Source organism: Arcobacter sp. L, from assembly GCF_000284235.1.
GTDB lineage: Bacteria > Campylobacterota > Campylobacteria > Campylobacterales > Arcobacteraceae > Aliarcobacter > Aliarcobacter defluvii.
Genome location: NC_017192.1, coordinates 2,306,860 through 2,364,530, shown reverse-complemented (window position 1 = coordinate 2,364,530; position 57,671 = coordinate 2,306,860). Strand labels below are relative to the sequence as shown.

Genomic DNA, 57,671 nt, shown 5'->3' with positions numbered 1-57,671 from the left:
AATTATATGTGTAGCAACATCAGCTTTAAGAGATGCACCAAATTCAAAAGTTTTTATAAATAGAATAAAAAATGATTTAGGCTTAAATATAAAAGTAATTGATGGAGAAAAAGAGGCATATTTTGGTGGAATTGCAACTTCAAATTTATTGCATGATGATACTTTTGTAACTGTGGATATTGGTGGTGGTTCTACAGAGTTTGCTTTTGTAAATGCTGGAAAAATAGAAAAATCTATATCTTTAAATATTGGAACAGTTCGAATAAAAGAACTTTATTTTAATAAAAATAATATTGAAGGTGCGAAAAAATATATATTAGATAATTTAAAAAAGATTTTTGAATTAAATATAGAAATCCCTCAAAAAGTTGTGGGAATTGGTGGGAGTATTAGAGCTTTATCAAAAATAGTAATGGCAAAAAATCAATATCCTTTAGATGTTCTTCATGGATTTACTTATAATGTTGAAAATGAAATAATTTTATTTGACAGAATTTCTAGAGCAAAAGATAATGATGATTTAAAATCTTTTGGAGTAAAAAAAGATAGATTTGATACTATAAAAGAGGGTGCATTTATCTTTAAAACAATTTTAGATGAGCTTAAAATAAAACAAGTTGTAACTTCAGGAGTTGGGGTTCGAGAAGGTGTTTATTTAACTGATTTACTTAGAAATTCAAACCATAAGTTCCCTGAAAATTTTAATGTTAGTGTTAGAAGTTTGCTTGATAGATTTCAAATTGATGAAAAACAAAGTGCATATTTGGGTAATAATGCAAAAAAAATATTTGATATTTTGAAACCTTTACATAATTTAGATAGTAAAAGTAGAAGTTTACTTGTAATTGCATCTAAACTTCATTCTATTGGCTCAACTTTGAATTTTTATAAATCAAATGATAATGCATTTGATTTTATTTTAAATGGTTTAAATTATGATTTTTTACATACATCAAGAATGATTGTAGCTCATACAATAAAATTTTCAAAAAAATCACTTCCAACAAAAAATGATATTTTAGAATATGAAGAACTTTTACCTAGTCTTAGAGTAATGCAATGGATGTCTTTTATGATTTCATTGAATATTGCAGTTAATCAAGATTTTTCTAGACCAAAAGTTGAATATATTTTAAATGAAGATATTTTAGAAATTAATTTACCAAATAAATCATTTTTAATTGAATCAAACATTGATAAATTAGAAACACCGGAAGATTTAAAAATAAAGATTTTATGATGAAAAAAATAGTATATAAAATTTTTTTATTTGTAGTTTTTATTTTAAGAAAATTACCGCAATCAGTAAGAAGATCATTTTTTAGATTTGTAGCATATTGTGGTTATTTATTCGCAAAAAATACAAATAAGATTATAGAAACAAATTTAAATTTTGTTTTTAATAATTCTTTATCTAATGATGAAATAAAAAGTATTCAAAAATATTCATATTTTAATATGGTTTTATGGGTTCAATCTTTAATAGAAAATTTAGATGTGAGTGATGATGAATTAAAAAAAACAGTTAAAATAGAAAATGAAGAGATACTTTTAAATCTAAAAAAAGAGAATAAACCAATTATTTTAATTTCTGCTCATTTTGGGAATATGGAGATGTTAAGTTGTTATATAAATAAATTTGTAATACCTTTACATCAAGTAGCCAGAGAGTCAAATTTTAGTGAAATAGATGAATTTATTGTAAAAGCAAGAGAAGCATCTGGAAGTAAAATAGTTTTTAAAGATGGAGCTTTAAAAAAGCTTGTAAAAGCAATGCTAAAAAAAGAAGCAGTATCTTTAATAATTGATCAAAATATAAATGCAAGAGATGGTGAAGAAGTTGAGTTTTTAGGGAAAAAAGCGTATCAATCATCTTCTAGTGCAAATTTAGCTAGAAAGTTTGATGCGTATATTGTTCCTCTTGCTATTTTTAATCAAGAAAATTATACTTATAAAATTAAAATTTATGAACCAATTATTCCTATAAAAACTGAGAATGAAAAAGAAGACCTAAAAAAAATTTCACAATTAGAAGCTAATGCAATATCTGCTATAATTTATGAAGATAAAAAACAGTGGTTTTGGCCACATAAAAGATTTAAAAGTCATTATAGAGAGATATATGAAAAGAATTCTAATAATAAGTGATGGCAAACCAGGACACTTAAATCAATCAATAGCTTTTTGCAAAATAAAAGATGTAAGTTATGATATTTTAGAAGTAAAATTTAAATCAAAATTTCATAAATTGCTATCTTATCTTTTTGATAAATTTGATTTTTTTACTGATGCTTTATTTGAAGATTATAAAAAATATTATTTTGATTTTTATGACGCAATAATTAGTACAGGTTCAGGAACTTATTATTTTAATAAATTTATTGCTCAAAAGTATAATAAAAAATCAATAGCTTTAATGCTTCCAAAATCATATAAATTCAAAAATTTTTATTATATAATCGCACAAGAGCATGATAATCCAATACGACAAGATAATATTCTAACTCTTCCTTTAAATTTATCATTTCCTAAAGCAAAAGGTTATGTAAAAAAAGTTAAAGATAAAAAATCACTTGCAATTATAATTGGAGGAGATAATGATGTTTTTACAATGGAATATGAATTAATAAAAGATGAATTAGATTTTATTTTTGAGAATTATCCTGAGTATTTAAAATATATAACAACTTCAAGAAGAACTTCAAAAGAAATTGAAAATTTAATAAATAAATATGATTTTGATTATAAACTTATTTATTCAAAAGAACCAAAAATCAATCCTATCGGAGATTTTATAGCTGTTTGTGATGAATTTTTTATTACAACTGATTCAACTTCAATGTTAAGTGAAGTAAGAGCAAACACAGATGCTAAAATTAATATTATAGATTTAGATTCAAAAAAAGAGAATACAAAATTTCATCGTTTAGTAAATATTATTGAAGATATGGATGATGAAAAAGTAAATTTTGTAAAGTTATTGAAAAAAGTAAAGATTTAAAAAAAGGAAAATAAATTGAATAAAAAGATTTGTATAATTGGTCTTGGATATGTTGGATTACCACTAGCTCATGCATTTAGTAAAAAATATAAAGTTGTAGGATTTGATATTAATAAACCTAGAGTTGAAGAGTTAAGTAATGGATATGATAGAACTTTAGAATTAACAAAAGAAGAAGTTCAAGAATCAATTTCAAATGGAATGATATATACAACAAATATAGAAGAGATAGAAGATTGTAATGTGTATATAGTGACTGTTCCAACTCCTATTGATTCATCAAATAGACCTGATTTAACTCCTTTAATTAAATCTTCCCAAACAATTGGAAAAGTTCTTAAAAGAGATGATATTGTAATTTATGAATCTACAGTTTATCCTGGAGTTACAGAAGAAGTTTGTGTTCCACAGTTGGAAAATATTTCAGGATTAAAATTTAATCAAGATTTTTATTGTGGATATAGCCCTGAAAGAATAAATCCAGGTGATAAAGAACATACTGTAACAAAAATACTTAAAATAACTTCTGGTTCAACTCCAAAAATAGCTGATGTTGTAGATGAACTTTATAATTCAATAATAGTTGCAGGAACTCATAAAGCAAGTTCAATAAAAGTGGCAGAAGCTGCAAAAGTAATAGAAAATACGCAAAGAGATGTAAATATCGCACTTATAAATGAATTAGCACTAATTTTTGATACTATGAATATAGATACAAATGATGTTATAGAAGCAGCTGCAACTAAATGGAATTTTATAAAACTTAAACCAGGACTTGTTGGTGGTCACTGTATAGGTGTTGATCCATATTATTTAACTTATAAATCTGAAGAGTTGGGATATAAACCAAATTTGATTTTAGGTGCAAGACAAATAAATAATGCAATGGGAAAATATATTGCAGATAAAACAATTAAATTGATGATAAAATCTGGAAAAATTATAAAAAATTCAAATGTATTAATGATGGGATTAACTTTTAAAGAAAATTGTCCTGATATAAGAAATACAAAAGTAGTAGATATTATTGAAGAGTTGGAAGATTTTGGAGCTATTATAGATGTTTATGAACCTTGGATTGATGAAAAAGATAAAGGTTATTATGATTATAACTTTGTAGAAAATCCTTTTGAAAATGAAAAAAAATATGATGCAATAGTTGTAGCTGTTGGTCATAATCTATTTAAAACAATAACTGAAGAGGAATATAATAATCTAATAAAAGGTGAAAAAATAGTGATTGATGTAAAAGGAATAGTTCCTAATCCTACTTGGAAGTTATAATCTATGAAAATAGTGCAAGTTTTACCTGAATTAAATGAAGGTGGAGTTGAACGAGGTGTTGTTGAACTAAACCGCGAATTTGTTAAAAAAGGAATAGAATCTTTTGTTATTAGTTTGGGTGGAAAACTTGAAAATCAAATAAATCTTGATGGAGGAACTTTTATAAAGTTTGATGTTTGTAGTAAAAATATTTTTACTACAATTTCAAGAATAAATAGTTTAAAAAAAATTTTAAAAGAACTAAAACCTGATATTATTCATGTACGTAGTCGTGTTCCTGCTTGGCTTGTTTATTTTGCAAATAAAAGATTAAATATAAAAGTTGTCAGCACTGTTCATGGTTTTAATAGTGTAGGTTTTTATAGTTCAATTATGCAAAAAGCAGATGCTGTTATATGTGTAAGTAATAGTATAAAAGAGTATATTCAAAAAAATTATCAAACACCACAATATAAAATAACTGTAATTCCAAGAGGGATTGACTTAGAACTTTTTAATCCTTCCAACTTAGATGAAGATTTTATAAATGAATTTAAAGAAAAATATGATTTAAAAGATAAATTTATAATCTCAAGTGTTGGAAGAGTAACTCAATTAAAAGATTATGAAACTTTTATCAAAGCAATAAATTTAGTAAAAAAAGAAATTCCTCAATTAAAAGCTTTGATTGTTGGTGGAACAAGAAGTGATAAAGAAGATTATTTAAACTCTTTGAAAATTTTAATAAAAGAGTTGAATTTGCAAGATAATATCATTTTCACTGGAAGCCAAAGTAAAATAGCAGAAATTTATGCTTTAAGTGATATAGTTGTTAGTTCATCAAAAAAACCTGAAAGTTTTGGACGAGCAGTTGCTGAAGCAATAGCTCTAAATACTCCTGTAGTTGCTACAAATCATGGTGGAGTAAAAGATATAATTATAGATAATGTTAATGGCTTTTTCTTTGAAGTAGGAGATGAAAAAGAGCTAGCTAATAATATTTTAAAATCAAAAAATCTAAAGTTTAATGGATATAATTATATAGCTTCTAATTTTTCTTTGGAAAATATGGTAAAAAATACAATCGAAGTTTATAAAAAGGTGATTTGATTTGATATATTTATTGATTTTTATAGTGATTTTATTTATGTATTACTCTTTTAGATATGCTTGGTGGACGAAAGTAGTAGATTTAAAAAATCCTAGAATTCTAATGTATCATATGGTTAGTTCACATAAAAAAAATGCTAGATTTAATGGTTTAAGAGTCCAACCAGAAGAGTTTGAAAAACAGATAAAATATTTAAAAGATAATGGTTGGACTTTTTTTACTATGTCTGAATTAATAGAAAAAAAAGATGAACTACCTTTTAAATCAATTTCAATTACTTTTGATGATGGTTATGAAGATAACTTTACAAATGCATATCCAATTTTAAAAAAATACGATGCAAAAGCAACTATATATGTAGTTGTTGATAGACATGATAGAGAATGGTCTTCAAAAAGAAAGAAGAAAAATAATGATGGTGAATTAAAATTTGAACCAAAATTAAAAGATGAACAAATAAAAGAGATGATTAATTCAGGATTAATAGAAATCGGCTCTCATACAATGACACATGATAATTTATTGAATTTAACAAAAGAACAAAAGATTAATGAAATTCAAAATTCAAAAATAGAAATTGAAAATAAATTTAATATAACTTGTAAATCTTTTTGTTATCCTTTTGGATTGTATGATGAAAAAGATGTTGAAATTGCAAAAAATAGTGGATATACAAATGCAACAACGACTACAAAAGGGATAGATAGTTTAAATGAAAATAAAAAATTTGAATTAAAAAGAGTTACAATTAGTGGGAAAGATAATTTTTTATCATTTAAAATAAAAATGAAAAGAGGAATGAGAGGGTTGAATAAATGAAAATATGTCAAATTTTAGCTGGAAACGAAGATGGTGGTTTAGAAAAACACACAATTGAATTATCTAAACAGTTGAAAAATAGAGGAATTGACATAACTGTTATTGCTCATGAAGATTTTAGAAATGATTTTCTAGATGTAAATTTTATTCCTTTAGATTTATCAAAAGGCAGAAATAATCTTATAATCCTTTATAAACTATATAAAATTATCAAAAATAATAAATTTGACATTATTCATACTCAAGCAAATAAAGCAACATACATGATTTCAAAATTAAAGAAATTTTATGGTGGTTTTAAACATGTATCAACATTGCATAATTTTAAGAATAATTTAAAATCTTTTGATAAGTCAGATTTTGTAATAAGTGTATCTGATAAAATTGCTTCGAATTTAAAAAATAAAAATCATAAAACAATTTATAATGGAATTTATTTTGATAAAAATGAAGATTTAAGAGTAGATTTATATGAAAAATACAATATTGAAAAAAATAAATTTATTATTTGTAGTGTAGCTAGATTTACAAAAGTCAAAAGATTTGAGTTATTAATAAAAGCAATAAAAGAGTTATTTGATGTTCATCTTATATTAGTTGGAGATGGAAATGAAAGTAGTTTTTTAAAATCATTAGCAAAAGATTTAGCTATAGAAAATAATATCACTTTTACAGGAAGTTTAGAAAATTTTGAAGTAAAAAGAATCATCTTTAATTCTTCGTTATTTGTAATGTGCTCAGATAATGAAGGTTTTCCTTATACTTTTGTTGAAACAATGTTTTGTAATACACCATTTATTTCTACACCTGTTTCAGATTTAGAAAAATTTTTAGGAAAAAAATATATTTTAAAATTTGATGATTATAAAAATATTTCTCAAAAAATAGAATTTGTGAAAGATAACTTTCAAGAAGTAAGAAATGATTTTGAAAAAATATTTAAGTTATGTGAAAATAAACTAACGGTTGAAAATATGGTAGATGAAACTATTGAAGTTTATAAAGAAGTATTAAGATGAAAGTTTTATTTTTAAAAGATGATAAACCAGGTCATTACAATCAAACTGAGGGGTTACTTTTTTATTTAAGAGAAATTTTCCCAAATTTAGAGGTTGAATATATTGAAGTAGAAATAAAATCTAAATTTTCAAGAAAAATATTGAGATTTTTACTCAATAATTTCTCCTCATTTTTTGAAAGAAAATCAAGATTAAAATATTTATCTTTTTTTTATAAAAATTATAAACTACCAAAAAATAATCCAGATTTAATTATTTCAACAGGTGGAAATGTTTCAAATATAAATGCTTGGTTTTCAAAAGCATATAATTGTAAAAATATTTTAAATGGAGCTTTAAGAGGACTAAAAGAAGAACTTTTTACTTATGTAACTACAGTTATTGATTTAGGATACAAAAACCAAATAATTTTAGATGTTGCTCCAAATACAATTACAAAAGAAAAGTTATTAGAAAAATCAATAGAATTTTCCTCTTTACATAATTTGGATATTAACCAAAAGTATTATTCATTGTTAATAGGTGGAGATGGCGCTGGATATAAATATGAAGATAAATTTTATACTGATTTAATTGATTTCGTAGGAAAAATATCAAAAGAAAAAAATATCAGATGGCTTATCACAACATCAAGAAGAACACCATTATCTGTAGAAAATAGATTAGAAATGGAATTAAAAGATTATTGTTCATATTTTGTTTCATATAATAAAAAAGAAGAAAAAGTTTTACTAGCATTTTTAGGCTTGAGTGAAGCTATTTTTGTAACAGAAGAAAGCTCTTCAATGATTAGTGAAGCAATTTCTTCAGCGAAAGATGTTTTTACAATTGGAAATGAATATTCAAATTCGGATGAGAATTATAAAAATATATTAAATAAATTTGAGTTAAATAACTTTATTAAGAAAATTGATATATTTAATTTTACACTAGGTTTAGATTTTATTAAACCAACGAATATTAACTTAAATTTTAAAAACAAAATAAAGGAATTATTTTGAATAATAATGTGGTAATTGTTGGAACAAGTAGTGTTTTTTATCCAGTTATTGATGAATTAAGAAAAGAGGGTAATATTAATCTTATACATTGGTTTTTTAAAAATCCTAGTTTTGAACAAGAAATAGAACTAGCGTTAAAAGATAATTATATTGGTAAAAAAGATGAAATATATTTCAATGTTTTGGATAAATTACCTTCTATATTAAATACATATGTAAGAATGAGAGAAACAAAAGGGAAGTCTTATTATGAATTAGTAAATATGTTTAATATCTTATACGACTATGCATTTTACATGCTTTCTAAAAATGTTGATTATGTAATTTTCACAAATATCCCTCATAATGGGATAGATTTAATTGTTTATTATATCGCAAAAGAATTAAAGCTTAAAACTGTATTATTTTATAATAATCCTTTATTTGCAGATAGATTCTTTTATGTTTATGATATTGAAGATTTTGGGATTTATAATGATATACCTGATTCTTCTGAGGAAATAGAATTTATTAATTTAGAAAAAGTTTTTAAAAAAGATTCTGTAGTAAAAAAAGGTTTAAAGATTGAAAGAAGAAGACAACAGTGTCTGATAGAGTTTTTTAGTAGTATTTTTAAAATGAGCTTTAATAAAAGGGTACACACTTCTTTTAGTTATATAATTGATAGTTATTTTAAATGTAAAGTATTTAAAAAATATTTAAATAGTGCCGTAAAAAGTGTAGATTTTAATAAAAAATTTGTCTATTTTGCATTACACTTACAACCTGAGCTTCATACTTCAACTTTAGGTGGTATGTATAATGATCAAATATTAGCAATTGAAAGATTATCAGAAATTTTGCCAAAAGATTTTTTTATTTATGTAAAAGAACATCCTCAACAACTGTTTTTTCAAAGGGATAAGTATTTCTTTAAAAGACTTGAAAGACTCAAAAATGTTAAATATATATCAAATGATATAAGTACTTATGAATTAATATCAAAATCTCAGTTTGTTTCAACAATCACTGGTACAGTTGCTTGGGAAGCTGTAACAGGAGGAAAAACATCTTTAATATTTGGTAAAGCATGGTTTCGGAATTTACATGGAGTTTTTGAATATAATGAAAATTTAGATATTAATGAAATTATAGATTTTAATATTGATCATAAAATTGTAGAAAAAGAATATAACAAGTTACTCTTAAAATCAAGGTTAGGAACTACTAATGCAGACTATAAATCTTTTGTAAAAAATTTTTCTTTAAATAAAAATACAAAATTATTGAAATCATTTATTATAGACATTATACAATGAAGAAATATCTTATAGGATTAGTAGTTACAAATCTTGCAGGAAGTGGTGCTGAAAAAGTAGTTTTAAATCTTTTTAATATGTTTGAAAAATTTGGACATAGTATATATATCATCCTACTTGAGGATATTATTAGTTACGATTTATCTAATAATGAAAAGTGTAAAATCATTAGTTTGACTACAAATAGAAAATATCATAAATTATTTTCATTTATTGGAGATAAAAGATTACATTATCTTTTAGAAAAGAAGCTATTTTCTATTGAGAAAGAAGAAAATCAAAAATTTGATTTAATTTTATCAAATTTACCTGCATCAGATAGAGTTTTACAATATTCAATTAGAAACAATGTCTATTTTTGTATTCACACTTCTTATTTTCAAGAGATTGAAGAATTTAAATCAAAAGGAGATTATTTTCGTGCTAAGAAAAAATATAAACTATATAAGAAAATATATAAAAATAAAAAATTAATTATTGTTGCAAATAAGATTAAAGAAGATTTAGATGAATTAAATATCCAGTATAAATCTGTTAAATGTATATATAATCCTTTTGATTTTGATGAAATTAGAAAAGAAGCTGATGAAAAAGTTGAAATTATAAAAGAAGATTACATATTAAGTGCATCAGCATTTAGATCAGTTAAAAGACATGATATTCTTTTTGACTCTTATAAAAAATCTGAAGTAAATCTAAAATTAGTTCTACTGTGTAATGAAAATAAAGAATTATTAAAAATGATTAAGGATAGATCTTTAGAAGATAAAGTTGTAATATTAGGATTTAAAAAAAATCCTTATCCTTATATAAAAAATGCAAAATGTTTAGTTTTATCTTCTGAGAGAGAGGGGTTACCTACTATTTTAATAGAATCTTTAATTTTAGGGACACCTGTTGTTTCAACAAACTGTATTTCTGGTCCAAGTGAAATTTTAACAGGAGAATTATCAAAATATTTAGCAAAAGTAAATGATTCAAATGATTTAGCATTAAAAATGAAACAAATTATAAAAAATAATATTATTATAAAAGATGAGTACATTGCAAAATTTAATGAAAAGAATATTATAGAACAATACTTAACTCTTTGTTAATAAATTTTCTTTTTTTGATATTCAATTTTATATTGAGCTAAAATTATTCCAATAACAAATGAAAATAAGAACATAGTATCATTTAAATAAAATAGCATATCTGTTAAGCTACCTAATAAAAAAATACTAAGAGTTGAGATTTTTAATATATAAATAGATTTATCTTTTATTGGTATATTTACAATTAAATAAAATAAATATAGAAAAAATCCTAATCCTATAATACCAAATTGAGTAATTATTTCAAGAAAATTATTATGAAAATGAACTAAATATTTATTATAACTGTATTTTTTTTCTAATTTATTATTTATAATATATTCATTTTTTTTATTTATATTATTTGCAATTCCTACGCCTAATAAGGGATGATCTTTTAATATTTCTTTTGTAATAACCCAAAATCCAATTCTAGCACCTATAGATGTATTATAATTTGAATTGTTAATTACATTTGTAATATCAGATTCTATTGCATTTATTCTAGTTTTAAAATTTGCTGATAAATTGTAACTTAGATATAGTGTCACAAAGATAGTAAATAAAGTAATGATAAGTATTTTTAAATTTGTTTTATAAATAGATAAAATAACTATAATAATTGTAATAAAAAGAGTAAAATAACCAGTTCTTCCTGAGTTTACTAATAAATTTATTGTTACAGTAGTAAAAAATAAAAAATATATGATTTTTCTTTCTTTCTTTTCCTCATGAATAATTTTGAACATTAAAAAAATTGCAGTTATTGATAAAAAGATACTGTAAAGAGTATGTTGCATAAATACAGTAGGGTCATGAGGTTTTCCAAGACCTATTTGCCAGAAGGCAAAATAATTTCCATAAGATAAAATTTCACTTATAAACATACCTATTAAAAAATAAGAGATAGCAAGTTCAAAATATTCTTTTTTTAAATATTTAAAGATAACAAAAATGGGTAGATAGTACCAATATCTTTTTATATATTTTAATGCTTCTTGAAAAGAAACGTCACTCCAAAAATATGATAGTAATGAGTATCCTATAAATATCCAGAAAAATAAAAATAGGTTTGTTTTAGGTAATTCAAAATCATATTTTGTTTTATCAGTTATCCATAAGATAATCATTAAAATTGCAATAACTCTTTTAATTTCACTAGGAAAACTTAAAGTAAATGCATAAAGAAGGATTAAATAATTTATATAGTCAATGCGAGGAGTATTTTTTAATTTTTCTAATAAAGTAGCCAAATTTCTCTTTTCATATTAAATTATAATTTGAAAAAGGATATTATCTTAATAAAAATAAAAAGGCTCTAAAAAATAATTTATGAATAAAACAACAATTTCATACAAATCATCAAATTTATTAATTGAAGAATTAAAAAAGCAAGAAAATATTGAAGTTTTAAAAGAAGGAAATTTTTTAATTTCATTATTCAATAAAAAAAAATATGCAGATGTATATTTTCATTCAGGTAATTTAGATGAAAAATCAATTGAAAATATTAAAAATTCAAAAATTACCATAACAAATTGTTTTGCTTCAATGAATCAAATTATTGCAAAAACAAAAGTTTCTCATGAAAAAATAAAAGTAATTTATCCTTCAATAAATATTGAATATAAAAAGCCAAAAGATGTAAAAGCTAAGATTTGTGAAGAGTTAAAAATAGATGTAAAAACAAAATTGATTTTATTTACTGCAAAAAATTTTAAAACTTCAGGTATAAAGGAGTTTTTGGATATTTGTTCTTCTATAACTTATCCTGATTTTAAGATAATTATTGCAGGTGAGCAAAAGCAAATTAGTGCTTTACAATTTCAGCTTCCAAAATATCAAAACTTACAAGATAAGATTATTTTATTTGAAAATTATTCAAATATTGATGATTTATTTTTAGCTTCAGATATATTTTTATTGCCAACTTATAATAAATCTTTTTCTTCAAATGTAATAAAAGCAATGTTTTGTAAATGTGTAGTTTTTTTAAGTATTGAAAATGATGCAAAAGAAGTTGTAGATGTTTTTGCTTCAATGGATTCACCGACTGATCCAAGTATTGCATTTAAAATTGATGCTGTTTTATTAGATAAAAATGAGTTAAAAAAGATAAAAAAAGAGAATAAAAAATTAGCTTTAGAGTTTGATTTAAAGGAAAATCTAAAAAAAATAAACTATATCTTAGAAAATGTTTAAATTTAACTTAAGAAAATTAAGATACAATACGCCAATATTTTTCACTATGTAAGGAAGACAAATGTCAAGAAAATGTGCAATTTCTGGAAAAGGACCAATGGTTGGTAACAACGTAAGTCATGCAAAAAACAGAACTAGAAGAAGATTTTTACCAAATATTAGAACAGTTAGAGTTACATTAGAAGATGGAACAACAACTAAATTAAAAATTTCTGCAAAAGAGTTAAGAACTCTTAAAAAACACTCATAAGAAGGCGCTAGAAAAGTGCTTTCATGAGCATCTTTACTAAGATAAAGAAGGCTATTGGCTGGGAAATTAGAACAGTCAAACCTCAATACGATTTAAATCCATTAATTTACTCTCAACTAAAACCTTTTAGATTACCTTTAATTCTTATTCAGCTTATTATGATGATAGGAACATTAGGTTATGTATATATTGAAGATTATTCGATTATGCATGCAATTTTTCAATCAGCATATACTTTTACAACTACTGGTTTTGGTGCATTAAATGAAGCAAATTTCAGTAATCAAGGTATTGTTTTTACTGTCACATTGATGATTGCTGGGTTTTTAATTCTTACATTTTCAGTGGGGATTGTAATTGATGTTATAGCAAATGGTTCTTTACTAGAATTATTAAAGGAAAGAAAAATGCTTTATAAAATAGCAAGATTAAGACGTCATTTTGTAATATGTTATCATAATGAATATACCGCACAATTAGCTAGACAATTTAGGGAAAATCATGTGCCCTTCGTTGTTGTTGATCCAAGTGAAGATATTGAGCAAATAGCAAAAGAGAATAACTATCCTTATTTTGTGAAAGAAGAACCTTATAAAGAGATAGCTTTTTTGAAATCACATTTAAGTTCTGCAAAAGGAGCTATTTCCTTATCTAAAAATATTTCAGATAATATTACATTAATTGCTTCTGTTAGACTTTATGAAAAAGAATTAGGAAGAGCTCCTTTTTTAATTATTTCGAATGCAGAAACTCAAAATGAAAAAATAAGGTTAAAAAAACTTGGAGCAGATAAAGTGGTTGCAACGCCATCTTTGATGGCAAAAAGAGTAAGTGCCATGGCTATAAGACCTGATATGGAAAATGTTCTTGATGAGTTTTTATATAAAAAAGATACTCCAATTGATATGGAAGAAGTATTTGTTAGAGAAAATTCTTGGGTAGTAAATAGAGAATTAAAAGATTTACGTTTAAGAGATAGATTAAAAGTTTCAGTAATTGGTATTACAGAAGGAAATGATAAATTTATCCAAATGCCAAAAGGTACAACTTCAATTATTGCAAATTGCAGATTATTGCTTGTTGGTTCTCAAAAAGGTATAGCAAGAGCTAAAAAAATTATAAATTTAACAAAACAACCAGAGGATATATAAAATGTTTACTATTTTACCAATAAAAGGTTATATCGATCAAATTGATGGATTTTATTGTGATGGGATTCATGCAGGTCTTAAACCAAATGGAAACAACGATTTAGGATTTATTTATACAAAAGAAGCTTGTACTGTTGCAGCAATTTTTACAGAAAATAGATTTCAAGCTGCACCTTTAAAACATTTTTTACAATATGGTGAAAATTTTAAAACGAATTTTGTATTAATTAACTCAAAAAATGCAAATGCATTAACTGGAAGAAAAGGTATTGAATCAATTAATACTTTGTTCTCTCAACTTGATTTTGATTTAATTAATCCTGTTATGAGTAGCACAGGTGTTATAGGAAATCCATTGCCAATTGAAAAATTAGTTGAAGGTGCGAAAAAATTTGACTTAATGGCTAAAAATGGTGAAAACCTTTCACGTGCAATTATGACAACAGATGCGTACCCAAAAACTTGTATGTATGAAGTAAAACTAGAAAATGGAACTTCATTTAAAATAGGTGCTGTTGCAAAAGGTGCTGGAATGATAAATCCAAATCTTGCAACTATGCTTTGTTTTATTTGTACAGATGCTGCTGCTCCTTTTGAAGATATAAAAGAGGCATTAATTGTAAATAGTAAAACTACATTTAATGCAATTTCTGTTGATGGTGATACTTCAACTAATGACACAGTAATGGTTTTAGCAAATGGAAAATCAAATGCTTATGATAAAGAAGCATTTAAAGAAGCATTAAGACTTGTAATGCATGATATGGCGATGTTAATGGTAGCTGATGGTGAAGGTGCTAAGAAAGTTGCAGCATTTGAAGTGATCAATGCTGTTTCAAATGAACAAGCCGAAATTGCAGCAAAAGCATTATCTAATTCACTTCTAGTAAAAACTGCACTTTTTGGAGAAGATCCAAATTTTGGAAGAATTGCTTCAACTATTGGAGCATCAAGAATTGATTGTGACGATGAAAAATTAGTAATTTCTTATAATGATGTTGTTGTATTTAATAAAGGTGAAATCTGTTTTGATGCACAAACTGAAGCAAAAGCAGCAGATGTTCTAAAAAAAGATAAATATAAAATAGTTTGTGATATTGGTTTAGGTGATGGTAAGTTTACAGCATATGGTTGTGATTTAGGTTATAAATATGTTGAGATAAATGCAGATTATAGAAGTTAATATTAAATAATTTTACAAAAAATTAAGTACTTTTTTAGTATAATCGGCGAATTCAAATTTAAACACATAGGATATAAGTATGTTTCACGAATACAGAGATGTAATTACAGAGTTAAAACAAAAAGATGCACATTTTAACAAACTTTTTGAAAGACACAATGAGTTAGATGATTTAGTTTCTAAACTTGAAGAGTCTCATGCTGATCAATTTGAAATTGAATCTAAGAAAAAAGAAAAATTAAAATTAAAAGATGAAATTTTTGCAACTATTGTAAAATATAAAGCTGAAAATTAATTTTTAATTTAAAAAATAAAAAGGGGATGAAAGTTTTGACTTTTATCCCCTTTTTTATTTTCTAAAAAATTATTACAAGAAGTACTAAGCGCAATTTAGATAAAATAAATCAATTTTATATTACAAAGGCCTTTTTTTATGGAAAACCTTTTCGAAAATCAAGATATTATAGATGTAAATATTGAGGATTCAGTTAAAGCCTCATATTTAGATTACTCTATGAGTGTTATTATTGGTCGGGCATTGCCAGATGCAAAAGATGGTTTAAAACCTGTTCATAGAAGAATCTTATATGCTATGCATGATTTAAGTATTACTTCAAAATCAGCTTATAAAAAATCAGCAAGAATTGTTGGAGATGTTATTGGTAAATACCATCCACATGGAGATACTTCTGTTTATGATGCCTTAGTTAGAATGGCACAAAATTTCTCAATGAGAGCACCACTTGTTGATGGACAAGGAAACTTCGGTTCAATCGATGGTGATAGTGCAGCAGCAATGAGATATACAGAAGCAAGAATGACAAGAATAGCTGAAGAAGTATTAAGAGATTTAGACAAAGATACTGTAAATTTTGTTCCAAATTATGACGATACAATGAAAGAACCTTCAGTTCTTCCTACTCGTGTCCCTACTTTACTTTTAAATGGTAGTGAAGGAATTGCAGTTGGTATGGCTACAAAAATTCCTCCACATAATATTAATGAATTATTAAATGCTGTTTTATATACAATTGATAATCCAGATGCAACAGCAGATGAATTAATGCAATTTATTCAAGGTCCAGATTTTCCAACTGGTGGAACAATTTTTGGAAGACGTGGAATTATTGATGCATATAACACAGGACGTGGAAGAGTTAGAATTAGAGCTAAACATCACATTGAAACAAGAGGTAAAAAAGAGATTATAGTTCTTGATGAATTACCTTATCAAGTGAATAAAGCAAGACTAATTGAACTTATTGCAAATCTTGCAAAAGATAAACAAATTGAAGGAATTGCGGAAGTTAGAGATGAATCTGATAGAGAAGGTATTAGAGTTGTAATTGAGCTTAAAAAAGATGCAATGAGTGAGATTGTTTTAAACAATTTATATAAATCAACTCCAATGGAAACTACATTTGGAATTATTCTTTTAGCTGTTTACAATAAAGAACCAAAAGTATTTAATTTACCTCAATTATTAAATATTTTCTTATCACATAGAAAAACTGTAATTATTAGAAGAACAATATTTGATTTAGAAAAAGCAAAAGCTAGAGCACATATTTTAGAAGGTTTAAAAATTGCTGTTGATAACATCGATGAAGTTGTAAGAATTATTAGAGCAAGTTCAAATGATGCAGAAGCAAAAGCTAGCTTGGAGACAAGATTTGGATTAAGCCCAATTCAATCTCAAGCTATTTTAGATATGAGACTTGGAAGATTAACAGGTCTTCAAAGAGATAAATTAGAAGCTGAATATGCTGAACTTATGATATTAATTGCAGAATTAGAATCAATTTTAAAATCTGAAGAAAAATTAAATCAAATTATCAAAGAAGAATTAACAGAAATTCAAGAAAAATTTGCAAATGATAGAAGAACTGAAATTGAAGATTCTTATGATGAAATTGATATAGAAGATTTAATTCCAAATGAACCTATGGTTGTAACAATTACACATAATGGATATGTAAAAAGAGTTCCAATTAAATCTTATGAAAAACAAAAAAGAGGTGGTAAAGGTAAAGTTGCAGTTACTACACACGATGATGATTTTATTGAAAAATTCTTTGTAAGTAATACTCATGATACTTTAATGTTTGTTACAAATATGGGACAATTATATTGGTTAAAAGTTTATAAAATTCCTGAAGGAAGTAGAACTGCAAAAGGTAAAGCAGTCGTTAACTTAATCAATTTAAGACCTGATGAAAAAATTATGGAAATTATTCCAACACCTGATTTTGATGAATCTAAATCTCTAGTATTCTTCACAAGAAATGGGATTATTAAAAGAACTTCTTTAAGTGAATTCTCAAATATCAGAAGTAATGGTGTAAGAGCAATTGTTCTTGATGATGCAGATGAAATAGTAACTGCTAAAATTGCTGATGTTGATACGCAATTTTTAATGATTTTTACAAGTATGGGACAATGTATTAGATTTGAAATTGAAAAAACGAGAGATCAAGGAAGAAGTACAAGAGGGGTTAGAGGTATTAAGTTTAAACATGATGTAGATTTTGTAGTTGATGCTGATGTTGTAAGTAATGAAGAACAAGAGTTACTAACTGTTTCAGAAAAAGGTATAGGAAAAAGAACAACAGTAAGTGAATATAGACTTACAAATAGAGCGGGTTCTGGAGTTATATCTATGAAATTATCACCAAAGACTGGAAATGTTATTGGAGAAGTTTTAGTTGATGATTCACAAGATTTAATGTTATTAACTTCAATTGGAAAAATGATTAGAGTTGATATGCAATCAATTAGAAAAGCAGGTAGAAATACAGCTGGAGTAATTATTGTAAATGTAGATAAAAATGATAAAGTTGTGTCTATTGCTAAATGTCCAAAAGAGGATGAAGAGATAGAACTTGATGAAAATGGAAATGTTATTAGATATAACGAAGATGGAGAAATTTTAGAAACGAATATTGAAATTTCTACAAATGCAAAAAATCAAACTTTATTAGATGTTTTAGATTTAGAAAAAAATGATGATAATTTAGAAAAAGATGAGGAAGAATAAGAAATGAGAAAGTTTAATGTTGCAGTTGTTGGAGCAACTGGTGCAGTTGGTGAAGAGTTATTTAGAGTTTTAGAAGAAAATAATTTCCCAATAAATAAATTAATACCATTGGCAAGTGCAAGAAGTGCTGGTTCAAAAATTGAATATATGAATAAAGAAGTTACAGTTTTAGAATTAACTGAAACTGTATTTGAAGAAAATAATGTTGAAATTGCTTTTTTTAGTGCAGGTGGTTCAGTTTCTGAAAAATTCGCTAAATATGCAGTTGAAGCAGGTGCCGTTGTAATTGATAATACAAGTCATTTTAGAATGGATCCAAAAGTTCCATTAGTAGTTCCAGAAGTTAATCCAGAAGATATTAAATTATGGAAAGAAACGGGAATAATTGCAAATCCAAATTGTTCAACTATTCAAATGGTTCAAAGTTTAAAACCACTAGATGATTTATATGGTATTAAAAGAGTTGATGTTTCAACATATCAAGCTGTTTCAGGTGCTGGAAAAACTGGTATGGAAGAACTTGTAAAACAAATGCAAGACTTTTTTGCATTTAGATTAGATGAAACAGAGATAAAAGCTTTCCCTTATCAAATAGCTTTAAATGTAATTCCTCAAATTGATGTTGCAAAAGAAAATGGATTTACAAAAGAAGAAATGAAAATGGTAAATGAAACTCAAAAAATTATGCATAAAGAGATTCAAGTTGCTGCAACTTGTGTAAGAGTTCCTGTTTTAAGATCTCATAGTGAATCAATTACAGTTACATTTGATGAAAATATTGAAGTTGATTTAGAAAAAGTTAGAGAAGTATTTGATAATTTTGAGAATTTAAAAGTAATAGATGATTTACCAAATAAAAAATATCCAATGCCAATTATTTCAACAGATACAGATTTAACTTATGTTGGAAGAATTAGAAAAGATGTATATGCTTCAAATATTGTTCATTATTTTAACGTAGCTGACCAAGTAAGAGTAGGGGCTGCAACGAATGCAGTTAGAATCGCTCTTAAATGGATTGATATGGAAAATGACATTTAATATGTTAGAAAAAATTTTTGAAACTACAATGTGGCAAGCAAGACTTTTTGTTTTGCTTGCAGTAATATTTGGATTATTAGGTTCAATAATACTTTTTGTTGTTGCTTCAATGGATATTTATGAAGTTATTAAATATGCACTAGATGTTTATTTAAATGGTTTGCATCCAGAAAATTTTCATGAAGAAATAGTAAGTAAGATTATAGGTGCAGTTGATTTATACTTAATTGCTGTAGTTATGTTAATTTTTGCATTTGGTATTTACGAACTATTTATTTCAAAAATTGATGCTGCTGAAGCAAGTGGTAGTAATATTCTAGCAATTCATTCATTAGACCAATTAAAAGATAAAATTGCAAAAGTAATTGTTATGGTATTAATTGTAAGCTTTTTTCAAAAAGTTTTACATACAAAATATGATGGTGCATTAGAGATGCTTTATTTTGCTGTTTCAATTGCACTATTATCATTAGGACTTTATTTTTTAAATAAAGTTGGAAAATATTAAAAGGTTAAAAATGTCAAAAATTTTTGTAGATGCATGTTTTAGAAAAGAGACTCCTTATACTCCTGTTTGGATGATGAGACAAGCTGGACGATATTTACCTGAATATATGGAAGTTAGAGCAAAAGCTGGAAACTTTTTAAATTTATGTCACAATCCAGAATTCGCAGCTGAAGTTACAATCCAACCTTTAGATATAGTTGGTGTTGATGCAGCTATTTTATTTAGTGATATTTTAGTTGTTCCAAATGAAATGGGAATGAAATTAGACTTTTTAAAAGGTGAAGGTCCAGTATTTGATAAACCAATTAAAACTGAAGAAGATTTAGATGCTTTAATTGGTGGTGAAGAAGCTGCAAATAAATTAACTTATGTTTATGAAACTATTAAGATTTTAAAACAAAGATTACCCCAAGATAAAGCTTTAATTGGATTTACGGGTGCTCCTTGGACACTTGCTACTTATATGATTGAAGGTCAAGGAACAAAAACATACAATCTTTGTAAAAAAATGATGTATTCAAATCCTGAATTTTTACATAAAATCCTTAGACGTGTAACAGATGTAGTTAAGTTTTATATGGAAAAACAAATTGAAGCAGGAGTTGATGTAGTTCAAATCTTTGATTCATGGGCAGCTGCAATTGAACCTTCAAAATATGATGAATTTTCATGGAAATATATGGTGGAGATTGCTGAATATTTAAAAGAAAAATATCCTCATATTCCTATTATCATGTTCCCAAAAGGAATAGCTTCATTTATTGAAAGAGGTTTAGTTTATGGTAACTTCGATGTATTTGGAGTAGACTGGGGAACACCAATGGCTCTTGCAAAGGAAAAATTAGGTGAAAAATATGTTTTACAAGGAAATATGGAACCTTGTAGATTATATTCAAAAGAAGCAACAACTATGTGTGTTGAAGCAATTCAAAATATTATGGGTGGAAGTGGACACATCTTTAATTTAGGTCATGGAATTTTACCTGATGTTCCAGTTGAAAATGCAATTCACTTTGTAAAAGAGTGTCAAAGAGTTTCAAAAAAAGCATAAAACAAATTTGTTTTAGAAAATTATTATAAAAGAGAAGCTATTTAGCTTCTCTTTTTTTATTTAAAAGGATTTTTATTTTGTCTTATTCAAATTCAATTATTTTTGGACCAATACCTTCACGAAGATTTGGAATATCATTAGGTATTGATTTATCGCCATCAAAAAAACAGTGTAATTTCGATTGTTTATATTGTGAATTAGAACCAGCTAAAACTATTGAAAAAATGGATACATTTCCAAGTGTTGAAGAAATTACCAGTGCAATAAAAGAGAGTTTTAAAAATCATCCAAAAATAGATGTAATAACTATAACATGTAATGGTGAACCAACTTTATATCCCAGATTAGATGATTTAATTGATGAGATTAATAAAATAAAAGGTGAAACAAAAACTTTGATTTTATCAAATGGAAGTACGATTTATAAAAAAGAGATTTTTAATGCTTTATTAAAAATTGATATCGTTAAATTATCTTTAGATTGTGTAAGTAAAAAATGTTTTAAAAAACTTGATAGACAAAACAAAAGTGTAGAAATTGAAAAAATTGTTCCTTCTATGATTGAATTCTCACAAAAAACAACGAATGATTTTGTTTTAGAAATTTTATTTGTTAAAGATGTAAATGATAAAGATGAAGAAATAGAGTTATTGTTTAATGCCGTAAAACAAATCAATCCTAAAAGAGTTGATATTGGAACTATTGATAGACCACCAGCATATAAAGTAAATCCAGTAAGTTATGAATTTTTAGAAAAAGTTGCAAATAGATTTGAAAATATAAATGTAAATATCGTTTTTAAAAATAGACCAAAATTGATTCAAACTTATAGTGAAGATGAAATACTTTTTATGTTAAAAAGAAGACCACTTACAAAAGAAGATATAGAAAATATGTTTGATGATAAATCAAAAGATATTTTACTAAAACTTTTAGAAGAAAAGAAAATATATATTGTAAATAGTAGTGGAGTCGATTTTTACAAAAATGTATGAAAAAGTCTTGACAATAAAAACTTTTTTTACTATAATTCCACCCCATTAAAGTTAAAGTCATAAATTCCGGCATAGCTCAGCGGTAGAGTAGATGACTGTTAATCATTTGGTCCCTGGTTCGAATCCAGGTGCCGGAGCCATTACTTTGACTTTGATACTTATAATTTATAGATTCCGGCATAGCTCAGCGGTAGAGTAGATGACTGTTAATCATTTGGTCCCTGGTTCGAATCCAGGTGCCGGAGCCATTTATAAATTCAAAACTTACAATAAAATAAAAATCAAATTCCGGCATAGCTCAGCGGTAGAGTAGATGACTGTTAATCATTTGGTCCCTGGTTCGAATCCAGGTGCCGGAGCCATTTTATTTAATTAAATTTTTTTTTAATAGATTTAAGAATTACATTTTCAAATATTTTTTGCTATAGAGTTAATACAGTTTTGTAAAGCTTTCAAAATATCTTTATTTATATTTAGATAGTTTCAACATAAAATTTATAAAGGGCATTTTTTATTAAAATTTCATTTCTACATTTATAATTGTAATAACTAAATCTTTTTTAGAATTAAATTGATAAATAAAATATTTGAATAAGTATTTCCTAATTATTCATCTAGAAAAATTAAATCCTCTTGATTTATTTCAATAAATACTTAAAATTTGTCTTTTATTGGAATATTAAAACATTCTATCAAACTATTATGAATTACATTTGATATCTCTTTTTTAATTTTTTTAGATCTAATAAATGGCATAAAAACTTATAACGGACTAAATAGTTTGTATGATATAACATCTATTTTGATTTGTGTAGAGTGAAAAATCCAAGAAAAAGCGATAAAAAGATAGTAAAAAGAAGTAAAAGTGATAAAAAGAGGATAAATTTAAAAATTTAAGCTACATTTCAGCGTTAAGGTATTGACAAGCTAATAAAAATCTATTATAATTCCCGTCCAATTTGACTGGAACGCTTCAAACGAAAAGTGAGAAGAGAGACGCTTCAATCGAGAGGGAATGATCTTTAAAAATAATTATAAACGTTTGTAAAGTAATCTTTATAAACCGAATATGAGACTCTTATAAAAATCTATGTTTGTTTAGATTAAAAATAAGAATAAATGTTAAATAAAAATATAAAAACAAGAGAATTTGGTAAAACAAATACTTGTCTATAAAATTTGAGTGATAATTTTGTAATTGAAGAGTTATAAAATTTGTCAGTTTCAAAAGCTCTATAATTTATGGAGAGTTTGATCCTGGCTCAGAGTGAACGCTGGCGGCGTGCTTAACACATGCAAGTCGAACGAGAACGGATTATAGCTTGCTATAATTGTCAGCTAAGTGGCGCACGGGTGAGTAATGTATAGATAACCTGCCCTCTAGAAAGGAATAACAGATGGAAACGTCTGCTAATGCCCTATATGCCTTTAATACATAAGTATGCAAGGGAAACGCTTTAGTGCTAGAGGATGGGTCTGTATGGTATCAGCTTGTTGGTGAGGTAATGGCTCACCAAGGCAATGACGCCTAACTGGTTTGAGAGGATGATCAGTCACACTGGAACTGAGACACGGTCCAGACTCCTACGGGAGGCAGCAGTGGGGAATATTGCACAATGGACGAAAGTCTGATGCAGCAACGCCGCGTGGAGGATGACACATTTCGGTGCGTAAACTCCTTTTATATAGGAAGATAATGACGGTACTATATGAATAAGCACCGGCTAACTCCGTGCCAGCAGCCGCGGTAATACGGAGGGTGCAAGCGTTACTCGGAATCACTGGGCGTAAAGAGCGTGTAGGCGGGTATATAAGTCAGAAGTGAAATCCAATAGCTTAACTATTGAACTGCTTTTGAAACTGTATACCTAGAATGTGGGAGAGGTAGATGGAATTTCTGGTGTAGGGGTAAAATCCGTAGAGATCAGAAGGAATACCGATTGCGAAGGCGATCTACTGGAACATTATTGACGCTGAGACGCGAAAGCGTGGGGAGCAAACAGGATTAGATACCCTGGTAGTCCACGCCCTAAACGATGTACACTAGTTGTTGTGAGGCTCGACCTTGCAGTAATGCAGTTAACACATTAAGTGTACCGCCTGGGGAGTACGGTCGCAAGATTAAAACTCAAAGGAATAGACGGGGACCCGCACAAGCGGTGGAGCATGTGGTTTAATTCGACGATACACGAAGAACCTTACCTGGACTTGACATAGTAAGAACTTTCTAGAGATAGATTGGTGTCTGCTTGCAGAAACTTATATACAGGTGCTGCACGGCTGTCGTCAGCTCGTGTCGTGAGATGTTGGGTTAAGTCCCGCAACGAGCGCAACCCTCGTCATTAGTTGCTAACAGTTCGGCTGAGAACTCTAATGAGACTGCCTACGCAAGTAGGAGGAAGGTGAGGACGACGTCAAGTCATCATGGCCCTTACGTCCAGGGCTACACACGTGCTACAATGGGGTATACAAAGAGCAGCAATACAGTGATGTGGAGCAAATCTCAAAAATATCTCCCAGTTCGGATTGTAGTCTGCAACTCGACTACATGAAGTTGGAATCGCTAGTAATCGTAGATCAGCTATGCTACGGTGAATACGTTCCCGGGTCTTGTACTCACCGCCCGTCACACCATGGGAGTTGAACTCATTCGAAGCGGGGATGCTAAAGTAGCTACCTTCCACAGTGGATTCAGCGACTGGGGTGAAGTCGTAACAAGGTAACCGTAGGAGAACCTGCGGTTGGATCACCTCCTTTCAGAGAATTAAGTTAAGATTCGATTCTTAACTTAAAACTAAAAAGAAAGAGTTTTTATATTCGGTTTATAAAGATTATTTAAATAGGTAGTAAAAGGGGCCTATAGCTCAGCTGGCTAGAGCGCTCGACTGATAATCGTGAGGTCTCAGGTTCAAGTCCTGATAGGCCCACCATTAAATAATCTAGAAAGATTAATTTAGGTTGGGGAATTAGCTCAGCTGGGAGAGCGCCTGCTTTGCACGCAGGAGGTCAGCGGTTCGATCCCGCTATTCTCCACCACCTATTAAGAGTAAATGCGTAATAATTAATTTATAGAGTGATAAAGAAGTTAAATATAAGTTCAAAGGATATTGAATTTATATTTGATTTTCGAATCAAAATGATATTTAAAAATATAATGTTAAAGTCTTTAATTTTTTCGTAAGAATTAGATAACAGAAATGTTAAATAATTTAAAACAAAAAAAATTTCATATCTAAGAAATTAGATAGAACACAACATTATTTTATTGGATATATTTTAAATAATATGTTTAATAAGATAGTAGCCAAAGAATATTATCAAAAAGCGATAGAGTTTAACTCTATTTATTAATAAGCTATTAAGGGCTAATGGTGGATGCCTAGACTGTAAGAGGCGATGAAAGACGTATTAGGCTGCGATAAGCCTCGGGGAGCTGCCAAAGAGCTTTGATCCGGGGATTTCTGAATGGGGCAACCCAGTATATAGAGATATATATTACCCTACGGGGAGCTAACCTGGTGAAGTGAAACATCTCAGTAGCCAGAGGAAGAGAAATCAAACGAGATTCCGTCAGTAGCGGCGAGCGAAAGCGGATTAGGACAAACCCAATGCTTGCATTGGGGGTTGTAGGACCATAATGTGAGACTAAAGAGGATAGATGAAATACTTGGAAAAGTGTAGCATAGAAGGTGAAACTCCTGTAATTTAAATTCTCAATAGCTCTAATGGTATCCTGAGTAGGTCGGAACACGTGATATTTTGACTGAAACTGGGGGGACCACCCTCCAATCCTAAATACTACTTACAGATCGATAGTGAACAAGTACCGTGAGGGAAAGGTGAAAAGTACTCCAGCGAGGAGAGTGAAATAGAACCTGAAACCATTAGCTTACAATCATTCAGAGCCCTATGATTTATCAGGGTGATGGACTGCCTTTTGCATAATGAGCCTGCGAGTTGTGGTATCTGGCAAGGTTAAGTCAAGTACGAAGCCGTAGCGAAAGCGAGTCTTAATAGGGCGAATTAGTCAGATGCTGCAGACCCGAAACGAAGTGATCTATCCATGAGCAGGTTGAAGCTGGTGTAAGAGCCAGTGGAGGACCGAACCGATAGGCGTTGAAAAGTCTCCGGATGACTTGTGGATAGGGGTGAAAGGCCAATCAAACTTCGTGATAGCTGGTTCTCTCCGAAATATATTTAGGTATAGCCTTGTGTTGTAGCATATGGGGGTAGAGCACTGAATGGGCTAGGGCTGCTTACCGCGGTACCAAACCCTATCAAACTATGAATACCATATGTGGAATCACAGGAGTCAGGCGGTGGGTGATAAAATCAATCGTCGAGAGGGGAACAACCCAGACTAACAGCTAAGGTCCCTAAGTTACATCTAAGTGGAAAACGATGTGGAGTTACTGTGACAACCAGGAGGTTGGCTTAGAAGCAGCCATCCTTTAAAGAAAGCGTAACAGCTCACTGGTCTAGTGATTCTGCGCGGAAAATATAACGGGGCTAAGATGTACACCGAAGCTTTAGATTCAATTTTAATTGAGTGGTAGGAGAGCGTTCTATTCAGCGTAGAAGATGTACCGGTAAGGAGCGTTGGAGCGGATAGAAGTGAGCATGCAGGCATGAGTAGCGATAATTGAGGTGAGAATCCTCAACGCCGAAAACCCAAGGTTTCCTACGCGATGCTCGTCATCGTAGGGTTAGTCGGGACCTAAGTCGAGTCCGAAAGGGGTAGACGATGGCAAATTGATTAATATTTCAATACCAACATATAAGCGCGATGTGGGGACGCATAGAGTTAATCGAGGTCACTGATGGAATAGTGGCTCGAAGGACGTAGGCTGTTACTTAGGCAAATCCGGGTAACGTTAGGCCGAGATCTTACAGGCTCTTGACACTCTTCGGAGGAGATGGAGAATCGATGATACTGTCGTGCCAAGAAAAGCCACTAAGTATATTATATGTTGCCCGTACCGTAAACCGACACAGGTGGGTGGGATGAGTATTCTAAGGCGCGTGGAAGAACCCTGGTTAAGGAACTCTGCAAACTAGCACCGTATCTTCGGTATAAGGTGTGCCTACTATTGTATATGGACTTGCTCCAAAAAGCGATAGAGGTTGCAACAAAGAGTCCCTCCCGACTGTTTACCAAAAACACAGCACTTTGCTAACACGTAAGTGGATGTATAAGGTGTGACGCCTGCCCGGTGCTCGAAGGTTAACTGATGATGTCAGCGCAAGCGAAGCATTTGATTGAAGCCCGAGTAAACGGCGGCCGTAACTATAACGGTCCTAAGGTAGCGAAATTCCTTGTCGGTTAAATACCGACCTGCATGAATGGCGTAACGAGATGGGAGCTGTCTCAACCAGGGATCCAGTGAAATTGTAGTGGAGGTGAAAATTCCTCCTACCCGCGGAAAGACGGAAAGACCCCGTGCACCTTTACTACAGCTTGACACTGTAGCTTGGATATTCATGTGCAGGATAGGTGGGAGGCTATGATATATGGACGCAAGTACATATGGAGCCATCCTTGAGATACCACCCTTGAATATTTGAGTTACTAACTGCGTACAATTATCTTGTATCAGGACAATGTCTGGTGGGTAGTTTGACTGGGGCGGTCGCCTCCTAAAAAGTAACGGAGGCTTACAAAGGTTAGTTCATGGCGGATGGAAATCGCCAGTTGAGTATAATGGCATAAACTAGCTTGACTGTGAGACATACAAGTCGAACAGAGACGAAAGTCGGTCATAGTGATCCGGTGGTTCTGTGTGGAAGGGCCATCGCTCAAAGGATAAAAGGTACGCCGGGGATAACAGGCTGATCTCCCCCAAGAGCTCACATCGACGGGGAGGTTTGGCACCTCGATGTCGGCTCATCGCATCCTGGGGCTGAAGTAGGTCCCAAGGGTATGGCTGTTCGCCATTTAAAGCGGTACGCGAGCTGGGTTCAGAACGTCGTGAGACAGTTCGGTCCCTATCTTCCGTGGGCGTAGGAAAGTTGAAGAGATTTGTCCCTAGTACGAGAGGACCGGGATGAACGTACCACTGGTGTACCAATTGTTCTGCCAAGAGCATCGTTGGGTAGCTACGTACGGATGTGATAAGAGCTGAAAGCATCTAAGCTCGAAGCCAACTCTAAGATTAACTTTCCCTGAAGTTCCCAGCAAGACTAGCTGGTTGATAGGCTGGATGTGTAAGCGTTGTAAGGCGTTTAGCTGACCAGTACTAATAGAACGTTTGGCTTATTTTAAACAATTCTTTGGTTTACTATCTTATTAAATATATTTCTTATATTTAATATATATTGTGAAAAGACTTTAACATTATTTTTCTTAACTCCTAAACGAGTTGAGTGTAAAGAGTATTTACATATTGAATCTTTCTTTATGTTTCTTCTTACTTTTTTCACTCAACTTTGCTGGTGGCTATAGAGAAGTGGAAATACCCAGTCCCATTCCGAACCTGGAAGTCAAGCACTTCATCGCCGATAATACTGCCGGGTCCCCTGGTGGAAACGTAGGCCGCTGCCAGCTCTTGAGTTTTTTATTTACCAAGCTTTTACTAATTTGAACTTCTTTACAGTTCCTCTTAGCAAAAGCTTTTTTTTTACCCCTCTATCCTCTCATCCTTTCTTGGTTTTTCCCCTTTATCCTTTTATTTGGTTTGTTTATTTCCTCTTGTTTATTCACTTATGTTATAATAAATAAAAACTAGGAATAAAATTGAATAATAATCAAAATAATCCATTACATGGAATTAAATTAGAAATGATAATAAATTCTTTGGTTGATAACTATGGCTGGGATGAATTAGGTAAAAAGATTAATATTAATTGTTTCAATTATGAACCAAGTGTTAAATCTTCTTTAAAATTTCTTAGAAAAACTCCATGGGCGAGAGAAAAAGTTGAAAAGCTTTATTTATCAATGATAAATAAATGAATTTATTATATAAATTCTTTAATTTCACTCTAAAGAGAAATATTAATATAAATTATATTACTATTACAAACTTTAAAATATTAGGATAATTTATGATTAGAAAAATAGATATAAATAGTGAAGAATTTCAAATTGAATTAGAATTAACAAAACAATTTACAGATAAGGTTTTAGAAGAGCATAATCTTGTGTATAATCCAGATGATGAAGTTAATGAATCTATACAAATGGGATTAACAAGAAATAAATTAATTTATGGAAAAAGATTTTGTCCTTGTTTTATGGTTATTGGAGAAACATTAGAAGAACAAGAAAAAAGTGAAAATAGACTTTGTCCATGTACTCCAGCATTAACTAAAGAAATACCACTTAAAGGTTCATGTCACTGTGGAATTTATTGTACAAAAGAAAAAGCAGAAGAAACAAAAAATGAACTTAGTATGCACGATGCAATTGCAACACATTCAAGAGGATTAACAAAAGATGAGTGCGAAAAATTATTGCTTAAAGAAGAAATTAATTCTCAAGAGTTAGAATCATTACTTGAAGCAAGAGAATTAGGTTTCGTAAAATTTAATTTAGTTGATACAAGAGAATGGATGGAATGGGTTGGAACAAGAATAAAAGGAACAGATTATTTAATACCTACAACGTCATTTTATCATGCACTTGAAAGAATTAATAACCAAAAAGATATTCCTGTTATTGTTTATTGTCATAGTGGAAGTAGAAGTGCATATTGTCAAAGAATAATGCTTGATTTGGGATTTAAATCAGTTGCAAATTTAGACTATGGAATTTCTTCTTATGGTGGAGAAAGAGAGAGTGGAGATAATTAACATTTAAAGAAATGTATCTTAGTCATAAGATACATTTTCTTTAAAATCATCAGAATACTTTTTTAATAAGTGCATAATTGAGATAAAAAAGGTCACCATTGCAGGACCAATAATCATTCCCCAAAAACCAAATGTTGAAAGACCAGCAACTATTGCAAAGAAAATCAATAATTCATTTACGCTAGTAGGTGTTTTTACTACTTTTTTATTTATATATTTTATTATCATTGGTTTTACAAATGTATCTGCAAATATTGAGATTACAACTATAGAATAAATCGCAATAATAAAAGCATTTGTTATTGAATTTGTTGTTGCTTCATAGATTACAATTGGAAGCCACATTATTACTCCACCAATGACTGGAATTAAAGATGCAAATCCATATAAAACTCCAAATAGTAATCCATCATAATTAAAAAAAGTTAAGAAAAAACCAAATAAAAAACCTTCAAATATTGCAGTAACTAAAATTGAGTATAAAACAACTGTCATTACATTTGATGATTCACTAAATAAAATTACTGAATCTTCTTTTTTAATTGGTAATAGTTCTTTTATGAAAGTTAAAAGAGGGGTAGAATAAAGGGTAAAGAAGAAGAAAAATATTAAAATCATTACCATATCAATCATAAATTTAGCAGAATTCTTTCCTAAATAAGCACTAATAGCAAATATGTCTTGTACAGTTTTTCCTACATCAATTTTTGAACTAAGATTATCTAAAAAATTATTCATAAAGGCTAGATTTACAGATTTCTCTTGTATAAAAGTTTTTATATCATCCAAATTTCTTACTAATAGTTCTTGATCAACTTGATTGAAAAAATTAATAAATGAAAAAATACAATATAAAATAGGAATAAAAAATAGTGCAGCAAGTGCAATTGTAATAAATGATGTAGCAGCAATTCTACTTCTTGATTTTTTTTCTAAAAAAAGTGTTAAAGAACTAGTTGCAACAGTTAATAATATTGATACAAGAATAGCTTTTAAAAATGGATTGAATAACTCAACCATAAAAAATATCATTACAATTGCAATTGCAACTATAAAATAGACAGCTTTCAAAATAGCTTTCCTTGAGTTAAATCATCATCTAATTTTTGATTTCCTGGATATGAAAGTCTAAACATTTCATATGTTTTTATACTTGCTACTCTTCCTCTGGCCGTTCTTTCTATATATCCATTTGCAAGTAAATAAGGCTCAATTGCATCTTCAATTGTACCTTCGTCTTCACTAAGTGCTGCTGCAATTGTAGAAAGTCCCATAGGTTTTCCTCTATTTGAAATTAGAAGTTCTAGTAAATTTATATCCATTTCATCAAATCCACTTTCATTTACCCCTAATTCATCTAAAGCATATTTACATCTTTCTATATGAACTAATTTTTCATTTTCTACTTCAGAAAAATCTCTTACTCGTCTTAACAGCCTCAATGCAACTCTGGGTGTACCTCTACTTCTTTTTGATATTTCTAATGATGCATCATCTTCGCAAAATTTCCCTAGCTTAATTGAAGCTTTTTGAATGATTTTTGCTAACTCTTCGTGCGTATAAAATTGCATTCTAAAATGCATACCAAATCTTTCTCTTAGAGGATTTGAAAGCATTCCTGCACGTGTAGTTGCTCCAATTAGAGTAAATCTTGGTAAATCTATTTTTACAGTTTGAGCAGCTGGTCCTGAACCAATTATTATATCTAATCTATAATCTTCCATAGCTGGATAAAGGATTTCTTCTACAGCAGGACTAAGTCTATGAATCTCATCAATAAATAAAATATCACCTTCTTCAAGATTAGTTAAAATTGCAGCTAAATCTCCACTTTTTTCTATCATAGGTCCAGCTGTGATTTTTATATTAGTATTCATTTCATTTGATATTAAATATGATAAAGTTGTTTTACCAAGTCCAGGAGGTCCATAAAATAATATATGATCTAGTGCTTCTTTTCTTTTTTTAGATGCATCAATAAAAACTCTTAGATTTTTCTTGATTTTTTCTTGACCAATATAATCATCCCAGTTTGAAGGACGTAGATTTACTTCTGTACTTTCTTCTTCAAATGATATTTGTTCAACTTCTACTAATCTTTCCATTTATATTAATACTCTTCATTTTTTGATGGAAATGAGCTATTTTGTACATCATTTCTATATTGATTCACTGCTTCTTTTACAAGTTCTGCCCCATTTAAATAGTGTCTTACAAATTTTGGTTTAAACTCTTCAAAAAATCCTAACATATCCGACCAAACTAGAACTTGACCATCAGTTACATTTCCTGCACCAATCCCAATTATAGGGATATTTACAGCTTCAGTGATTTTTTTTGCAACATCACTCATAACTCCTTCTACAACAATTGAAAAAGCTCCAGCTTTTTCAACTGCAATTGCATCACGAATTAACTGTTCTTCATCCTCTTTTGATTTTCCTCTGACTTTATATCCACCTTCGCTTCTTACATATTGAGGCATCAATCCTATATGTCCCATTACAGCAATAGAATTTGAAGTTAGATGTTTTATAATATCAGCTCTATCTTCTCCACCTTCTATTTTAACTGCTGCTGCATTTGTTTGTCTATATATTTCTATACAGTTTTTTAATGCTTCATCTTTATTTATGTAAGTTCCAAATGGCATATCTGTAATTACAAAGGCTTTTTGTGCTCCTGTACAAACTGCATTTGTATGATATATCATTTGTTCTAAAGTTGCAGAAAGTGTATCAGGACGTCCAGCAAAACTCATATTAAGGCTATCTCCTACAAGAATCATATCTGCTATTTCTTCAAATAATTTTGCAAAAAGTGCATCATAAGCTGTAATAACAGTTAATTTTTTTTGATTTTTTGATTTTTTGATTTTTGTTATGTTCATTTTTTCAAAATCATTTTTTATTATGCTCATTTTTTTTCCTAATATCTGTTAATAACTTTTTATGATTATATCTAAAACAAACTTTTTTAATAAAAATTTTAATATTTGCTATAAAAAATAAAAATTTAAAGAACTTGTAAATATCTGTTTCGTTAGAATTATAGATACAAAACTCAAAATAAACTAAAAAAGTATTCTTATGAACAATGAAACAAATATTCAACAACATTTAGCAGAGCAAACAATTATGTTTGCAAGTATTACAAAATGGATTTTTTTATCCTCTTTAATTGGTGCTTTAGTAGGAGTAGTTGTATCTTTATTTTTAAAACTTTTAACATATTGTGAAAATTCAAGATCATTACTTCCTTTTGATTATTATTATACATTACCTTTTGCTTTAGCAATAACAGTTTTTGTTGTAAAAAAATTTGCTCCAAGTGCTCAAGGGCATGGAACAGAAAAGGTAATTGAAGCAATTCACAAAAATTCTGGAAAGATTAATGTAAGTGTTGTACCAACTAAACTTTTTGCAACGGTTCTTACAATTTTTTCAGGAGGTTCAGTTGGAAAAGAGGGACCTGGAGCGCAAATTGGTGCATCATTAGCTTCATTTATTGCAATGAAACTAAGATTTTCTGCAAGAGATAGAAAAAAAATTGTAATTTGTGGAATTAGTGCTGGATTTGCATCTGTTTTTGGAACACCACTTGCAGGAGCAATTTTTGGAGTGGAAATATTGATTGTTGGTGGTTTAATGTATGATATTTTATTACCTTCAATAGTTGCAGGATTTTCTGCTTTTTTTGTTGCAAAAATGTTAGGTATAAGTTACACATATTTTAATATAGCGTTTTATTCAAATTTTGATTTTAATTATGTATTGATTTCAAAAGTTATAATTGCAGGAATCTTTTTTGGATTGGTTGCAGATTTTATAATTACAGCATTGAGTACTTTTCATAAATACATTAGTGCAATAAAAATGAATTATATTTTAAAAGCATTTTTAGGTGGAATTTTTATAGTAGTTTTAACATTAGTTGTTGGAGAACATTATTTAGGAATAGGTTTCCAAACTATAAAAGATGCTTTATCAACGGATAAAATGATAAATGAAAATATTCCTTGGTATACCTTTGTATTAAAAACAATTTTTACCTCATTAACTTTGTCTTTTGGTGGAAGTGGTGGGGTTATAACTCCAATTTTTTATGTTGGTGCAACAAGTGGTAATTTTTTTGGATATTTAGTTGATGGATATATTCCATTATTTGCTGCCTTGGGTTTTGTTAGTGTCTTAGCAGGAACAACAAGTGCTCCAATTGCTGCAATGATTATGTCAGTTGAACTTTTTGGTATGGATGTTGGTCATTATGCTGCAATTTCAATTATTATTGCATTTTTAATGACAGGGCATAGAAGTGTTTTCCCTTCACAAGTTTTATCAATGAAAAAATCAGAAGCTATAAATGTAAAATTAGGTGATGATATAGAAAATACACAAATGACATATACAACAAGATTTTTTATAAATATTCAAAGAATATTCAACTTGATAGTTAAAAAAAATTTAAAAAATACAGAAGATAATAAAAATAAGTAATTAATAGTTTAAAAGTAGATTTTGGATAAAATATTTAAAAATTAAACATAGGGTTAGCATTTTGAAAAAATTAGTAGGTTATATTACATCATCACTACCAAGCAATAATTTTACTATTGATTTAGCTTATAGTATGAAAGAATCAGGTGTTGATATTTTAGAGTTAGGAATTCCTTTTTCTGATCCTGTTGCAGATGGTCCAGTTATTGAAAAAGCAAATTTAATTGCTTTAAATAATGGCTTTAAGTTAAAAGATTTATTTGAAGTATCTTCTAAAATTGGACAAGATATTGATACTTTATGGATGGGGTATATGAATCCATTTTATCATTATGGAATGGAAAAATTCTTACAAAAAGCAGAAGAATATAATATTCAAGGAACAATTATTCCTGATCTTCCTTTTGAAATGGTTCAAAATTATGAAAATTTATTTGTTAAATATAATAAAACAAATATTTCATTTGTTGCACCTACAGATAGTGAAGAAAGAATTAAGCAATTAGTATCAAATGCAAAAAAATTTATTTATATGGTTGCTTATGCTGGAATAACAGGAAGTGGTCAAAAAGAGGATTTGTCTTTAATTATTCAAAATGTAAAAAAATATTCACAAACTCCGCTTTATATTGGTTTTGGTGTTGATGAAAAAACATGTAAAGAAAAAGTTAATGGTGTTGATGGCGTAATTGTAGGAAGTGCATTTGTAAAACATATTATTGATGATAGTTTATCAAATGAAGAAAAAATAAAAAAGATTTCTTTAGTGGCAAAAGAGATAAAAGATAAAATTAACGAATAAATTATGCATATTTTAAATCAAGACGTTGAATTTTTAGAAGAGAATAGAACTTGTTCTTATTTTGATGAAAAGCTTTCAGATATTAGATATAGATATATATATTCTTGTTCTACTGAACTTTATCAAAAAATGCTAGAAAGAGGCTGGAGAAGATTTGGAAGAATGCATTTTGTTCCAGAATGTAAAACTTGTGATAAATGTGTTTCTATGAGAATAGATGTTGAAAATTATAAATTCTCAAAATCTGAAAAAAGAGTTATCTCAAAAAATAAAGATACAAAACTTTATATAAGACCACCATCTCTTACTATGGAACATTTAAATTTATATGATAAATATCATAGATTTATGAATGATAAAAAAAATTGGCCATATACAGCAATTGAACCTGAAGATTATTCTAAATCTTATGTTGAAGCTACAGAAAATTATGCAAAAGAATTTTTATATGTAAGAGATGATAAGTTAATAGGTGTTGCTTTGGTGGATATTTTACCTCAATCAATTTCTGCAATTTATTGTTACTATGATCATGATTATTCTGATTTATCAATTGGAAAATTTTCTATTTTAGCACAAATAAAAATTGCAAAAGAACTTAAAATACCGTATATATATTTAGGTTATTGGATACAAAATCATTTTTCAATGGGATATAAAGAAGCTTATACACCTTTTGAGATTTTAAAAAACAGAGCTTCTTTAAATGAAACACCTATTTGGAAAAAAAATGAAATATAATATCGTTGTAATAATAAGTATTATAATTTGTGCTATAATCTCTTGGATTTTTAGTTATTATTTAGCATTAGTTGTAGTTGGTGAAAGTAGTGCTTTTTTTAAAATAGCACAATTAATTGTAGTAATAATTTCAATGACAACTTTTTATGCTCCAATAAAATATATATTAATTAAATTTATGAATCTTGAAAAAGAAGAAAGAGAGAAAAATGAATAGATACTTAGTATCTTTTTTAATATTAACTGCTACTTTATTTGCAGAAACTGCAACATTAAATGAAGAAAAAACAATTGAAGATAATGTAGTTTTAACTGAACCATACAATCCAAATGTTGATTGTTTAATATTAGAAGATGAAAATTCAATTATATGTAAGTTTGAAGTTATTAGAGATCCTATAAATGAGCAACTAATAACGATTAATTGGATAAGTCCAACAGGTGAAATCTCAAGAAGTAGAGAAATGATAATTCCAGCTGGAGATAGCTCTGCTTATGATTATAGATATATTGATGGTAGAGAAAATGGAAAATGGGATTTTAGAATAATTTATAATGGAAAAGAGTATTCATCTCAATTTGAATTGAAATAAATACTTTTTATTTACTAATTAAGTAAAGAGTCTCTCTTAACTTATTAGTAATTTTGTTATGTTATATGTAAAAAAAGACATAATCCACGCAGTTGATGTTGTAAAAATAAATAAGTACCATAAATATTTCCAATTTCCTGCCTCTTTTACAAATACCATAGAAGCTGCTAAACAAGGTAAATAAATCATTATAAATACAATAAATGACATTGCTGAAGCAAATGGAATATTGTTTTTTATTTTTTCTATTAAACTATCAGAAGTTTCGTCATTTTCTCCACCTAATCCATAAAGAATTGATAATGTTGAAACAACTATTTCTTTTGCTGCAAGTCCTGTTTCAAGAGCTACAGACATCTTCCAATCAAATCCTAAAGGTCTAAATAGTGGTTCACTAAACTTACCAATATATCCTAAATAAGAATTTTCAAGATTATATAAACTTAATTCATTTTGTAAATTGAGTTTTTCTTCTTCATTTGTAGTTAGTTCTATTTTTTTGTTAAACGATTCCTCAATATCAAGATGTTTTGGATAGTTACTTGCAAACCAAATAAGTAAAGAAGCTGCTAAAATATAAGTTCCTGCTTTTTTTAAATACATCATAGCTTGATTTGAAACAGTATGCCAAATCAATTTAAATGATGGAAGTCTATATTTTGGCATCTCCATAACAAAAGGTTCATCTTCACTTTTAAATACAACAATTTTTAATATTTTAGCTGCAAATAAACCTAAAATAGCACCACAAATATAAATTAAAAATAATACATTTCCTGCATTATGTTCTCCAAAAAAAGCTCCTACAAAAAGTACATAAATAGGAAGTCTTGCCCCACATGACATGAAGCCAATGATAAATAAAGTTAATAATCTATCTTTTTCATTTTTTAAAGTTCGTGCAGCCATATATGCAGGAACTGAACAACCAAAACCAGTTACCAATGGGATAAAAGATTTTCCATGAAGTCCAAATTTATGGAAAAACCCATCAAGTAAAAAAGCAACTCTACTCATATAACCTGTTGTTTCAAGCAAAGCAATTCCAAAAAATAGTATAACTATATTAGGTAAAAATAAAATTACTGAACCAACTCCTGCAATTATTCCATCACCTATAATAGAAGAAAGTTGATTTTCTCCTAAAATTTGTTTTGTATTATTGATAATACTTGCAAAAAAAGCATCAATTAAATCCATAGGAATATTTCCTATTTCAAAAGTTAGTTGAAATAATCCCCACATTAAAAATAGAAAAATTGGAAGACCAAAAAATTTGTGAATTAAGAAAGAATCAAACTTTTCAGTTAAAGTTTTTTCTTTACTAGAATCTTGTTTTACAGTTTCTGTAACTGCACCTTTTGCAAAAGCAAATTTTTCATCATTGAATATATCTTCTATATTTTTCGTTCCAAAGTGAATGTATAAATGTTTAAATGCTTCATTTAAAATAGGTTGTAGTTTTATCCAAATAGGATCTTCACTAAAAAGTTTATAAGTTTGTTTATCTTCCTTTAAAAGTTTTATAGCAAGTTGTCTGTAAGTTTGATTTGTTTTATAATTACATTCATTTAATAACTTTATGATTGTTTCTATCTCTTCTTCTATAACATCAGAAAAAAATAGTTTTGTCGGAAGTTTTTCATTCTCAAATTTATTTACAATTTCATCTAAAAGATTTTTTATTCCTATTTTTTTTGCTGCACTTGTTTTTATACAAGGTTTACCCAAAATTTTACTTAATTGAATTTCGTCTATAAAAATTGATTCTTTTTCAGCTTCATCACTCATATTAAGTGCAATAATCATCTTTTTATCTAAAGCTAATAATTCTGATGTTAAAAGTAGATTTCTTTGTAAATTTGTAGAATCCAACACATTTAAAATAATATCATAAGGAGAATTATCCAAAAATTCTTTAGTAACTTTTTCTTCTAAAGTATAGTTATTTAAAGAATAAGCACCAGGTAAATCAATAATTTGAATTTGATAATTTTTGTATTCTAAAAAAACTTCTTCTTTTGCAACTGTTACTCCCGAAAAATTTCCAACTTTTAATCTAGCATTTGATAAAGAATTAATAAGCATAGATTTACCAACATTAGGTTGACCTACTAATGCTATAGTTATGACATTAGTTTGCATATTTAACCTCTATTTTTGAAGCTTCACTTAATCTTAATGCTATTTTTGATTGGTTTACTTTTATTTCGATTGTACTTTTTGTAAGAGTTAGACCTTCGATTGTTACAATTACACCTTTTGTTATGCCAAAAGAGTATAATCTATTCTTTAAGATATTATCACAATTAATTGCAACAATTTCAACAGTTTCATTTAATTTTAATTCATCTAAAGTCATTTTTTTCCTCATTTAGGATTAATAATGATTATTATAATATAATTAGCCTTTCTTATAGTTAAGTATGATAAATGCTTGATTGTAATTTTGGTTTACTTTGGATATACTATTAACTCGCTATAAAATTTTTAAGGGTGATTTTTATGCTAAATGAAAATAATAATAATGCAGAAATAATTGATGAACTAAAAAAGATTGTTAAACAAAAAGGATTAAAATATACTGAACAAAGAGAGATTGTTTTAAGTATATTATTACATGCAAAAGAACATTTAACAGCAGAAGAGATTTATAATCAAATTAAAAAAGATTACTCTGATTCTAATATTGGAATTGCTACAGTTTATAGAGCACTTAGTTTTTTAGAAGAAGTTGATTTAATTACATCAATAACTTTTGGAACAGATGGAAAAAAATATGAAAGTAATGCAAAATCTCATCATGATCATCTAATTTGTACTAATTGTGGCAAAATAGTTGAGTTTATTGATGATGAAATTGAAAAAAGACAAGATAAGATTGCTAAGAAAAATAAATTTAAAATATCAAGTCATTCAATGCAACTTTATGGAGTTTGTGAAAATTGTCAAGAGTCATAGTATATTAAGGTTTCTTAATATACTATTTTTTAATCTAGATATAATTTTTATAAAATTTCTGCTTTTATTTCATTAACCCAGTTTTCAATTCTCTCTTCAGTTAAATCACTTTGATTATCTTCATCTATTACTAATCCAACAAATTTAGTGTCAATTTGAGCTTTTGAACCATCATGATAATAACCTTCAGTTGAAGTAAATCCTATAACTTTTGCTCCACTAGATTTAATTTGTTCGTAGATAATTCCTAAAGCACTACAAAATTCATCACTATAACTTTCTTGATCTCCTAACCCAAAAAGAGCAACAGTTTTATTTGATAAATCTAATTTAGAAAAATCTCCCCAAGCGTCTTCCCAATCATCATTTAATTCACCATCCCCCCAAGTAGAACCACCAAAAATAAGTTTATCATATTCATTTATTTTATCTATTTTTGTTCCTGCTAAATCAAATACTTCAATATCCCCAAGTTTTGAAGCAATTTTATTTGCTATCTCTTCAGAATTTCCTGTACTACTTGCAAAAAATATAGCTGTTGCCATTTGTCATATTCTCCTAATTATTTTTTATTATTGATCTTAAAGAGTAAGGAATAGCTTTTATTTGATACTCTTCATTTTTTAATTCGTCCACATAAACAGGTATTTGTTTAGTAAATTCATTGTTCTTTGGATAGGCTAAATATATTTGAAAATATTCACCTTTTTTTATAGATTTTATTGCACCTTTTAATTCATCTTTTATATTTGGTTTTTTAACTTCTATATCTTTCCAAGATGTATAAATTTTAAGTCCAACAAAATCTTTTGATTTAATGCAAATAGAATCTCCTAAATCAATTACTGTTTTGTCTATGTGGAGTTTTTTTATCTTTTTTAATACAAATTCATGAAATAATAAATGTTTATCAATTAATAATTGTAAATTGTTATTTGTAAAACAAATTGAAATTAATTTTGCAATAGGTAATAATTGTTTGTTTGAAATAAAAAGAGATGTTTTTTTATTAGGATTTAAATAATTGTTAATTATCTTCGTAGAATTAATACAGAATTTAAAATGTCTATTATTTTTATTTTGAACTTTTATGAAACTTGTAGGAAGTAAATTTTTTATTTTATAAGAAAATGCACTTTCTAATTGATAGTTTGATAATTTTCTTTGTTCATATTTTGAAAAATGACAATAAGAATCCAAAATATTATTGCTAAGATTTAAAAATAATTGTCTTAATCTATTTACAGAATTAAATTCATCAAAATCCTTTGGTAAATACTCTTCTTTTTGAGAAAAGCCTATTAAATTTTTTTCTAACATTTTAATTCCTTGTCACATTTTGCATAACATTCATTACAATCTTTTATTCCCATGATTTTTACATATTCATCATATACGCATGAGATTGATCTTTTTGCACAAATAAAAGGTATATTTTTCTTTTTTGCTTCATTTTTATATTTCAGCATTGTATTATGATTTAAAAAAGATGTAAGCATTACTATACAATCAGTATCTTGTGGAACTTTTTTCTTGGGAGCTGAAGATTTTTTTCTTGCATCCCAATGATTAATAGTTTTTGCACCTAAATCAGTAAGCATTGATGAAATTTGAGAGATTTGGTCTCCTCCAATAATTAGAATACTCATTTTAAATCCTTTTAACAAGTGCAACCAGTAGGTTTTACTAAATTTTTTTTATTTTTTATTTCCATACAATCAAACATAATGCATCCTTTATATTGATAATCATTATTGAAATATTATAGAAAGTAAACTTAAAATATAATTAATATTAAGAATGATTATCAATAAAATGTAAAAGATTAAATAATGTTGTAATTTATGATGGAAAGTTATATATGAAAATTAAAAATTTAAAAAAGGATAATAACTAGGAAAATCCTAGTTAAAAGTTTCTATACATCTATTTTTTTGAGTTCTCTTATAATTGCAGCTATTTCTTGAGAATATTCTCTAGCTTCTCTACTATTATATTTCCATCCACCATTATAACTGCTCCATACTTTTGTCCAGTCATTTTTGTGGATTTTTTGCCAATAAGTTAATTCATCAATTGCATTTTTAGTTGCAAATTTAAAATCAGAAATTAATTTTGTTGCTAACATATTTCTATTCCATGCAGTATCTTTTGCATTTTGTCTACTAATAACAGTTTTTATATTAGCTTGGTATAAACCAAAATCTTTTGAATCCAAGTTAACCATCACTTTCCCTAGTCCTGACTCTTTAATTGCTATAGCCATTAATGAGTAACTAAGACCATGAGCTTGACCTTGTTTTTTTATCTCTTTAAGTGTTTCAATTTCGTCTTGCGTTAAGTTTTTTATATCAAAATCTGATGCAAAAACATTAGAAATAAATAGTAGAATAAGTAGTATTGCTCTTAATCTCAATGCTTTCTCCTTTGTTTTTTCTTTAAATAAAGTAGCCGATTATACAAAAAATTTATAAAATTGTCAAATATTACTATATTTTGCTTGTTTTTTTAGGATTGATTAATAATTTATTTAGTTAATTAAAACTATAATTCCAAAAAAATTTATGAGAATAAAAAGACATTGGAAAAGAAAGAATTTAAGAAAATAATTAAAGAGATAGGGTTTTCTTCTCAAGGTAAATTTGCAGAAGAAATAGGTGTAAAAGCAACGACTTTTACAACATATAAAGTGATTCCGACACATATAAAAAGGATTACAAAATTAGCTTTATTAGCTAAACAAAATGGAGTGAGTTTAGAAGAAATAAGAAATTCACTTAAGGTAGATTAGAGAGAATCTCTAATCTTTAAAGAAAATATTTATTATAAACCTATGTTTATATATTTTCTAACTTTTTTCATCTCTTCAAAATCAAATTTAGATTCAATTTTAGTTTTTAAATCATCTTTTATCACATTTCCAAATGGACTTATAATTGCACTTCCTTTTGCCATATTATCATCTGCACTGTTGCATGCAATTACAAAACATTGATTTACAAGAGCTAATGCTTTTGAAATTGATTCATAGTGATCTTTTCTTTTTATTCCCCACATTGCTGGATTTAAAATAATATCTGCACCTTTTACTTTTTCCCAAAGTTCTGGAAATCTTAATTCAAAACAAATAAGTGTTGCTATTTTTAAACCATTTATTTCAATTATTTTTATATCTTCAAAATTTCCTGAACTAAAATATTCAAGTTCATCTCCTAATGGAAATAGTTTATATTTTGCTTGAGTATGAATAATTTTTTGATTATGAAAAATATATAAAGTGTTATAAAAATTTCCATCTTTTTTTGTAATAAATGTTAAAGCTATGATTTTATCGATACTAAGTTCATTTATTTCATCTATTGCTTTTAAAGAAAAATTTGATGCCTCTTCCATTCTATCATAAGAAAATCCACTTAAAGCTAGCTCTGGTGCTAAAATCAAAGAGTTATTTTCACATGAATTTATTAATTCTTTTAAATTATTAAGATTTTCTTGAAAATTGTTTGATGTTTTAATTTGTAGTGCTATTAATTTCATTTATTACCTCATTTAAAATATTTTCGACTGCAACTTTATAACTAACAGCTGTTGCATAACTTGTAGCTTCATATTTTGTCACAATAACAGAATTTGTGTTTGAAGCACGAATCAAAGCAAAACCATACTCAAAATTTATTCTAAGACCATCAATTTTAACTATATCTTTGATTATAGGAAAACCTCTTTGAATAGTTTTTAGTTTTTCATCTATTTTTTTTATGATTAAAAATTTATCTTTTTCATTTACATTTATTTCAATATTTGAACTTGTATAAACTTTTGGAAGTTTATCTAGTTCAACATCAAGATTTATTCCTTCATATAAAAGTTCTAATACTCTAAATGTTGCATAAATTGCATCATCATAACCATAATATCTATCATTAAAAAATATATGTCCTGAAACTTCAGCTGCTAAATCAGCATTTAACTCTTTTAGTTTTAGTCTTAAATTTGAATAACCAGTTTTATTCATAATTGTTTTTGCTTCATGATTTAACTCTTCAAAAATATTTTGTGAATATGTTACTTCTCCAATAATAACTGGATTTTTCATAGTCTTTGAAAAAAGTAGGGCTAACATATCGCCTTTTATATTATATTTTTGAGTTAACACGGCAATTCTATCTGCATCTCCATCATAGGCAAAACCTAAATTATAATCATCAATCAATAAAGCTTTTAAATCTTCTAGATTTTTTTCATTTGTTGGGTCTGGATGATGATTTGGAAACTCTCCATCTGGATTTAGATGAATTCCTTTATAATTTAGATTTAATTTATCTAAAATATCACATAAAACAGTATTTGCAACTCCATTTCCACAATCAACAATAAAAGGAATTTTAAAATCTTTTAGGTGAGAAAACTGTTTAACCATAAAATCTATATATAAATTTTTAGCATCAATTTCAAAAAAATCAAAATTATCTGGAATTTGTATATTTGTATTTTTTGCTATTTTTTCATATAAAGCTAAAAGTTCATCACCAAAAAATGGTTCGTTATTTATAGTGATTTTAAATCCATTATATTTTTTGGCATTATGACTTCCCGTAATCATAATCGAAGCTGTTGGTTTTATTTTTTCATTGTTTATTAAAAATTCTTGAAAAGAGGCAAAATAGTTAACTCCAGTTGCAACTAGACCAATATTTAAAACTTTACAACCTGAGAGATTAATTCCAGAAATCAATCCATTAAAAAGCATTTGAGAGTGAGTTCTTACATCATAACCAACAACTATATATGGCATAGTTTTTGTTTTTTCTTTTATATGAAGTCCTAGATAATAACCAATTAATTTGGCATTTTCATAGGTTAAATCAACATTTACTATGCCACGAATATCATATTGTCTAAAAATTGTTTTGCTTATCATTCTTTTTCTAACTTTAATAAAAAATTGTTTTTTTCATCAATTGAAAATTTAACTTCATCTAAAATTACCCTAAAACTTGGAACTAAAATATCTATCATATTTTGTAAAGTTGCATTTGAAACAGCTTTTGATAACTTTTCATCTTCAAGTTTTTTAGCTATTTCATCACAACTTATAGTTTTTCCATAAGGAATATTTAGTAATTCTTTCCAAACTTTTATCTGAAAAGGAGAACCAACAAGTTGTAGTGGAATTTCAAATGTTTTTCGTTGTTTGTTTAAATATTCATTTAATTGAATTTTTAAAATTTCAAAAGCTTCACAGTTTCCTGGAATTACATCTGCGTTTAATGTATTTTTTAAAACTTCAATTTTTGCTTCAATATGAAAAGGTGTAAATGAAGATAGTATTACAATCCCTTTTTTAGATGCAGCTGCAAACATTTCACCTAAAGGTGTTGAAAAAGTCGTTGTAACAATAACTTCTTTTGTTTCAAAATTATATTTTCTCATGGCGGAATTTTAACATAATCATATATAAGATATAATTTTAGATGTTAAAAAATATCAATAAAAATATAAAAATTTTGTATGTTGAAGATGATGAAATCGCAAGAGAAAATGGGATTGAGTATCTAGAAAATTTTTTTGAAACTATATATGAAGCAAGTGATGCGATAATTGCTTTGCAACTTTATGAAAAATACAAACCAGATATTATAATAACAGATATTCAAATGCCAAAATTAAATGGTTTAGAATTTGTAAAAAGAATAAGACAAAAAGATAAAAAAACACAAATTATTGTTATTACAGCATTTTGTGATAAAGAGTATTTATTAAAAGCAATTGAGCTTCAACTTGTAAAATACCTTGTAAAACCTGTAAAGGAAAAAGAGTTTGAAGAGGCATTGTTTTTATGTGTTAATTCATTAAAAGATGATGTTTCAAATATTGTACAAATTGATAATGAAATATATTTTGATACATTTAATAAAAATTTAGTAATAAATAATGAAATAGTAAAATTAAGAGCAAAAGAGATTTTATTTTTAGAATTACTAATAAAAAACAAAAATAGATATGTAACTTATGAAGAGATTGAAAACTATGTTTGGGCGGATAGTGTTATGACAAAAGATGCTTTAAAAACATTAGTTAAAAACATAAAAACAAAAATTCCAAAAGATTTGATTTTAAATCTTACAAATAGTGGTTATAAAATAAATGTTTGAAATAAATACAATTCTCTTTTATGGAATAACTTTTGGAATATTAATTATGACAATTGTATATACATTTGTTAGATATTTGTATTCAAAAGAGATATTTTATATTAGTTATTGTTTTATGCAAATTTTCTCTTTGATTTTTATAATCTCATATAGTAAACTTTTTGAAATAAATATTCTTGTCCAAGAGTTTTCTTTAGTTATTGCTTCTATATTCGCTGTTATATTTGCAATAAATTATTATGAAGGAAATTTTTTTCCAAAAATTACAAATTTTAAAGAGCTTGTATTTAATACTTTTTTATTAAATGTTGTTATTTTAACGGCATTTTATCACTATATTTTATTTGAATATTTACCTTATACAATTATTTATGCCATTTTATTTATCTCTTTAATTTTTAATTTAAAGCAAGGTTTCAAACCCGCACTTATTTATGTAATTGGTTGGTCAATTTTTTGTATTTTGCTTTTCATTTTTGATTTTAAAAATCTTTATAATCAAATGGGATATTTTGATTTAGTTTTAGTGGTTTTTGCAATTGAAGCTATGCTTTTTACGATTTCAATTGCATATAAATATAATGATTTAAAAATACAAAATAAAAACTTTGAGAAGATGGTTTTACAACAATCAAAATTTGTAAAATCTGGAGAAATGATAGCAAATATTACTCACCAATTTAGACAACCCTTAAACAATATTTCATATATTTTAATAAATTTAAAAAAGAGATTTGAAAGTAAAAATTTAGATGAAATCTATTTTGATAAAAAAATAAATCAAGCAAATGAACAAGTAGTTTTTTTATCAAAAACAATAGATGATTTTAAAGAGTTTTATGTTGAATCAAAAGAAAAAGTTTTATTTAGTGTAAAAGAAGCTATAAATAATGCAATAACTATATTAAGTGCAGATTTAAAAAGTAATAATATACAGTTAGAAGTGAATTTTGAAACTTTTGAAGATATTCAGATTTTTGGAGTTAAAAATGAACTTTCACAAGTTGTTTTTTCTTTAGTTTCAAATTCAATTGATGTTTTAAAAAATATAAAAAATCCAAAAATAAAAATAGATATTTTTTGTGATTCTGCTGAGGTTAAAATAACTGTTTTAGATAATGCTGGTGGAATAAAAACAAAAAATATAAAAAAGATTTTTGAACCATATTTTACGACAAAAGAGCTAGGAACTGGACTTGGACTTTATTTAGTAAAAATGATTATAGAAGAGAGTTTTTCTGGGAAGATTTTAGTTGAAAATAAAAAAGAGGGCGCTTATTTTTCCCTCTTTTTTGAAAAAGCTATTTAGATTATGGATGAATAAAAGCTAGTTTTTTTACTATTTTAAATTCACTATCTTGTGAAAATATTTCTATATAAACATTTGATGTTTTATTTATGTTTTTATCAAAATCTTTAGTAGTTTCAATAATTAATATTTTTTTAGATTTAGTTCCAGCTTCTAATGGAAACTTTTCAAATCTTTTTATTTTAAAGTTTTTATCATCTTTTAGTTTTATATCAAAAGTCAAAGCTTTATCTTGTGTATTATGGAAAGTTAAAATATAGTTATTTGAAACTGTTCCATCTTCATTTTTTTTGTAAAGTTCTGTTGTTTTATTTACATTTACTAAAAAATCTTCTTTTTCTAGTGAAAAATAAAATGCTAAAAATATACATAAAAATAAAGAAGCAAAATAAGTGATGTTTCTTTTTGTCCAAATAGAGATGTTTTGTTTATTTATTACTTTATTTGTACTTCCCCAATTTATTAAAGATTCTTTTCCAAATTTTTGCATAACAGTTGAACATGCATCACTACATTCAAGACAGTTTATACATTCAACTTGTAAACCTTTTCTAATATCTATATGAGTTGGACAAACTTTTACACAAGCTTCGCATGTTGTGCATTCTTCATTATTACTCCATTGTTTTACTTTAAAAATTGATTTTGCTCCATTTTCATAAACTTTTCCACCTCGATTAAAATCGTAAGTTACTTGTTTTGTATTGTTATCATATAAAACTGATTGGATTCTTGAATATGGGCAAACATAAACACAGAAGTTTTCTTTCATAAAAACAATATCATAGATTAAAAATAGGGCAATACTTATAATAAATAAAATCATAAAACTATGATTTACAGGGTCTTGAATATAAGCAAAAAAATCTTCAGGTGGAACAAAATATAACATAAAGTTTGAAGAGATAATTAAAGTAATAATTCCCCATAAAATTAAAGATATATATTTTTTAATTTGATTTGATTTTTTATTGTAATCAATATCTTTTTGTTTGTTTTTTATTCTTCTTAAATCTAAAATTGTACTTTCTATTAAATCTCTATATATAACTCTAAAGATAGTTTGAGGACATGCCCAACCACACCAAATTCTTCCTAACATTGAAGTCATTGCAAAAATACCAATAAATAAAAACATTAATAAAAAAGGCATAACATAAAGTTCACTTACATTAAAAACCATTCCAATAAAATGAAACTGTAATCTTTCGAAAGATAATAACAATATATGATTATTATTTATTGTTATAAAAGGTATTAGCATTATGAAAATTGTGCTAATAAAATAAACTAAATATCTTTTTTTAGAATAAGACATATTAAACTCCTTTGTTTTTTTTATCATAAGTAAAAATGGTGTTAATTTGGTGGTATTTATTATGAATATGTATATAAAATCTATTGCATATTTTTTATATTAGCTGTATAATTTTGCCAATTTATTAGAGGAAAAGAAGGTGGGAAAAATAAAATATATATTTATATTTTTGTTAATTGGTTTAGTTGATTTATTCGCTGGAAACAGATATGAAATAAAATCAGGAATTGTTGAATATGAAATAGCTGGAAATGCTGAAGGAACTGAAAAAGGTGACACAATAAGTGGAACAAGTAAATTGTATTTTAAAGATTTTGGTAATCTTGAATTGACAGATGAACGTATCATTCAAACAATAATGGGAGAGAAAGAAGAAGAGAGAACAGTTTCAAAAATTATAAATGATAAAATGCTTACAGCAGATTTTAATGATGAAGTAATTTATTCTCAAAAATTAGTTTTAGATGAAGAAAATCCAATTCAAAATATTAAAACTTATGATTCTTTTATTCAAATGGGTGCAAAAAATCTAGGAACAGAAGAAATTTTAGGTTATAAATGTGACATTTGGCAATTAGGTGAAGATAAAATTTGGGTTTACAAATCTGTTCCATTAAAACAAATTAGTCAGTCTTTAGGAATTATTCAAATTCAACAAGCAAAATTTGCAGTATTTAATATAGATATAAAAGATGATAAATTTAAACTTCCACCATTTCCTATAAAACCAATTGAAGAGATTATTGGTGATAGTGAAGCAGAATTTCCAAATATTTCTCCTGAACAAGAAAAAATGATGAATGAAATGATGAAAGAGCCTAAAAAATAAAGATTGTGCATTTAGCACAATCTTCTAATAAAAATCTAATTTAAACTTTTTGTTTCATCTTTTGTAAGAAGATAAACAGCTATTAAAAATGAAATCGAACCTAAGAACGTATTTGTAAGAATTAGTGAACCAACACTAAAGAATAGGGCAATTAAAGAGTATGATTTTTTATTTACAATAAATGCAATCACAGCTACTAAAATAGTAACAAATCCTATATAACCAAAATAAACAGCTGCTCCCATAAAATCTTTTATTTCGCAAGATAAAGATGCAGAGTTTAGATTACACTGTATTGCTAAAGCTTTATTTGATACAAATCCATATTTAAAAGCAAAGAAAATTCCAGCAAATACTAATGTATAAATTCCTAACTCTTTTAAATCACACAAAGAGATATTTTTGTTTGTGCCTTTATTTAAAATATAAGCAAATGCTAATGCTAAAATAACCCAAATATTAGAGAAAATATTTAAGAAAGTTTCATTGTATATTGTAATAATTGAACCAATAACTAAAACTACAGCTAATACTTTTTCAAATTTACCAAAATTTAATTTTGAATATTGATTTTTATATAACCATATAAATGAGATGGCTAAAATGATAAATCCATAAATTTCAAAATTTTCATATCTTCCATTGAAAGCTAAATTCATAGTTAAAATGAAAGCAATAAATGAAGCTAAATAGAACAATATACTTGGAATAACATCTGTTCTTTTTTCTTTTATTATATATGAAAGCATAAAATAATAAACAAAAACTTGTGTTAATAACACAACAAAAGCCCATGAAAATTCTAAATAGTTTCTAGCAATAATGTTATATTGTTCAACTTGTAACATATAAAGTATTGCAAAAAGAGTATTTATAAAACTAAATAAGAAGATTTTTTTAGTTGATATATCTTTGTTTCTAAGTAATAAAGAAAAAGCAAGGATTAAAACTAATGAACCAAATGCTAAATATTTATAATTTGGAAAATTTGAAACATCTCCACTGAATACATTTTTATCAAGTCTATCTTTATCAAATAATCCCCAGAAACCACCAACAGCACCTTCACTAACTCTTTTCCATGGTTGATCAAATGCTTCAATGATATTATAATTCCAGTTTTTTTCTTGGGCTAAAGAGACAAAATCTCTTACAAATTTTGCTTGGTTGATTTTACTTGGGAAGGCATCTTCTCTCATTCTTCCTTCACTTGGCCAACCTGTCTCTCCAATTAAAATATTTGAAGTTCCTAAAATTTGTTCAACTTCATGTCTAACATCAGCTAAATGTTTGATTGATTCATCTATGTTCATTGGGTCATCTTCCCAATAAGGTAAAATATGAATAGTTACAAAATCAGTTACTTCTTTGATACTTGGGTGTTTTAACCAAAATTCCCAAACATCAGCATAAGTTACTTTTACATTTGGAAGAGCAGTTTTTACTTCTTGTATATATTCATAAAGTTTTTTATCAGAGATATCTCCTCTTAATAAAACTTCATTTCCAACAATTACAGCTTTTACAATTTCAGGATTTTCATTTACTAATTTAATTAAAGTTGATATTTCATCTTTTGTTTGTTTTTCATCTGAACTAACCCAAGCTCCCATAAGCATTTGAAGATTAAATTCTCGTGCTATCTTTGGAATCATTTCTAAACCTACAGTTGAGTATGTTCTAATACAAGTTGTGTATTTAGAAAGAAGTTTTAAATCATTTCTTACTTGTTCTTCTGAAATTACTAAACCTTTATCAAATAAGAAAGGTGATTCATCTTTTGCAAAAGGTGCATACGATACACATTGAAGTTTTGAAAAAGAGTTTGAATCATCTTTTAATATAGCTTTTGCTCCTAAAAAGTACCAAAAGAATAGAGCAACAAAAACACTACATAATGTTAAAAATATTTTTTTCATTTTTTTCCTAATTCCTGATTTGACCTGAACCGTAAATTTTATATTTAAATGTTGTTAAATCATTTATTCCCATTGGTCCTCTTGAGTGAAGTTTATTTGTAGAAATACCAACTTCAGCTCCAAGTCCAAATGCTCCACCATCAGTAAATCTCGTACTTGCATTTGCATAAACACAAGCTGCATCAACTTCACTCAAAAATTTATTTACTGCTGTATAGTTTTCACTTAAAATTGATTCAGAGTGTCCTGAACCATATTTTTGAATATGTATGATTGCTTCTTCAATATTTTTTACAATTTTTATATTTAAAATATTTGCTAAATATTCTGTACTATAGTCTTCAATAGTTGCAGGAATAGCTTTTATAAACTTTAATGTTTCTGGACAAGCTTTTAAAATTGTTCCTTGTTCATTAAAAGCATCTTCTAATCCATTTAAAATATATGGAGCTATATCTTCATGGATTAGTAAAGTTTCTATTGAATTACAAGCACTTGGTCTTTGGCATTTTGCATTAATTACAATATCAATAATTTTTGCAGCAGCAGCATCTTTATCTATATAAATATGGCAAATTCCTTTATCATGTTTTATTACTGGAATTGAAGAATTTTCACTCACAAATTTAATAAGAGCTTCTCCACCACGTGGAACTATTAAATCAACATATTTATCTTGTTTTATAAGTTTTGCAACACCTTCTCTACTTGAATCAGGAAGTAAAGATATAGCTTGTTCAGGGAGTTTATTTTTTGCTAATACTTCTTTTAATACAACAGCAATTGCTTTATTTGAGTGTTCAGCTTCTTTTCCACCTTTTAAAACACAAACATTTCCACTTTTAAAACACAGTGCTGCTGTATCACTTGTAACATTTGGTCTACTTTCATAAATAATTCCAATTACTCCAATTGGAATTGATATTTTTTGTATATTTAAACCATCTTGGGTTACCCAACCATCAAGAATTCTTCCTAATGGTTCTTGTTGAGATGCAATTTGTCTTATGGCATCTGCCATTCCTTTTACTCTATCACCTGTTAAAAGTAATCTATCTAGTAAAGCTTCATCTAAATTATTTAATCTTGCTTGACTCATATCTTTATCATTATGTGAAATGATAAAATCACAATGGTTCATCAAAGCATCTGCCATTTCGTTTAAAACTTTATTTTTTACAGCAGTGCTTAAATTTGCAATAGTTCGGCTAGATTTTTTAGCCTCTTCTAAAAATGCTTGCATAGTAATTCCTACAATTAAAATTTATTTTTTGTTATTTGGTATATATTTGAAGAATAGATATAAAACTGCTAACATTACAATTACAGTTATAACACCTATAAAATTAAGTTCTACTTCGGGGCCAGCGCCTCTTTGATAGTTTTTTGGTACAAATAGAATCATTGAAGATAACAGCATAAAAGAACCAGTTATCACGGCTATTAAATGAGCAAAAACTCTATGAAATTTTGTCATATAAAAATCTTTTACCATTTTCCATGTCATTGCTGAAGCTGTAATTACAATAATTAGTACAATGATTTTTTCATATTGTGCTTCCAATAATCTTCCTTTATGAAATTTTACTTATTTTATGTTTAGTATACTTAATTAAGGCTTTGTTGAGCCTTTATTTACAAACTCCACTATCTTTTAATATCTCTTTTATTTGTTTGCATTTGTTATTGTCAATATACAAATGTAGCCAAGATTCAACCCAATAAGGAATATTCCTACCATTGTTTCCCCATGAATTTACACTTTGATATTTTAATCCTAAATGCTCTGAAAATGTCCGTTTATTGAAATTTGCTTTTTTTAATAATAACTTGAAATTATCCTTATCCATTTAACTTCCAAAAATAGTATGCAAAAGTATATCATAAAATTAAAAAAAATATGTAAATAAATATATATTTAAGTATATTATTATTTAAAATTTAATATTATTTACATACGAAAATACTAGGATTCAAAATGAGAATAAAAGCATTTTTAACAAGTGGAAGATTTAAAATCATTAAAGTATTTAAATTTGATGAGATGAAAGCAATAGCTGCTGCATATCCACGTTGGGAGTATATTCTGTAAGTTTTTTTCTAAATTTTAGAAAATATTTTTATAAATAATGGCTATTTCTTAGCCATTATTTCTTCTTCAATCTTTTTTAATATTAGTTAATTATGATTTTGTTAATTGTTAAATGATAGAATAAAAAAAATCAAATTGGAAAAAATATGGGAATAAAAGATAAATTAAAAGAAAATTCAAATAAATTATTAAACATAGCAAGTGAAAATGCTACAAAAGCTTTTGATTATCCAAGAATAAAAAGTAAACAATTAAAAGAAGCAATAAATGCAAAGATTAGAGAAAAAGCAGTTCTTGCAACAAAAGCTAGACTTGTTGAAAATCATAAAACTTTTGATGATTATAGTGATGAAGAGTTAGAAATAATTATTGCAGATGAAGAGCGAAAGATTGTTGATGATTTGAAAACAAAATCTTTAGTAGTTGCACTTGCTGCTCTTGGTTTAAATTTCTTTGTTTAGGAATAAAATATGTTTAAACAAGTAAAATCTGCTGTTTTTTGGTATTATTTATTTAAATTTAGAAAAAGAATTACTTTAGTTGTTTTACTTTTGATTATTGCTCTTTTTGCAAATGTAATTTATAGTGATGTTGTGGAATATTTGAAATTAAAAGATAAACTTCAATATTTAGAAATTGCACTTATTTCGAAGTGGATAGTAATTATTTTTAATCTAGTTTTTTCTATTTATTTACTTCTAACGATGTTTAAGAAAGAGGAAATTCAAGAAGAAAAAAAGATTAAAAAAGAAAAAATTGTTGAACCAGTAAAAAAAGAGAAAGAAGAAAAATTTACACAAAGAGAAAAAGAATTTTTATATAAAAAAAAGATTCGATCAAAAGCTGATTTATTAGTAGAAAAATAGAAGAGATCTAATCTTCTATTTTTTCTTTTGTTTCATTATCATTTTTAAGAAAAATAGTTTGAGCAGGATATGCAAATGCACAGTTATTTTTTTCAACAAGTTTTGATATTTCAACCATAACTTCTTCTTTTGCAATCAACCATTCTTCCCACACTGGACTTTTTGAAAAACAGTAAACTAAAATATCAATTGAAGAACTAGAATATTCATCAACAAATACTAATAAAGTATTTTTTATTCCATCTAAATCTTCTCTTTTTATGGCTTCAAATGCTTTAGTTTTTGATATATTTATAGTTTTATTTGTTGCAATTTTTGGATGATTTAATAACATATCATGAATATCATTTTTAAGGTTTACAATATCTTCCATTTTACTTTCATAAGTCACACCTATACTCATTTTTATTCTTCGTCCAATTTTTCTTTTTGACCAGTTCATAATATGAGCATTTGCAATTTGAGAATTTGGAACAGTAATCATGGCATTATCAAATGTTCTAATTCTAGTTGTTCTCATTCTGATATCTACAACTGTTCCTTCAAAATCATTAGTTCTTATCCAATCCCCTTGTGAAAAAGAGTTATCAGTCATAATGTTTAATGAAGCAAAGAAGTTTGCAAGTGTATCTTTTGCAGCAAGTGCGATAGCAATACCTCCAACTCCAAGTGAAGCAGCTATTGCTTTTACATCAATTCCAAGCTGAGTGAATAAAAATAAAACTACAACCAAAATAAGTACAACTTTAATTATTTTTAAAATAAATACAATCATTTCTTTTCTAACATTTTGGTATTTTTCTAATAAATTTTGTGCGTATATAGAGATACTATTGTCTAAAATAGCATATATTGCCCAAGTTAATAAAGCCATATAAATTGTATTAATCCAAGGCATAACGCTGTTTATAAAAGTTTGATCTTTTACTAAAATGAACATTGAAAGTTGAATAGAAAAAAGGTATAAACTGTAGATTACAGGAGAATTAATTGCATCTTTTAGATGAAATAAAATATTCTCTTCTAAATTGTGATTTTTATCTTTTATAAGTAATTTTGATATAAAATTTGTAATTATTACAATTAAATATCTATTTATTAATCTAAAAAATAGAATTATTAATAATGCAATAATCAATTCACCAATAGAAAAATTTAGATGATATGAAGTTAAAGACGATATAAAAGAGATACCTTTTACATTATCAATTTTATCAATTAAATATTTTAGGTTAAATTCATCAATAAAAAAGTTTGAAGCTCTAAATTTTTGGATATTAGAATATAAATATTGCAAAACAAAAAGTTGTGTATGTTTTTGATTATAAAGTTCGATATAATTATCAACTAAATCAGCTGATACTTTATTTACGCTACTGTTTTTTGATTCACTTTCATATAGTGAAGCGTAATCATCTAATTTGAAATTTTGAATTTGTTTAATGTTATTTTTTAAAATTTCTTCAAAATATTTTTTATTTCTAAATTCTTGTTTACCTAAAATAATATTTTTTAAAGTATCTTCATAAGTTGCTTTTTCTTTTAAAAATTCAACTCTTAATTCATCTCTTTTTACTGCAAGTGTATTTTTTTGAAGATTATTTGCATTTATTCTATTTGTTAAAAATAGTATTTCATTATCATAATAGTTTTTTTCAGGAAGAGTTGTTAAATATGATTCATTATTTATATTATTTATAACATCATCAACAAGTTTATTTTCTGAATCTATTTGGTCTTCTATGTTTTGTGTTAAATCATCTGTATTTGTTTGTTCTGTAGGTTTTACAATAGCTTGTTGCTGTTGAGATTCTTTAGCTAATAATTTTATTGGAGTTGTTGGAATATCTTGTGATAGTAAAAATTGTGGTAAAAATAGAATTATAAATAAAAATTTATAGATATTTAACATTAAGATTCCTTAAGCGATTTTTGGCGAATTATAGTATTTTTATAGTTAGTTTAACTTGATATGAAAAGATTATTTTTTAATTATTGGTGCAGTTAGAGGGATTTGAACCCTCACGCGATTAAGCACGAGCCCCTCAAGCCCGCGTGTCTACCAATTCCACCATAACTGCAACGAAAAAGAGGTCAAGAAGAAAAACTTCTTGACCTCTTGAAGTATTTATTAAATCTGTAGATTTAAAGATTACCCTAAAAATGGATTTGCATATAATGCAATCATAGCAACAACAAGTGCATAAATAACTTGTGCTTCGATCATCGCTAAAGCAATGAACATAGTTGTCATTAATTTTCCACCTAAACCTGGGTTTCTAGCAGTACCAGCAATAGTTGCAGCAGCAGTATTACCCATACCAATAGCACCACCAAGTGCAGCAAGACCTAATCCAATTCCAGCAGCAACTACAGAGTATGCTTTTAAAGTTTCATTTACAACAGCTTCATCAGCAGCAAATGCAAAACCAGCGATAGCTAGCATTAAAAGAACGATTTTTTTCATTCTAGATTCCTTATAATTTTTATATATCTCAAAGTCTGTTCGGCTTGCGTATCCCTACTTAACACTTTGTGGCTGTGATTATAAAAAAATAAAACTAAAAATAAGCTAAAAGTTTTAAAATAGTTATTTTATAAACAATTTGTTATAATCATCGCACTTATGAAAAGAAGGTGCTTTTTTATGAAAAAATTATTTTTATCTCTTACTGTAATTATTGTTTTGCTTATTGGTTCTGTATATGGTATATTATTTACAAAATACGGAAATAAGATCATTTCATCATATATTGAAGGTAAAGTAAATAGTAAAGAAGAAAATGTAAAATTAAAAGTAAATAATTTTAGATTAACACTTAATACAATAAATTTTGAAGCAGTCATAAATGATGATTCTTATATAAATATTTCTGGTGATTTAGCAATATTTAAAAAAAGTGTAAATTTAAAATATGATATTAAAATAAATGAATTATCAAAATTAAAAAATTTAACAAATCAAGATTTAAAAGGTTCATTTTATACAAATGGAATTTTTAAAGGAGATAAACAAGAAGCAATTATTCAAGGTTTTTCAAATATAGCTACAAGTAAAACTAAATATTATTTAAATTTAGTTAATTTTGATATTAATAATATTTATTTGGAATTAACTGATGCAAAAATTGAGGAGTTATTAAATCTTTTTAATAAACCTGAATATATAAAAGGTATTTTAACAATAAATGCAAATATTAAAAATATTGATATACACAATTTAGATGGATTATTAACTGCTAATATTTCTAAGGGTTTATTGAATAATGATGTATTTAATCAAGAATTTAAACAATCAATTCATACAGCAATTAATTTTCAAGGAGATATAAATGCTTCTTTATTATCTAATAAAGTAGATATAAAATCAGAACTTTTAAGTTCTATTGCTGATATCTTTATTGAAAAAGCACATATTAATTTGGATAATAATTCTTTAAATAGTGATTATAAGATTGATATTAAAAATTTAATTAAATTAGAAAGTGTAATTGGTAGAAAATTAAATGCTGAATTTAATACAAAAGGAAATGTTTCTGTTGAAAATAAAGTAATTTCAATAGAAGGAGATACCAATATTTTTGAAAGTTTATCAACTTATAAACTTCAATTAAAAGATTTTATTGCTCAAAATGTAGATTTTAAAATTGAAAATGCAAAAGTTGAGAAACTTCTTCATATGTTAGATGAACCTGTATATATGACAGGAGATTTGGATATAAAAGGTGAAATAAAAAATAGTTCATTAGATAAATTAGATGGAAATATTGTCTCTAAAATTTCAAATGCAAAA

The 57,671-nt window shown here is 27.1% G+C and carries 55 protein-coding genes, 6 tRNA genes and 3 rRNA genes (2 of these 64 only partly in view); 43 read left to right on the top strand and 21 right to left on the bottom strand.

Annotated features, from left to right (window positions below; genetic code table 11):
• The 10 genes in view from ABLL_RS11660 to ABLL_RS11615 are tightly spaced (at most 15 nt apart) and all read left to right on the top strand, a layout consistent with a single transcriptional unit that may run on beyond the window.
• Positions 1-1,240, top strand: partial view of a Ppx/GppA phosphatase family protein gene (locus tag ABLL_RS11660; protein ID WP_014475005.1) — the 3' portion only. The gene continues 230 nt to the left of window position 1, outside the view; the window shows 1,240 of its 1,470 coding nt (coding positions 231-1,470); the start codon falls outside the window, past its left edge; its stop codon occupies positions 1,238-1,240.
• Positions 1,240-2,148, top strand: a complete 909-nt coding sequence (locus tag ABLL_RS11655; RefSeq protein ID WP_041654886.1) for a hypothetical protein — start codon at positions 1,240-1,242, stop codon at positions 2,146-2,148. The genes ABLL_RS11660 and ABLL_RS11655 overlap by 1 nt, the downstream gene beginning before the upstream one ends.
• A complete protein-coding gene (locus ABLL_RS11650) occupies positions 2,123-3,001 on the top strand; it encodes an ELM1/GtrOC1 family putative glycosyltransferase (RefSeq protein ID WP_014475003.1) in 879 nt (292 codons plus the stop codon). The genes ABLL_RS11655 and ABLL_RS11650 overlap by 26 nt, the downstream gene beginning before the upstream one ends.
• A gap of 15 nt (positions 3,002-3,016) precedes the next feature.
• On the top strand, positions 3,017-4,285 hold the full coding sequence (locus ABLL_RS11645; RefSeq protein WP_014475002.1) for a nucleotide sugar dehydrogenase: 1,269 nt from the start codon (positions 3,017-3,019) through the stop codon (positions 4,283-4,285).
• 3 nt (positions 4,286-4,288) lie between these two features.
• Positions 4,289-5,374 carry a glycosyltransferase family 4 protein gene (locus ABLL_RS11640; protein ID WP_014475001.1) on the top strand — a complete coding sequence of 362 codons (1,086 nt, stop codon included), beginning with the start codon at positions 4,289-4,291 and terminating at the stop codon, positions 5,372-5,374.
• Position 5,375: 1 nt separating this feature from the next.
• Positions 5,376-6,194, top strand: coding sequence for a polysaccharide deacetylase family protein (locus tag ABLL_RS11635; RefSeq protein ID WP_014475000.1), 819 nt, complete (start codon positions 5,376-5,378; stop codon positions 6,192-6,194).
• Positions 6,191-7,213, top strand: a complete 1,023-nt coding sequence (locus ABLL_RS11630; protein WP_014474999.1) for a glycosyltransferase — start codon at positions 6,191-6,193, stop codon at positions 7,211-7,213. The genes ABLL_RS11635 and ABLL_RS11630 overlap by 4 nt, the downstream gene beginning before the upstream one ends.
• Positions 7,210-8,214 (top strand): ELM1/GtrOC1 family putative glycosyltransferase, encoded by a 1,005-nt coding sequence (locus ABLL_RS11625; RefSeq protein WP_014474998.1) that lies wholly within the window; start codon positions 7,210-7,212, stop codon positions 8,212-8,214. Before ABLL_RS11630 ends, ABLL_RS11625 begins: the two co-directional genes overlap by 4 nt.
• On the top strand, positions 8,211-9,512 hold the full coding sequence (locus ABLL_RS11620) for a hypothetical protein (RefSeq protein ID WP_014474997.1): 1,302 nt from the start codon (positions 8,211-8,213) through the stop codon (positions 9,510-9,512). The genes ABLL_RS11625 and ABLL_RS11620 overlap by 4 nt, the downstream gene beginning before the upstream one ends.
• The gene (locus tag ABLL_RS11615) at positions 9,509-10,609 is read left to right on the top strand and encodes a glycosyltransferase (RefSeq protein WP_014474996.1); all 1,101 of its coding nucleotides are present in this window, start codon (positions 9,509-9,511) and stop codon (positions 10,607-10,609) included. The genes ABLL_RS11620 and ABLL_RS11615 overlap by 4 nt, the downstream gene beginning before the upstream one ends.
• On the opposite strand, the gene ABLL_RS11610 is transcribed toward ABLL_RS11615, so the two are convergent.
• The gene (locus ABLL_RS11610; RefSeq protein WP_014474995.1) at positions 10,606-11,841 is read right to left on the bottom strand and encodes an O-antigen ligase; all 1,236 of its coding nucleotides are present in this window, start codon (positions 11,839-11,841) and stop codon (positions 10,606-10,608) included. The genes ABLL_RS11615 and ABLL_RS11610 overlap by 4 nt on opposite strands.
• A gap of 79 nt (positions 11,842-11,920) precedes the next feature.
• Between ABLL_RS11610 and ABLL_RS11605 the strand changes: the two genes are divergently transcribed.
• The 20 genes from ABLL_RS11605 (at position 11,921) to ABLL_RS11510 (ending at position 29,797) form a co-directional block, all read left to right on the top strand.
• Positions 11,921-12,790: a glycosyltransferase gene (locus ABLL_RS11605; protein ID WP_014474994.1), complete on the top strand. Its 870-nt coding sequence runs from the start codon at positions 11,921-11,923 to the stop codon at positions 12,788-12,790.
• Between the two features lie 61 nt (positions 12,791-12,851).
• Entirely contained in the window at positions 12,852-13,040 is a 189-nt protein-coding gene (gene rpmB, locus ABLL_RS11600; protein WP_014474993.1) for a 50S ribosomal protein L28, read from the top strand.
• Between the two features lie 23 nt (positions 13,041-13,063).
• A complete protein-coding gene (locus tag ABLL_RS11595) occupies positions 13,064-14,191 on the top strand; it encodes a TrkA family potassium uptake protein (RefSeq protein WP_014474992.1) in 1,128 nt (375 codons plus the stop codon).
• A gap of 1 nt (position 14,192) precedes the next feature.
• Entirely contained in the window at positions 14,193-15,374 is a 1,182-nt protein-coding gene (gene argJ, locus ABLL_RS11590) for a bifunctional glutamate N-acetyltransferase/amino-acid acetyltransferase ArgJ (RefSeq protein WP_014474991.1), read from the top strand.
• A 79-nt stretch (positions 15,375-15,453) separates the two neighbouring features.
• Entirely contained in the window at positions 15,454-15,669 is a 216-nt protein-coding gene (locus ABLL_RS11585; protein ID WP_014474990.1) for a YdcH family protein, read from the top strand.
• 138 nt (positions 15,670-15,807) lie between these two features.
• The gene (gene gyrA, locus ABLL_RS11580) at positions 15,808-18,411 is read left to right on the top strand and encodes a DNA gyrase subunit A (RefSeq protein ID WP_014474989.1); all 2,604 of its coding nucleotides are present in this window, start codon (positions 15,808-15,810) and stop codon (positions 18,409-18,411) included.
• A gap of 3 nt (positions 18,412-18,414) precedes the next feature.
• On the top strand, positions 18,415-19,452 hold the full coding sequence (locus tag ABLL_RS11575; RefSeq protein ID WP_014474988.1) for an aspartate-semialdehyde dehydrogenase: 1,038 nt from the start codon (positions 18,415-18,417) through the stop codon (positions 19,450-19,452).
• A 1-nt stretch (position 19,453) separates the two neighbouring features.
• Positions 19,454-19,960: a YqhA family protein gene (locus tag ABLL_RS11570; protein WP_014474987.1), complete on the top strand. Its 507-nt coding sequence runs from the start codon at positions 19,454-19,456 to the stop codon at positions 19,958-19,960.
• Between the two features lie 10 nt (positions 19,961-19,970).
• On the top strand, positions 19,971-21,011 hold the full coding sequence (gene hemE, locus ABLL_RS11565) for a uroporphyrinogen decarboxylase (protein WP_014474986.1): 1,041 nt from the start codon (positions 19,971-19,973) through the stop codon (positions 21,009-21,011).
• A gap of 77 nt (positions 21,012-21,088) precedes the next feature.
• A complete protein-coding gene (locus tag ABLL_RS11560) occupies positions 21,089-22,006 on the top strand; it encodes a radical SAM protein (protein WP_014474985.1) in 918 nt (305 codons plus the stop codon).
• A gap of 65 nt (positions 22,007-22,071) precedes the next feature.
• Positions 22,072-22,146, top strand: a tRNA-Asn gene (locus ABLL_RS11555).
• 33 nt (positions 22,147-22,179) lie between these two features.
• Positions 22,180-22,254 (top strand) — tRNA-Asn (locus ABLL_RS11550).
• A gap of 39 nt (positions 22,255-22,293) precedes the next feature.
• Positions 22,294-22,368: transfer RNA gene (locus ABLL_RS11545), tRNA-Asn, on the top strand.
• 877 nt (positions 22,369-23,245) lie between these two features.
• Positions 23,246-24,763: ribosomal RNA gene (locus tag ABLL_RS11540) — 16S ribosomal RNA — on the top strand.
• Positions 24,764-24,859: 96 nt separating this feature from the next.
• Positions 24,860-24,936, top strand: a tRNA-Ile gene (locus ABLL_RS11535).
• A 30-nt stretch (positions 24,937-24,966) separates the two neighbouring features.
• Positions 24,967-25,042 (top strand) — tRNA-Ala (locus ABLL_RS11530).
• A gap of 312 nt (positions 25,043-25,354) precedes the next feature.
• Positions 25,355-28,267: ribosomal RNA gene (locus tag ABLL_RS11525) — 23S ribosomal RNA — on the top strand.
• Positions 28,268-28,434: 167 nt separating this feature from the next.
• Positions 28,435-28,550: ribosomal RNA gene (rrf, locus tag ABLL_RS11520) — 5S ribosomal RNA — on the top strand.
• Together the 16S, 23S and 5S rRNA genes with 2 tRNA genes alongside form the textbook arrangement of a ribosomal RNA operon.
• Positions 28,551-28,739: 189 nt before the next feature.
• Positions 28,740-28,958, top strand: coding sequence for a VF530 family DNA-binding protein (locus ABLL_RS11515; RefSeq protein ID WP_014474984.1), 219 nt, complete (start codon positions 28,740-28,742; stop codon positions 28,956-28,958).
• Between the two features lie 92 nt (positions 28,959-29,050).
• Positions 29,051-29,797, top strand: a complete 747-nt coding sequence (locus ABLL_RS11510) for a ferredoxin-thioredoxin reductase catalytic domain-containing protein (protein WP_014474983.1) — start codon at positions 29,051-29,053, stop codon at positions 29,795-29,797.
• 18 nt (positions 29,798-29,815) lie between these two features.
• On the opposite strand, the gene ABLL_RS11505 is transcribed toward ABLL_RS11510, so the two are convergent.
• From ABLL_RS11505 to panB, 3 genes are read right to left on the bottom strand one after another with little or no spacing between them, the layout of a single operon-like run.
• Positions 29,816-30,868: an AI-2E family transporter gene (locus ABLL_RS11505; protein WP_014474982.1), complete on the bottom strand. Its 1,053-nt coding sequence runs from the start codon at positions 30,866-30,868 to the stop codon at positions 29,816-29,818.
• Entirely contained in the window at positions 30,865-31,902 is a 1,038-nt protein-coding gene (ruvB, locus tag ABLL_RS11500; protein WP_014474981.1) for a Holliday junction branch migration DNA helicase RuvB, read from the bottom strand. The genes ABLL_RS11505 and ruvB overlap by 4 nt, the downstream gene beginning before the upstream one ends.
• 5 nt (positions 31,903-31,907) lie before the next feature.
• Entirely contained in the window at positions 31,908-32,717 is an 810-nt protein-coding gene (gene panB / locus ABLL_RS11495; protein ID WP_014474980.1) for a 3-methyl-2-oxobutanoate hydroxymethyltransferase, read from the bottom strand.
• A 169-nt stretch (positions 32,718-32,886) separates the two neighbouring features.
• Between panB and ABLL_RS11485 the strand changes: the two genes are divergently transcribed.
• From ABLL_RS11485 to ABLL_RS11465, 5 genes are all read left to right on the top strand, one after another.
• A complete protein-coding gene (locus ABLL_RS11485; RefSeq protein WP_014474979.1) occupies positions 32,887-34,293 on the top strand; it encodes a chloride channel protein in 1,407 nt (468 codons plus the stop codon).
• A gap of 61 nt (positions 34,294-34,354) precedes the next feature.
• Complete coding sequence (trpA, locus tag ABLL_RS11480; protein ID WP_014474978.1) at positions 34,355-35,095, top strand: tryptophan synthase subunit alpha; 741 nt, start codon at positions 34,355-34,357, stop codon at positions 35,093-35,095.
• 3 nt (positions 35,096-35,098) lie between these two features.
• The gene (locus ABLL_RS11475) at positions 35,099-35,836 is read left to right on the top strand and encodes an arginyltransferase (protein WP_014474977.1); all 738 of its coding nucleotides are present in this window, start codon (positions 35,099-35,101) and stop codon (positions 35,834-35,836) included.
• A complete protein-coding gene (locus ABLL_RS11470; RefSeq protein ID WP_041654881.1) occupies positions 35,826-36,053 on the top strand; it encodes a hypothetical protein in 228 nt (75 codons plus the stop codon). The genes ABLL_RS11475 and ABLL_RS11470 overlap by 11 nt, the downstream gene beginning before the upstream one ends.
• Positions 36,046-36,429: a hypothetical protein gene (locus ABLL_RS11465; protein ID WP_014474976.1), complete on the top strand. Its 384-nt coding sequence runs from the start codon at positions 36,046-36,048 to the stop codon at positions 36,427-36,429. The genes ABLL_RS11470 and ABLL_RS11465 overlap by 8 nt, the downstream gene beginning before the upstream one ends.
• A 36-nt stretch (positions 36,430-36,465) precedes the next feature.
• On the opposite strand, the gene feoB is transcribed toward ABLL_RS11465, so the two are convergent.
• On the bottom strand, positions 36,466-38,574 hold the full coding sequence (gene feoB / locus ABLL_RS11460; protein WP_014474975.1) for a ferrous iron transport protein B: 2,109 nt from the start codon (positions 38,572-38,574) through the stop codon (positions 36,466-36,468).
• Positions 38,564-38,791, bottom strand: coding sequence for a FeoA family protein (locus ABLL_RS11455; protein WP_014474974.1), 228 nt, complete (start codon positions 38,789-38,791; stop codon positions 38,564-38,566). Before ABLL_RS11455 ends, feoB begins: the two co-directional genes overlap by 11 nt.
• Before the next feature lie 143 nt (positions 38,792-38,934).
• Here ABLL_RS11455 and ABLL_RS11450 point away from each other — a divergent pair, with 143 nt between their 5' ends.
• Positions 38,935-39,390 carry a Fur family transcriptional regulator gene (locus ABLL_RS11450; protein WP_014474973.1) on the top strand — a complete coding sequence of 152 codons (456 nt, stop codon included), beginning with the start codon at positions 38,935-38,937 and terminating at the stop codon, positions 39,388-39,390.
• Positions 39,391-39,437: 47 nt separating this feature from the next.
• Here the strand turns inward: ABLL_RS11450 and ABLL_RS11445 are convergent, their stop codons facing one another.
• The 4 genes from ABLL_RS11445 to ABLL_RS11430 form a co-directional block, all read right to left on the bottom strand.
• The gene (locus ABLL_RS11445; RefSeq protein WP_014474972.1) at positions 39,438-39,935 is read right to left on the bottom strand and encodes a flavodoxin; all 498 of its coding nucleotides are present in this window, start codon (positions 39,933-39,935) and stop codon (positions 39,438-39,440) included.
• A 13-nt stretch (positions 39,936-39,948) separates the two neighbouring features.
• The gene (locus ABLL_RS11440; RefSeq protein WP_014474971.1) at positions 39,949-40,710 is read right to left on the bottom strand and encodes a hypothetical protein; all 762 of its coding nucleotides are present in this window, start codon (positions 40,708-40,710) and stop codon (positions 39,949-39,951) included.
• On the bottom strand, positions 40,704-41,039 hold the full coding sequence (locus tag ABLL_RS11435; protein ID WP_014474970.1) for a DUF2325 domain-containing protein: 336 nt from the start codon (positions 41,037-41,039) through the stop codon (positions 40,704-40,706). The genes ABLL_RS11440 and ABLL_RS11435 overlap by 7 nt, the downstream gene beginning before the upstream one ends.
• 269 nt (positions 41,040-41,308) lie before the next feature.
• Positions 41,309-41,806 (bottom strand): transglycosylase SLT domain-containing protein, encoded by a 498-nt coding sequence (locus ABLL_RS11430; protein ID WP_014474969.1) that lies wholly within the window; start codon positions 41,804-41,806, stop codon positions 41,309-41,311.
• A gap of 165 nt (positions 41,807-41,971) precedes the next feature.
• On the opposite strand from ABLL_RS11430, the gene ABLL_RS11425 reads away from it, so the two are divergent.
• Complete coding sequence (locus tag ABLL_RS11425; protein ID WP_014474968.1) at positions 41,972-42,181, top strand: hypothetical protein; 210 nt, start codon at positions 41,972-41,974, stop codon at positions 42,179-42,181.
• 32 nt (positions 42,182-42,213) lie between these two features.
• On the opposite strand, the gene ABLL_RS11420 is transcribed toward ABLL_RS11425, so the two are convergent.
• Genes ABLL_RS11420 through ABLL_RS11410 form a run of 3 tightly spaced genes read right to left on the bottom strand, consistent with a single transcriptional unit; the run spans position 42,214 to position 44,823 of the window.
• Positions 42,214-42,927 carry a carbon-nitrogen hydrolase family protein gene (locus ABLL_RS11420; protein WP_014474967.1) on the bottom strand — a complete coding sequence of 238 codons (714 nt, stop codon included), beginning with the start codon at positions 42,925-42,927 and terminating at the stop codon, positions 42,214-42,216.
• Positions 42,902-44,311 (bottom strand): phosphomannomutase/phosphoglucomutase, encoded by a 1,410-nt coding sequence (locus ABLL_RS11415; protein WP_014474966.1) that lies wholly within the window; start codon positions 44,309-44,311, stop codon positions 42,902-42,904. Before ABLL_RS11415 ends, ABLL_RS11420 begins: the two co-directional genes overlap by 26 nt.
• Positions 44,308-44,823, bottom strand: a complete 516-nt coding sequence (locus ABLL_RS11410; protein ID WP_014474965.1) for a methylated-DNA--[protein]-cysteine S-methyltransferase — start codon at positions 44,821-44,823, stop codon at positions 44,308-44,310. Before ABLL_RS11410 ends, ABLL_RS11415 begins: the two co-directional genes overlap by 4 nt.
• Before the next feature lie 41 nt (positions 44,824-44,864).
• Here ABLL_RS11410 and ABLL_RS11405 point away from each other — a divergent pair, with 41 nt between their 5' ends.
• Entirely contained in the window at positions 44,865-45,545 is a 681-nt protein-coding gene (locus ABLL_RS11405) for a response regulator transcription factor (protein ID WP_014474964.1), read from the top strand.
• Positions 45,538-46,854, top strand: coding sequence for a HAMP domain-containing sensor histidine kinase (locus tag ABLL_RS11400; protein ID WP_014474963.1), 1,317 nt, complete (start codon positions 45,538-45,540; stop codon positions 46,852-46,854). Before ABLL_RS11405 ends, ABLL_RS11400 begins: the two co-directional genes overlap by 8 nt.
• Position 46,855: 1 nt before the next feature.
• Here ABLL_RS11400 and ccoG read toward each other — a convergent pair whose 3' ends face one another.
• Positions 46,856-48,172 carry a cytochrome c oxidase accessory protein CcoG gene (ccoG, locus tag ABLL_RS11395; RefSeq protein ID WP_014474962.1) on the bottom strand — a complete coding sequence of 439 codons (1,317 nt, stop codon included), beginning with the start codon at positions 48,170-48,172 and terminating at the stop codon, positions 46,856-46,858.
• Between the two features lie 139 nt (positions 48,173-48,311).
• On the opposite strand from ccoG, the gene ABLL_RS11390 reads away from it, so the two are divergent.
• On the top strand, positions 48,312-49,001 hold the full coding sequence (locus tag ABLL_RS11390; protein WP_014474961.1) for a hypothetical protein: 690 nt from the start codon (positions 48,312-48,314) through the stop codon (positions 48,999-49,001).
• Between the two features lie 35 nt (positions 49,002-49,036).
• Here ABLL_RS11390 and ABLL_RS11385 read toward each other — a convergent pair whose 3' ends face one another.
• From ABLL_RS11385 to ABLL_RS11370, 4 genes are all read right to left on the bottom strand, one after another.
• Positions 49,037-50,920: a glycosyl hydrolase gene (locus ABLL_RS11385; RefSeq protein ID WP_014474960.1), complete on the bottom strand. Its 1,884-nt coding sequence runs from the start codon at positions 50,918-50,920 to the stop codon at positions 49,037-49,039.
• Between the two features lie 7 nt (positions 50,921-50,927).
• Entirely contained in the window at positions 50,928-52,163 is a 1,236-nt protein-coding gene (locus ABLL_RS11380; protein ID WP_014474959.1) for a glutamate-5-semialdehyde dehydrogenase, read from the bottom strand.
• Positions 52,164-52,184: 21 nt separating this feature from the next.
• Positions 52,185-52,484, bottom strand: coding sequence for a hypothetical protein (locus tag ABLL_RS11375; RefSeq protein WP_014474958.1), 300 nt, complete (start codon positions 52,482-52,484; stop codon positions 52,185-52,187).
• Positions 52,485-52,551: 67 nt separating this feature from the next.
• The gene (locus ABLL_RS11370; protein WP_014474957.1) at positions 52,552-52,770 is read right to left on the bottom strand and encodes a hypothetical protein; all 219 of its coding nucleotides are present in this window, start codon (positions 52,768-52,770) and stop codon (positions 52,552-52,554) included.
• A gap of 388 nt (positions 52,771-53,158) precedes the next feature.
• Here ABLL_RS11370 and ABLL_RS11365 point away from each other — a divergent pair, with 388 nt between their 5' ends.
• Positions 53,159-53,473, top strand: a complete 315-nt coding sequence (locus ABLL_RS11365; RefSeq protein ID WP_014474956.1) for a hypothetical protein — start codon at positions 53,159-53,161, stop codon at positions 53,471-53,473.
• Between the two features lie 9 nt (positions 53,474-53,482).
• On the top strand, positions 53,483-53,878 hold the full coding sequence (locus tag ABLL_RS11360) for a hypothetical protein (RefSeq protein WP_014474955.1): 396 nt from the start codon (positions 53,483-53,485) through the stop codon (positions 53,876-53,878).
• A gap of 7 nt (positions 53,879-53,885) precedes the next feature.
• Here ABLL_RS11360 and ABLL_RS11355 read toward each other — a convergent pair whose 3' ends face one another.
• The 3 genes from ABLL_RS11355 to ABLL_RS11345 form a co-directional block, all read right to left on the bottom strand.
• Complete coding sequence (locus ABLL_RS11355) at positions 53,886-55,790, bottom strand: mechanosensitive ion channel family protein (protein ID WP_014474954.1); 1,905 nt, start codon at positions 55,788-55,790, stop codon at positions 53,886-53,888.
• Positions 55,791-55,874: 84 nt separating this feature from the next.
• Positions 55,875-55,959: transfer RNA gene (locus tag ABLL_RS11350), tRNA-Leu, on the bottom strand.
• A 71-nt stretch (positions 55,960-56,030) separates the two neighbouring features.
• Positions 56,031-56,345 carry a F0F1 ATP synthase subunit C gene (locus ABLL_RS11345; protein WP_014474953.1) on the bottom strand — a complete coding sequence of 105 codons (315 nt, stop codon included), beginning with the start codon at positions 56,343-56,345 and terminating at the stop codon, positions 56,031-56,033.
• A gap of 180 nt (positions 56,346-56,525) precedes the next feature.
• Here ABLL_RS11345 and ABLL_RS11340 point away from each other — a divergent pair, with 180 nt between their 5' ends.
• On the top strand, positions 56,526-57,671 hold the 5' portion of the coding sequence (locus tag ABLL_RS11340; RefSeq protein ID WP_014474952.1) for a hypothetical protein. The gene runs 936 nt beyond the window's last position; 1,146 of the gene's 2,082 nt are visible here — the first part of the coding sequence; its start codon is at positions 56,526-56,528; its stop codon lies off the right edge, out of view.

Coding starts and splice junctions, on each gene's coding strand:
- feoB (WP_014474975.1), bottom strand. CDS start 38,574: ATGCAAACTAATGTCATAACTATAGCATTAGTAGGTCAACCTAATGTT.
- ABLL_RS11445 (WP_014474972.1), bottom strand. CDS start 39,935: ATGGCAACAGCTATATTTTTTGCAAGTAGTACAGGAAATTCTGAAGAG.
- ABLL_RS11455 (WP_014474974.1), bottom strand. CDS start 38,791: ATGACTTTAGATGAATTAAAATTAAATGAAACTGTTGAAATTGTTGCA.
- ABLL_RS11380 (WP_014474959.1), bottom strand. CDS start 52,163: ATGCAAGCATTTTTAGAAGAGGCTAAAAAATCTAGCCGAACTATTGCA.
- ABLL_RS11465 (WP_014474976.1), top strand. CDS start 36,046: ATGAATAGATACTTAGTATCTTTTTTAATATTAACTGCTACTTTATTT.
- panB (WP_014474980.1), bottom strand. CDS start 32,717: ATGAGCATAATAAAAAATGATTTTGAAAAAATGAACATAACAAAAATC.
- ABLL_RS11365 (WP_014474956.1), top strand. CDS start 53,159: ATGGGAATAAAAGATAAATTAAAAGAAAATTCAAATAAATTATTAAAC.
- argJ (WP_014474991.1), top strand. CDS start 14,193: ATGTTTACTATTTTACCAATAAAAGGTTATATCGATCAAATTGATGGA.
- ccoG (WP_014474962.1), bottom strand. CDS start 48,172: ATGTCTTATTCTAAAAAAAGATATTTAGTTTATTTTATTAGCACAATT.
- ABLL_RS11595 (WP_014474992.1), top strand. CDS start 13,064: ATGAGCATCTTTACTAAGATAAAGAAGGCTATTGGCTGGGAAATTAGA.
- ABLL_RS11605 (WP_014474994.1), top strand. CDS start 11,921: ATGAATAAAACAACAATTTCATACAAATCATCAAATTTATTAATTGAA.
- ABLL_RS11385 (WP_014474960.1), bottom strand. CDS start 50,920: ATGAAAAAAATATTTTTAACATTATGTAGTGTTTTTGTTGCTCTATTC.
- ABLL_RS11575 (WP_014474988.1), top strand. CDS start 18,415: ATGAGAAAGTTTAATGTTGCAGTTGTTGGAGCAACTGGTGCAGTTGGT.
- ABLL_RS11440 (WP_014474971.1), bottom strand. CDS start 40,710: ATGTTAGAAAAAAATTTAATAGGCTTTTCTCAAAAAGAAGAGTATTTA.
- ABLL_RS11400 (WP_014474963.1), top strand. CDS start 45,538: ATGTTTGAAATAAATACAATTCTCTTTTATGGAATAACTTTTGGAATA.
- ABLL_RS11585 (WP_014474990.1), top strand. CDS start 15,454: ATGTTTCACGAATACAGAGATGTAATTACAGAGTTAAAACAAAAAGAT.
- ABLL_RS11510 (WP_014474983.1), top strand. CDS start 29,051: ATGATTAGAAAAATAGATATAAATAGTGAAGAATTTCAAATTGAATTA.
- ABLL_RS11415 (WP_014474966.1), bottom strand. CDS start 44,311: ATGATAAGCAAAACAATTTTTAGACAATATGATATTCGTGGCATAGTA.
- ABLL_RS11405 (WP_014474964.1), top strand. CDS start 44,865: ATGTTAAAAAATATCAATAAAAATATAAAAATTTTGTATGTTGAAGAT.
- ABLL_RS11650 (WP_014475003.1), top strand. CDS start 2,123: ATGAAAAGAATTCTAATAATAAGTGATGGCAAACCAGGACACTTAAAT.
- ABLL_RS11345 (WP_014474953.1), bottom strand. CDS start 56,345: ATGAAAAAAATCGTTCTTTTAATGCTAGCTATCGCTGGTTTTGCATTT.
- ABLL_RS11655 (WP_041654886.1), top strand. CDS start 1,240: ATGAAAAAAATAGTATATAAAATTTTTTTATTTGTAGTTTTTATTTTA.
- rpmB (WP_014474993.1), top strand. CDS start 12,852: ATGTCAAGAAAATGTGCAATTTCTGGAAAAGGACCAATGGTTGGTAAC.
- ABLL_RS11475 (WP_014474977.1), top strand. CDS start 35,099: ATGCATATTTTAAATCAAGACGTTGAATTTTTAGAAGAGAATAGAACT.
- ABLL_RS11410 (WP_014474965.1), bottom strand. CDS start 44,823: ATGAGAAAATATAATTTTGAAACAAAAGAAGTTATTGTTACAACGACT.
- ABLL_RS11470 (WP_041654881.1), top strand. CDS start 35,826: ATGAAATATAATATCGTTGTAATAATAAGTATTATAATTTGTGCTATA.
- ABLL_RS11625 (WP_014474998.1), top strand. CDS start 7,210: ATGAAAGTTTTATTTTTAAAAGATGATAAACCAGGTCATTACAATCAA.
- ruvB (WP_014474981.1), bottom strand. CDS start 31,902: ATGGAAAGATTAGTAGAAGTTGAACAAATATCATTTGAAGAAGAAAGT.
- ABLL_RS11630 (WP_014474999.1), top strand. CDS start 6,191: ATGAAAATATGTCAAATTTTAGCTGGAAACGAAGATGGTGGTTTAGAA.
- ABLL_RS11355 (WP_014474954.1), bottom strand. CDS start 55,790: ATGTTAAATATCTATAAATTTTTATTTATAATTCTATTTTTACCACAA.
- ABLL_RS11450 (WP_014474973.1), top strand. CDS start 38,935: ATGCTAAATGAAAATAATAATAATGCAGAAATAATTGATGAACTAAAA.
- hemE (WP_014474986.1), top strand. CDS start 19,971: ATGTCAAAAATTTTTGTAGATGCATGTTTTAGAAAAGAGACTCCTTAT.
- ABLL_RS11640 (WP_014475001.1), top strand. CDS start 4,289: ATGAAAATAGTGCAAGTTTTACCTGAATTAAATGAAGGTGGAGTTGAA.
- gyrA (WP_014474989.1), top strand. CDS start 15,808: ATGGAAAACCTTTTCGAAAATCAAGATATTATAGATGTAAATATTGAG.
- ABLL_RS11615 (WP_014474996.1), top strand. CDS start 9,509: ATGAAGAAATATCTTATAGGATTAGTAGTTACAAATCTTGCAGGAAGT.
- ABLL_RS11570 (WP_014474987.1), top strand. CDS start 19,454: ATGTTAGAAAAAATTTTTGAAACTACAATGTGGCAAGCAAGACTTTTT.
- ABLL_RS11360 (WP_014474955.1), top strand. CDS start 53,483: ATGTTTAAACAAGTAAAATCTGCTGTTTTTTGGTATTATTTATTTAAA.
- ABLL_RS11370 (WP_014474957.1), bottom strand. CDS start 52,770: ATGGATAAGGATAATTTCAAGTTATTATTAAAAAAAGCAAATTTCAAT.
- ABLL_RS11420 (WP_014474967.1), bottom strand. CDS start 42,927: ATGAAATTAATAGCACTACAAATTAAAACATCAAACAATTTTCAAGAA.
- ABLL_RS11435 (WP_014474970.1), bottom strand. CDS start 41,039: ATGAGTATTCTAATTATTGGAGGAGACCAAATCTCTCAAATTTCATCA.
- ABLL_RS11485 (WP_014474979.1), top strand. CDS start 32,887: ATGAACAATGAAACAAATATTCAACAACATTTAGCAGAGCAAACAATT.